The organism is Alkalidesulfovibrio alkalitolerans DSM 16529, from assembly GCF_000422245.1.
GTDB lineage: Bacteria > Desulfobacterota > Desulfovibrionia > Desulfovibrionales > Desulfovibrionaceae > Alkalidesulfovibrio > Alkalidesulfovibrio alkalitolerans.
The window spans coordinates 1-56,563 of sequence record NZ_ATHI01000005.1 but is presented as its reverse complement, the minus strand read 5'-3'; the positions used below and the strand labels follow the sequence as shown (position 1 = coordinate 56,563).

The window sequence follows — 56,563 nt, the reverse complement described above, 5'->3', positions numbered from 1 at the left end:
TGAACCTGCCGCCGCACATGCTTCGCTCGGTGATTCCGGCCGAAGCCATAGCCCGCCGCGTGGCCGAACTCGGCCGGACCATCAGCGAGCGCTACATGGGCGAGCCGTTGGTGGCGGTCTGCGTCCTGAAAGGGGCCACGCTCTTCTTCGCCGACTTGGTGCGCCGTCTGACCTGCGGCCCGGAACTCGACTACCTTCAGCTTGCCAGCTACGCGGGCGGAACGAGCAGCACGGGGCGCGTCGTCTTCCGCAAGGACATGGACGTGTCCGTGGAGGATAAGCACGTGCTTGTGGTCGAGGATATCGTCGATAGCGGCAAGTCCATGGAATATCTTTTGAAAGTACTTTCGAGCCGCAAGCCCCGCTCCGTGGCCCTGGCCGCGCTCATCGACAAGCACGAGCGCCGGGAGGCGGCGGTGACTGTTGACTTTCCCGGTTTTACCCTGAATGAAGGCTTTGTCGTGGGGTACGGCATGGATTATGCCGAACGGTATCGCGAGTTGCCCCATGTGGCCGAGGTGATTTTCACGAACTAGGCCGCGATCGTCTGGAACCAAGGGAAACGTATGATCGTCGAATGTCCGAACTGCCGCGCCAAGTACAACCTCCCCGAAGACAAGATCCCGGCGGGCGGGACCAAGGTGCGCTGCACGCAGTGCAGCCATGTCTTTCCCGTGTCGCCGGGTGCGGATGACGACGACCTGGGCGACCTTCTCGGCATCGACGACGACGATCTCGGCGCGCCGTCCTCCCGGGGCAAGGGGAGCCGGGACGACGAATTCGAGTTCAAAACCGATGACGACGAGACTGATTTCTCCCTGGACATCGGCAAACCCGAGAAGAAGCCGCGAAAGGGTCCCGGAGCCGCCGCCAAGAAGCGGATTCTGCTCATGGCCATGGCGTTGCTCGTTCTCGTGGGCGGTGGGGCGGGACTTTACTATTCCGGGCTCCTGGAGCCGCTTTTCCAGGTCGGCGAGCCTGGGGACCAGGCCGCTCAGGAGTCGCCGGTCAAATTCATCGTCCTCGAAAACGTCCGCCAGTATTACGTGAACAACGAGAAAGCCGGGCAACTCTTCGTCATCGAGGGCAAGGCCGTGAATCAGTTCGAGCGGCCCCGTGACTTCATCAAGATCGAGGCCACGCTCTTCGACGCCAAAGGCCAGCCCCTCGTCACGCGCCAGGCCCTGTGCGGGAACATCCTCTCCTATTTCCAGCTTCAGGTGCTCTCGCGTACCGAGATCGAGGCCGCCCTGGACAACGAAATGGGCGTGCTCAACAACAACACCAATCTGGAGACGGGCGCGGGCACGCCGTTCATGCTCGTCTTTTTCGAGCCGCCCGAGGACGTGGTCGAGTTCGGCGTCAAGGTCATCGACGCCCAGCGGGCGGGCGCGAGCCGGTAGAGATGCCTCGCGACGCCGGGCTGTTGCCACCCTCGCGTATGAGGGGTGGATGAAGGCGCGCACCGTCTACGTCTGCTCCGCCTGCGGAGCCCAAAGCCCGCGCTGGGCCGGGCAATGTCCCGCCTGCAAGGAATGGAACTGCCTGAGCGAGGAGGTGCAGGCCCTGGCCTCCAGATCCTCGGGCGCGGCGGCCGTGTCGGGCGCGGGCAAGGCCGTCTCCCTGGCCGAACTCGACGCCACGCCGCACGCCGCGCGGCCCACCGGCCTTTCCGAACTCGACCGTTTCCTGGGCAAGGGCCTTGTGCCGGGCGCGGCGCTGCTTCTGGGCGGCGAGCCAGGCATCGGCAAGTCCACGTTTCTGTTGCAGCTTTGCGGGCTTCTGGCCGCGCAGGGCGAGCGCGTGCTCTACGTCACGGGCGAGGAATCCCTGCCGCAGTTGAAGAGCCGCGCCGAGCGCCTGGACGTGCTCGCGCCTACGCTCCTGGCCATGGCCAGCAACAGCGCGGACGAGGCCATGGCCGCCATGCGCGCGGAAAAGCCCGTGCTCGTGGTCATCGACTCGGTGCAGACCCTGGCCTCGTCGCTGGCAGACGGTCTGCCGGGCAGCGTCTCGCAGGTGCGGGCGGTGTCCGCGCAGCTTGTCGAGGAGGCCCGCAAGTGCGGCGCGGCGCTCACACTTGTGGGCCACGTGACCAAGGAAGGCCAGATCGCTGGGCCAAAACTCATGGAGCACATGGTCGATACCGTGCTCTACCTCGAAGGCGACCGCCGCCACATCTTCCGCATCCTGCGCGTGCTCAAGAACCGCTTCGGCCCCTCGGACGAACTGATCGTCTTCACCATGGCCGAGCAGGGGCTTGAGATCGTTCCCGATCCCTCCACGTTCTTTCTGGGCGCGCGCGACCCCTCGCTCTCGGGCGCGGCCGTGGTCATGGCCATGGACGGGCAAAAGCCGTTTGCCGTGGAGGTGCAGGCGCTGGTCAGCCAGAGCTTTCTGTCCATCCCGCGCCGCGCGGCCATGGGCTTTCCGCCCAACCGGCTGCATCTCCTTCTGGCGGTCATGGAGAAGCACCTGCGGCTCAACTTCGGCCAGTTGGACATCTACGCCAAGATCGGCGGCGGCTTGCAGCTTGCCGAGCCGGGGCTGGATCTCGGCCTCGTGGCGGCGGTGCTCTCGTCGTTCTACGACGTTCCGCTACCCGAGAGCGCGGTCTTCTGGGGCGAGGTGGACCTGAACGGCCAGATCAGGCCCTGTCAGGGGCACGAAATCAGGTTCAAGCAGGCTTCGCGCCTGGGCTACGGCCCGATCCTTCATCCTGGCTCGGGCAAGAAGGGCGTGAAGCGCCTGACCGATTTCCAGGTTGCGCTGTTCGGGGCAAAAAAAACGTCCTGACATCGCCATGTTGCTGTCGAGACTTGCCCAAGGCGGGCGATCCGGCGTAGAGTTTGTCCTACGCAGCGAAAATCATCCGGAGGGACGCATGACCGAGAGCAACTGCAAGACCTGGCTGGACGAGGTGGACTGGGACATGATCCAGGAGGATGCGGTGACCCGCTACCTGGAGTGGGGCAACAACAACTACCGCGACGACCTGCGCCGTCCGGTCACTTTGTCCGATGAATACTCGATCTATTTCGTCATCGACACCTGGGGCGAGCGTCCCAAGGCCGTGCTCATGAAGATGAACAAGTGGGGCAGCGAGTCGCTGTGCGAGAAGCAGCTTCCCGACAACCTGCTTGCGGGCTTTCATGCCGAGCGCGGCCGCGTGCGCGGCATTCTGGAGCCCACCGAGGAGATCAAGGAGTGGCTGCGCCGGACCATCGCGAAGGAAGAGTGCTGAGCGAGCGAGTGTTTTGAACCGACACGGGGGCCGCACGGCCCCCGCAGGCTGTTGAAAAAATCCCATCTGCTGCGTTGCTGCGAAAAGCTCAAATCCTCGCGTATTACAAATACGCGTCGGCCTTGAGCTTTCCTTGCGCCTTGCATCTGGGCCTTTTTGAACAGCCTGGAAAAAGAGGTTTGTCAACGATCTCGGGGGCCGTGCGGCCCCCCGTTGTTTTCCCCAAGAATACGAGACTGCTGCATGACCGACCCGCTTTGTCCCTGGAGTCTTTCGCTTGCCCGCGAGCGCCCCGACCTCGCCATCCCCGGCAGCCCGGAGCGCTGCATTGCACGGCGGGTGGTGCAGGACGCGGACGGCGGGCTGTGGGTGCTGGAGTGCATCGACGCCGGGCAGGCGGCGCGGCGCGAGGTGCTGGGGCGGCTGCTGGCCGGGCTCGCAACGGCCGGGTTGACGCGAGCCTGCGCGTACAGGCCATGCGCGGGCGGCTTCGTCCACCGCGACGAAGACGGCGGGGCATGGCAGCTTGCGCCTTATGGGGCTGGCGAAGGGCTCGCCGCGCCGGACTACACGGAGGAGGATGGGCCGGGCGAGGAACTGGCGGATTTTCTTGTCGGGCTTCGCAGCGCCGCTCAACTGGCCGGTGCGCAGGGCGGCATCCCGGCCGGGATCGACGATTTTTTCCTTGCGCCCTATGTCGAGAAGCTTTTGGCCGACATGCAGCGGCACGCGCCGGACGTTCATGCCCGCGCCGCCGCGCTCGCCGCCCGCATCCGGCCGTTCCTGGATCTGGAGCCGAGCCTGCCGCGCGTCCTGTGCCATGGCGACCTGCATCCCATGAACGCCCTCTGGCGGCAGGGGCGCATCCTCTTGGTCATCGACTGGGAATTCGCGGGCTTCAAGCATGCCCTCTACGACGTGGCCAACACCCTTGGTTGCCTGGGCATCGAGAATCCTCGGACGTTCTCCCGCGGCGCGGGCGCGGCCATGCTCCGTCGTCTTGAAGCGACAGGCCTTCTTTCGTCCGATCTCGCACCGCTCCTGCGCCCGGCCGTGGCTGCGGGCCGCTTCGGCTGGCTGGCCGAGTGGCTCAGGAAGGACGACGCCGAGATGGTGGCGATGGAGCTGGATTATCTGGATATGCTGACGCGCTGAGCGCACGGACGGCCTGCGGCCTCATCCCATCCGCTTGAGCTGCTTGTACACGTCCTGATCGTTGCGCTTGCCCACGATCAGGACCGTCACCGCATCGTCGTCGCAGGCATGATGCGGCACTCGAAGCGGACAGGCGCAAGGCGAAAAAACAGACGCCACGATTCGCTCGAATTCGTGGCGTCTGGATTCAGCAAGGCAATGCGGCGGGTGGTGCTTTCCAGGCGGCCTGTCAGGCCACGTCCCAGTCCTGCCCGGCGGGGGTGTCCTTGACCTCCACGCCAAGGGCGGCGAGTTCGTCGCGGATGGCGTCGGAGCGGGCGAAATCCTTGTTCTTTCGCGCGTCGGCGCGGGCCTGGAGCAACTCCTCGACCTTTGCCGCCTCGATGCCCCTGCGGGCCGCGCGCGAGGCGCGCAGCTCGGCCAGGAAATCCTTGGGCTCGCGCGCGAAGAGGCCGAAGACCTCGCCCCATTCCCGCACCAGCAGCAGAACGCGCTCGAACAGCGCCTTGCCGCCCTCGGACTTGCGCCAGCCCTTGTTCTCCAGCACGCGGCCAGCCAGCCGCACGAGCCCGAAGACCTGACCCAGGGCCGCGGCCGTGTTCAGGTCGTCCTCCATGGCCTCGCGCCATTTGGCCTCGTGCTCGGCCAGTTCGGCCGTTATATCGGCGGGCAGCGGCCCCTTGGCCCACGTCTCGCGGGCCGAAAGCTCGGCATGCACCTGGGCCAGGGCGGCGTAGATGCGGCGAAGCCCCTTTTCCGCCTCGTCCATGGCCTCGTCCGAGAAGTCGAGCGGGCTTCTGTAGTGCATGGTCAAGAGGAAGAAGCGCAGCACCTCGGGCAGGTAGCGCCCCAGGATCTCGCGGATGGTGAAGAAGTTGCCCAGCGACTTGGACATCTTCTCCTGGTTGATCTGCACGAAGCCGTTGTGCACCCAGAAGCGGGCGAAGGGTTTGCCCAGCGCGGCCTCGGTCTGGGCGATCTCGTTCTCGTGGTGGGGAAAGATCAGATCCTGGCCGCCGCCGTGGATGTCCAGCGGCAGATGCAGGTGCTTTTCGCTCATGGCCGAGCACTCGATGTGCCAGCCGGGCCGTCCCTTGCCCCAGGGGCTCTCCCACCAGGGCTCGCCGGGTTTGGAGGCCTTCCACAGCGCGAAGTCGAGCGGGTCTTCCTTCTCCTCGCCCGGCGCGATGCGCGCGCCCGACTCCAACTCCTCCACGTCGCGGCCCGAGAGCTTGCCGTAGCCGGGGAAGGAGCGCACGCGGAAATAGACGTCGCCCGAGGGCGTGGCGTAGGCGTGGCCCTTTTCGATGAGGCGCTCGGTCAGCTCCACCATCTCGGGCACGTGCTCGGTGCACTTGGGCTCCAGGTCCGCGCGCAGGATGTTCAGCCGGTCCATGTCCTCGTAGAAATAGCGGATGTTGCGCTCGGCCACTTCCTCGGAGGTGCTGCCTTCCTCATTGGCGCGCTTGATGATCTTGTCGTCGATGTCCGTGAAGTTGCGCACGAAGGTCACGTCGAGCCCGGTGTGGCGCAGGTAGCGCACCAGCACGTCGAAGACCACGGCCGAGCGGGCGTGGCCGATGTGGCAGAAGTCGTAGGCCGTGATGCCGCAGACGTACATGCCGACCTTGCCGGGCACGGCCGGGGTGAAGGGTTCCTTCTTGCGCGTCAGGGTATTGAAGAGCTGCATGTCTGCTCCAGATTCGTTTCGTCGTGGGGAGGTGCCGTGGTAGCGCGATGCGCCCGGCTAATCAAGTGTCATGCGCGGGCGGCGGGCCGTGGCTTCTATCCGTTCGTCCGTGGGCCCTGGCCCGGCGGCAGGGCCGTGACCACGGCCACGCACTTGATGCCCTGCTTTTGTCCGGTGAAGCCGAGCCCTTCCTCGGTGGTGGCCTTGATGTTCACGCGCTCGGGCGAAAGCCCGAGCAGCCTGGCCACGGCCTCGCGGATGCGTTCGCGGTGCGGCCCCACCTTGGGAACCTGGGCGATGACCGTGACGTCGGCGTGCAGGACGCGAAAACCCTTGCGCCGGGAAAGTTCCATGACCTCGTCCAGCAGGATGGCCGAGGAGGCGTTGTCAAAGGCCGCGTCCGTGTCCGGAAAGAGGCGGCCGATGTCGCCTTCGCCCAGGCAGCCGAGGATGGCGTCCATGAGCGCGTGCAAAAGCACGTCGCCGTCGGAGTGGGCCACCACCTCGGGCGCGCCGGGGATGGGCACGGTGCCGAGCACGAAGGGGCGGCCGGGGCCGAATTTGTGGACGTCGTAGCCGAATCCGGTCACAGGCGCGGGCACCTCTTCCTCCTTCGGGCCGAGCAGGCGCAGATCCTCGGGATTGGTGATCTTGACGTTGCCGGGTTCGCCCTCGATGATCAGCACGGGCTCGCCGAGCCGCTCCACGAGCATGGCGTCGTCGGTCACGTCCCAGCCCTCGTCCGCGGCGCGGGCGTGGGCCGCGCGCAGGAGCGCGAGGTCGAAGGCCTGCGGCGTCTGCACGGCGCGAAGATTCGCGCGCTCGGGCGTGGCCGTCACCCGGCCGTCCGCGTCCACGCACTTGATGGTGTCGGCGAGCGCGATGCCGGGGATCACGGCCTTGCTTCCCCGGGCCAGGGCGTCGGAGAGGCGCGCGGCCAGATCGGGCGTGAGGAACGGCCGGGCGCTGTCGTGCACGAGCACGGCCGAGGCCTGGCCCGGCAGGGCAAAAAGGCCCGAGGCCACGGAATCTTGCCGTCGCGCGCCGCCGGGAGCGGTCAGGCAGGGCAGCCCCACGGGCTCGCGGGCCAGGAGGTCGCGCAAGAGCGCGCGCGATTCGTCGAATATTTCGGGTGGAAAGACCACCACCAGACCGGCCAGCTCGGGCAGGCGGGAGAGGGTGCGTAGCGAGCGCCAGAACAGCGGCGCGCCGTCGTGCATCAGGAACTGCTTGCGTACCGAAAGCCCGGCCGAGGCCAGGCGGCTGCCGCTGCCAGCGGCGAGGATCACAGCCCAAAGCGACATGCGCGCACCATGAGGGAAAGAGGTTCTTTGGTCAAGCGCCGTGCGGCTTGCGGCCCGTCGCCGCCCGCTGGAGCATGGAAAAGGATGCGGCGCGAAGGCTCGTCCTTCGCGCCGCAAAATCCTGGAGTCGGACAGTAAGCCGGGTTCTGTTCTATGCCGCCATTCCTCTAGGGTGCGGATTGCTCCGTGCCTCAAGCAGCCTACCCGAACGCTTCGGCCGGGCCAGCCTCGAGCGCGTTCCTATTTGGCCTTTCTCCGGACGGGGCTTGCCGAGCCGGCCGCGTCGCCGCGGCCGCTGGTGGGCTCTTACCCCACCGTTTCACCCTTACCCCTCGCGGGGCGGTCTGCTTTCTGTGGCGCTATCCGGGGATCGCTCCCCCTGGGGGTTACCCAGCGTCCTGCCCTGCGGAGCCCGGACTTTCCTCCCCGAACCGAAAGGTTCGCGGCGACGGCTCGTCCAACTCCAGATATCGCCAGGGGCGCAAAGCGGAACGCTTCACGCTCCCGAGGCTTCTTCGCCGCGGCACGCTTCCAACGTGCCGCCAATCAAAAACACGTATGTCCGTGAACCCTGGTTGTCCAGCCGGACCTGGGATACCGCTAAGCTTCGGCTCCCTCGGTCACGGCTTCGGCGGCTTCTTCCTTGGTCTTGGCGGCCTTGCTCTCCGGCTTCTTGGCGCGTTCAGCCTGCTCGGCGGCCGCCTCGGGCAGATGCTGCTCCCAGTAGATGATGCGCTGACAGTTGGGGCAGGAGTGGATCTGCTTGCCGCGCTGCAGTTCGTTGTAGGTCTGGGGCGGGATGGAGATGTTGCAGCCGGTGCAGATGCCGCCGGTGACGGCCACGATGACCGGGGTGCGCAGGCGGGAGCGGATGAATTCGTAGCGCGCCTGGATGGGCGGCGGAATGATCTTGCCCGCGGCCAGACGGTTCTTGTTCAATTCGGCCAGGGTTTGGCGGGCCTTTTCCAGCCGCTTGTCCAGGCTTTCGCGTTTGGCCTCGAGTTCGGCGGCCAAGTCGGCCCCGCCTGCCTTGAGTTCCACGAGGATCTCCTCCTGGCGGGAGAGCTCCTCGGTCAGGGTCGTGTGCTCTTCCTCGCGCAGACGGTTGAGCTTTTCCATGTTGTCCATCTCGCGCATCATGGCGTGGTATTCGCGCGTGTTGGAGGCCATCATGAGCTTGTTCTTGCTCTTCTTGATCTTCAGGCCGTCTTCTTCGATCTCGGCCGCGAGACGCTTCTTCTGGGCGTTGAGGAAGTCGATCTTCTCGATCACCTGGTTTTGTTGATCCAGACCTTCCTGGTGGCGGCCCTCCAGTTCGGCGAGTTCCTTGGGGGCCTGCTCCAACTCCTTTTCGAGGACGAGGATCTCCTGGTCCAGGTGTTGGAGAATGACGAGTTGTTCGATCTGCTTTTGGTACATGGTCTCCCTCTTTTGTGTGCCCCGCCGACGCGAAGTCCTGCGGGCGCTCTGCGAGAAAAAGGCGTTTGCTATCCTTTGGCCGTGCCCAGGGGGCGGCAGGCCCGCATGGGATCACGGCCGGGGAAAAACTTCACGGCGACGTCCGCCTGGGCGAGGTCGCGCGCCAGCCTTTCGGTGAGGCGGCGCATCATCTCCTCTTCGAGACGGAAATGGCCGACGTCCACGGTCAGGACCGAGGCTTCGGCCGCTTTGTGATAGGTCACGTCGCCGGTGACGAAGATGTCCGCACCCGCCTCCCTGGCGGTCGCGATCAGCGACGAGCCGGAGCCGGGGCAGACCGCCACGCGGCGGACGGTTTCGGGATCGGGTCCGCACAGGGTGCAGAAGTCGCGGCCCACGGCGGCCTTGAGCCGGGCCAGGAAATCGGGCGCGGCGAGCGGCGCGGGCAGATCGCCCACGAAGCCGATACCGGTCTTGGGATCGGCCGGACGCGGCATAAGCGGCGCGACGTTCGAAAGCTTTAGGTCGTCGGCGAGCCAGCTCACGGGACCCGAAGTCACGACGTCGAGGCTTGTGTGGGCGGCGTAGAGCCAGGCTTCGGAGGTCAAAAGCAGGCGCAGCACCTCGTGATAGGCGTCGCGGACGGCGGGGAGCCTGGGTGTCAGGGTCAGGGGGTGGTGGCTGAGGCAGAAGTCCGCGCCCCAGGACAGGGCGGCGTTCAGGGATCGGGGGTCGGGGTCGAGGGTCACGGCCAGGCGGGTTATGTCGTCTCGCGTTCCGGCCACCTGGACCCCGCCTGCGTCCCAGTCCTCCTGGCCCGCGAGCGGCGCATGCCGTTCTATGATATCGATGAGCTCCCGCGCCTTCATCCCGCTCAAATGCGAAGGTGCTTGCCGGGGAATACATCCTCGGGAAGCACCTTCGGTATCTTGTGAGCCCTTGCGGCTCGTTTGTGCGTCAGATTCGGCGCGGCGTTCAACACGTTTCCTTTCGGTGGTGGGCCAACCAGGATTCGAACCTGGGACGAACCGGTTATGAGCCGGTGGCTCTGCCAACTGAGCTATTGGCCCATGGCATTTTGCGGTGCCATGTAAAGAGGGTATTTTTAATTCTATCGCACCCCCTTGTCAAGGGGATGGGGAGGAGAATCCGACCGTGGCAGGCGGGAAGGGGGATTGGCGGATTGCCGCAAGCCCCGCCCCGCCGTCCAAATCAGCGGCAATGCTTTTTGACGTAGGCGATGGCCGCTCGCGCGGCCAGGGCGCCTTCTCCCACGGCCGTGCTGATCTGCAAAAAGCCGCCCGTGCAGTCGCCTGCGGCGAAGATGCCGGGGATGTTCGTGGCCTGCTCCCGATCGACTTCGATATAGGCGCCCGAGGTCTGAAGGCCGAGCGACTGGGCGAAGTCCGCGCCCGAGGCCTCGCCCATGGCCACGAATAGCCCGTGCGCGTCCAGGGTCGAGCCGTCCTTGAAGACGAGGCGGTCCAGGCCGTTTTCGCCTTCCAGGCGCTCCACGGCCTGCTCGACCACGACCACTCCGGCCTTGTTGAGCCGGGCGGCGAAATCTTCGTCGATGGCCGATTTCTTGCCGTGTAGACACAGTGTGACGTGCGGCGTGTAGTTCAGAAGTTCGAGGGCTTGGCTCGCGGCGTAGTTGCCCTCGCCCAGGGCGACCACCGGCTTGTTTTTGAAGAAGAAGCCGTCACAGGTCACGCAATAGGACACACCCTTGCCCTCGAATTCGCTCAGGCCCGCGATTTTCGGCCTGTTACGGGCCACGCCCGTGGCCAGGATCACTGCGCAGGCCAGAACTTTGCTCTTGGCCGTGACCACTTCGAAGCCTTTTTCGGCCATGTGCAGGCCGAGCACCTGCTCCTCTATGGCCGGGACGCCGAAGCGCGCGGCCTGGGCCAGGCCGCGCTCGTGCAGGTCGCGGCCCAGGATGGTTTCGGGGAAGCCGTAGTAGTTGTCGATTTCGTAGTCGGCCGCGAACTTGGGCGTGCGGCCGAAGAGTTTCGTGGCGATGCCCGCCCGGCCCGCATAGATGGCCGCGGACAACCCGGCCGGTCCCGCGCCTATGATGCACAGCTCGACGCTTTCGGCAAGGGTGTTCTGGCTCATGGCGACTCCTTCCTGGCTGCTGTGGCGTAATGGAGCGCGGACCCTAGCACGATCACACGAAAAAAGCATCCCCCGGGCCCCTGACGGACCCGGAGGCCGTCAGGGACGCGGGGTGGGCGGGATTTCAGGCGTCGGCCGGTCGTATCCTGCGCGAGAGATACATGAACGGGGTGTCGAAGGCCGCGACCACGAGCTTGACCAGATACGTCGTCACGAGGATCTGCCAGAACACCTCCCAGGGAAAGACCCCGGCGAAGGCCACGAAGCAGAAGATCGTGGAGTCGAGAAGCTGGCTTACGACCGTGGAGGCGTTGTTGCGCAGCCACAGGTGGCGACCGCCGGTCTTCTTTTTCCAGTAGTGGAAGGCCCATACGTCGTGCAGTTGCGAAACGCCGTAGGCCAGCAGGCTGCCCAGGGCCACGCGCGGCAAAAAGTCGAAGATCGCGGCCAGGTGGGGCTGCGCCCAGTCGTCCGGGGCAGGGGTGAAGAGCAGGGCTATTTGCATGTAGAGCGTGCCCAGCACCAGGAAGACGAAGCCGATCAGGACGCCGCGCCGCGCTTCCTCCTTGCCGTAGTGCTCCGAAAGGAGGTCCGTGGCCAGGAAGACCGAGCCGTAGACGATGTTGCCGAGCGTCATGGTCAGCCCGAACATTTCGACGGTCTTCAGGACCTGGAGGTTGCAGATGATGAGGTTGAAGGCGATCATCGCAAAGAGGCCGACGCGGCCGAAATAGCGGAAGATCACCAGGACCATGGACAGATCGAGCACGGCGAAGCCGAGCCAAAGCAGTTCGTTCGACATACGTCACTCCTTGCCGCACGGCGATACAGACCGAGGGCGCGAGCACACTGCCGCGCAAGGCCGCGCGTGGTCAAGGGAAAAGTGCGGCCCGGGGCTTTGGCTGAAAGCGCCAAGCCGGAATAATCAGGCCAGGAGCATGAGGCCGCCGAAGAAAGAGAGAAGCAACCCGCCGGTCACGGAGAGAAGCCCCGTGGCCCGGTGCAGGGTGGGGCCCTCGCACAGGCGCGTCACGCTGTCGCGGCAGGCGATGGCGGCTACGGCGAAGAGCCAGGTCGTGAAGCCCATGCCCACGATCATGGCGACCATGGCCAAGGAGCCCGCCAGCGGGATGCCGGAGGAGAGCGAAAAGGCCAGGACCATGGCCGCTATCGGGCAGGGCGCCGCGCCCGAGGCCACGGCGATGCCGATGCCTGCGCGCAGGTCGCGCGGTGCGGCGTCGGGAAGACTTTCGCCATGGGCCGCCTGAGCCTTGCCCGCGTGAAGCGCCCACGCGGCGCGCGCGGCCATGACAAGCCCGACTGTGGCCAGCAGACCGCCGCCAAGCCGCGTGAACAGGCGGCCCGTCTGGTCCAGCGAGCCAGAAAGAGGCATGAGCAGGGCAGAGGCGGCCAAGACCAGGATCACGGCCGAGGCCACATGCGCGCCCGATGCGGCCATGCTGACGAGGAGTCCTTGCAGGTAGCCGCCGCGTCGCTTGCGGCCGAGGAAATAGGAGGCCACCAGTGTCTTGCCGTGGCCGGGACCGAGCGCGTGCAAAACGCCGTAGGCCCCGCTCAGGGCGAGAAACAGCCAGAAGGCCCGGCCGCCCGGCTGCTCGCGGATATCGCGGGCCAGCCGCGAGAGGGTGCGGTTCATCTCCTGCTGGATGGGCGCCAGTCGTCTGGTCAGTCCGCCGAAGAGGTTCCCGCTCGGCGAAGCCGGAGGAGCGGGCGAGGCGGCGCTTTCGCGCTGCCCGGCCCCGGTGAAGGGGCTTTGCGCGGCTTTCGGCGCGGGACCGGCCCCGAAGGACGAGCCGCCGGGCCGCGCTGTGTCTGCCCGTTCGTTATGGGCGGGCGGCTGTTCGGCCTGCGTCTCGGGCGGCGTGCCGGTGAAGGGCGACGCCGCGCCGGATTGCGGCAGGGCAAGGAGAAGGACGACCAACGCGGCAAGGACGAGGACGAGGGCGGCGGGCGGCAGACGGGTCATGGCCGGTTCCGGGTAAAGGTCACGTCCACCACGACGGGCGTTATCTGGCCGAAATAGTAACGTTTGTCCGTCTGTTCCCGCGCGTCCCAGGAGATGGCGAAGGCGTCGTGCGCGCCGTCGAACCCGATCTCGCGCGGCGGGAAATCCATGAAGGTATAGAAGGACTCGTCGTAGACCGCGAAGGTCAGGCTGCGCGGCGAGCCGGACGCGGCGGCGGACAGGGGCATGTCGAACTCGTAGACGAGCTGCCCGTGTTCCACGCGGGCGGAAAAGCGCGTGGGATCGGGCGTCGGTAATTCCTTCCCGTCCAGGTAAATATACGTAAAGTATCCAAAGTTCTTCAGGTTGTCGAAGGCGTGGGTGCGGACGCGGCGCTGCGCCGTCTCGTCCAGGCTGTTTTTCGGGGATAGCCCCAGATCGCCGAGGATCATGGCCGAGAAGAATTCGTCGAAGTGCCAGGTCTGGCGCAGGACGGCGAGGCCGGCATCATTGAAAATCAGGCTCGCCTCGCAATCGACGAAGACGTGGGGGTGGGCCGTTGCCGGACGTGGCACGGCCGCGCTCGCAAGGACGAGACAGGCGAGGAGCGCGAGGATCATGCGCGCGGGCACGGCGAGGGGCCACCTGAGGCCTTCCTTGAGGGTCCGTCGCATGGGCCGGATTTATGTCCGGGCGCGGATGCTGTCAACCCGCGCTGTGCGCGGGATGGCCTATTGGCGCACGGCGGGCTCGTCGCATTGCGAGGCCATGCAGACCATGTTCCGGCCGCCGGACTTGGCGTGATACAGCGCCGCGTCCGCTTCCTGTACCAGGTCGCGCACTTTGGACAATGAGCCGGGCTTGAGCGAGGCCACGCCAATGCTGGCCGTGACCGAGAAGGTGCGCTTGCGGTGGGTGAAGGTCTGGCGGGCGATCTCGCCGCGCAGGCGGTCGGCCAGAAGCCAGGCTTCGTCCTCCGTGGTCTGGGGCAGGATGACCACGAACTCTTCGCCGCCGTAGCGGGCCGCAAAATCCGTGGAGCGCAAAAGCTGCGGCAGGAGGCGGCCGATGCCTCGCAGCACCGTGTCGCCAGCCTGATGTCCCATTTCGTCGTTGATGGACTTGAAGTGGTCCAGGTCCAGAAGCAGCAGCGAGAGCGGATGGCGGTGACGCTGGTGGCGCTTGAGTTCTTCGAGCAGCCGGTCGTCGAAGCTCGACCGGTTGTGGATATGGGTCAGGCCATCGTAGTCGGCGCGGGTTTTGACCAGGCTGTAGGCCATGGCGTTTCGCAGCGCCAGGGCGAGGTGGTTCACGGCCGCGCGCACGGTCTGGATCTGGTCCTTGGCCAGGGTCGGTTTGTCGGGCGAGGTCAGGGCCAGGCAGCCGAAATACTCGAAACCCGAGCGCAGCGGCAAAAGGATGGTCCGGCCAGGCTGCGGAGGCGGCAGATGCCCGTCCTCGGGATATCCGGGCAAAAGCTCCACCTGGTAGTCCTTGACCGGCAGGGCCGAGAGCTTGGCCGCGTTTTCGAGGAAGTATTCGATCCACAGATCGCGCTCCGGTCCCTTAGAGAGAGGACTGAGCAGGAGATGGGCGTCCAGGTCGTCGCCCTCGGTGGAGGTCCACAGCGCGGCCTGCACGGCGCTGACCGGGAAGAGGGTGTTCATGTCCTCGCGGGCGTTGGCCAGGATGGTGCCCGCGTCCAGCGACTCGGCCGCGCGGGTCAGTATCTGGTTCAGGAACAAGAGCTGGTCGGTCTTGCGCGACAAGAGTTCACGCTCAAGGAAAATTTCGCGCGTCATGCGGAAGATATCGGCATACAGGGTGCGGATCTCCGTGGCCCTGTAAAGCACGTCGCGCACCCTGGAACGGCTGAGCGGTGCGCGCACTGCCGTGAGGAAGCCGTGCTCCATGAGCATCTCCACGTCTGCGTCCGATGCGTCCTCGTCGAGCACCAACACCCGCTGCGGCTCTTCCCACTGCTCGTAGAATTGGCGCTGCGTGGGCTTCATGCCCAGCCAGACGTGCTGCGGAATCCAGATCAGGACTGGCTCCTGGCTTTCGACCGTTCGCTGGCCCGGAAGTTTGTCCGCCGCCCAGTTGCGCAGATGAAACTTCTCGCCCGCCACATCCGCGACGGTTTGCGTCTCTTCTTCGGCAAGGCCGAGCCCCCACATCAGTTCCGGCCTGTCTCCCCGCTGCATGTCCTTCTCCTGTGTTCCGCTGCAAAAAGGTCTAGCGCCGTTGATGATGCAAGTTGAGGGCCATGCATGTGATGATTGATATTGTCTTGCAATAATTGGATATAATTTTCAGAGGCCAAAAGCTTGGTCAGGCTTTTGGCGGCTGAAAACGGCTCGTGGCAGGCATTTTTTCCCCACCGGAGCGGCGGCGAATTGACAAGCGCCGCTTTTCGTGTCCAATTCCCGGACATGAGCGCGCGCAGGGTCTTCGGAACACTCGACCCCTTTTTCGAGGGCGGAGACGTCATGGGCCGCAAGGTCGCCAACGCGGCGTTCATGCGGACCTTGCTGCGGGCCGACCCTTTCGATGCCTACCACTTCTTTCCGCCAGGCGAGCGCATGGCTCAGGCGCTCGCCGCTGATCTGACCCGCGAGGCCCCGGAGCTCATGGCCTCGGGCCGGGTGCGGATCATGCCGCGCCTGGAGTTGCCCGCGCGGCTGGCCGACACCGCCTACCACTGTTTCCACCTCTCGGACTGCATGCTCAGCCAGCCGCATCTGGCCCGGCTGCGCCGCCTGCACGCGCCGCGCCCCATGCCCGTGACAGGCGGCATCCATTCCCTGTCGCGGGCCGACTACATGGCCGCCTTCCTGCCGCATCTGTGGCCCGGCGCGACCGGCCGTGAGGCCATCGTCTGCACTTCGCGCGCGGGCCGTGCGGCCGTGGCGGCCTTTTTCGAGAGCCTGCGCGAGGCTTACGGCCTCGATGCGGTCCGCTTTCCCGGGCCGCGCCTGGAGACGATAGGGCTCGGCGTGGACGCCTCGGCCATCGCGCCGCCGGGTCCCGCCGCCAGGAAGGCGGCGCGTGAGGCGGCCGGAATTCCCACGGACGCGGTCGCCGCCCTGGTGCTCGGGCGGCTCGAACATCATTCCAAGATGGACCTTCTGCCGCTGCTGCGGGCCTTTCAGCTGGCCTTCGCAGGGCGGCTCGCGCGCGGCTCGGCGCATCTGATCCTGGCCGGATGGGGAAGCGAGGACGACGAGATATTGCCCGTGGTCCGCTCCCTGGCGGCCAACATCGGCCTGGGCCTCACGGTCCGGCTGCGCCCTTCCGAGGCGGACAAGGCCGCGCTTCTCGCTGCGGCCGACTATTTCCTGAGCCCGTCGGACAATGTGCAGGAGACCTTCGGGTTGACGCTTCTCGAAGCCGGGGCGGCCGGGTTGCCGGTACTGGCCTCGGACTACGACGGCTACCGCGACATAGTGGTCCACGAGGAGACCGGCCTGCTCGTGCCGACCGTGGGCCCGGCCGCGACCACGGCCCTGGACGCCTTGGCCCGGCTTTTGCCCGACAACCAGGCGCACCTTCTCCTGGCGCAGCAAACGGCCGTGGACGTGGCGCTGCTGGCCGAGGGCATCACCCGGCTGTGCACGGACGAGGCGCTTCGGTGCAGGCTGGGTGTGGCCGCGCGCACGCGCGTGGAGGGCCGCTTCACCTGGGAGGCCGTGGTCGCGGCGCATTTGGAGATGTGGGAGCGTCTGTGGGCCGAACCGGTCAAGGCCGCCGACCAGCTTTGCCTGACGCCACATCCGCTGCACCTGCCGTATGCGCGCGTCTTTGCCGCACATCCCGCGCAATCGGGGCTTTCGGGCCTTCGCCTTACGCGTTCGCGCGCGGGCGAGGCCGTCTACCGGGGCCAGGAGCATCCGTTGTTCTATGCGGGCGTCTCGCACCTCGTGGACGCCGGGCGGCTTCGGGCGCTGCTGGTGCTGGCCCGCGCGCCGCTCGACGGCGAGGAGCTTGCCCAGAGGCTTGCGCGGGCCTTGCCCGGATGCGATGCCGAGGCGGCCTCCTTCATCGTGCTCTGGGCGCTCAAGCACGGCTATCTGGAGCGGGCGTGAGCATTCGCCCCGTGACGCAGCACAGTCTGCTCGAACAGCGCGGCGGCGCGGCCCGCGTGGCCGACCTGTTGTGTCAGGGGCTTGGCGGACACGGCTTTTCCTGCGAACGGACCTTCGAACTCGCCGAGAGCGAAGAGGGCCGCGCACGCCTCGTCCGTTCCCCTTGGCCCGAACGGCTCGCCGCGCAGGCCGCCGCCGGGGCCGTGATCCATGTCCACGCCGCGCGCGACTGGCCCGGCCTGCTCGGGCTCCTTGCCCGGCTCGGCGCGCCGACTATCCTCACCCTGCACGACTGCCGCCTGTTCACGGGCGGCTGCCCCTATCCCCTGGACTGTCCGGCCCTGCCCGAGGGCTGCCCCGATCCCTGCCCGCGCGGCTTTGCGGACTCCGCCGCGCTGCGCCGGGCCATCGCTTCGGCCCTGGCGGCTCTCGACCCGCTGCTCGTCGCGCCTTCGCGCTGGATGAAGGAGCAGGCCGCGCGCCATCTGCCCGGCCATGCCGTGCGGGTCGTGCCCAACGGCGTGCCCTGGGCGGCGAACCAGACCGATTTGCCCACGCGGGCGGCGGCCAGGGCGGCCTTCGGGTTGCCCGAACGGGCCGTGGTGGTCCTGCTCGCGGCCCACGGCGCACAGGCCGCGCACTACAAGGGCGGCCAGTCCTGGCAGGCATTGTGGGAGGCGCTTTCGGCCGGGATGCCGGACCTTGTGTGCGTCATGGCCGGGGGCGAGGCGCTGGAGCGCGAGGGAAACCTGTTGCGCCTGCCCTATCTGCCGCCCGAGCGCCTGACGCTGCTCATGCGCGCCTGCGACCTGATGCTTTATCCCACTCTGGCCGACAACCATCCGCTCATTGTCCTTGAAGCCATGTCACAAGCGCTGCCGACGTTGGCCCATGCCGTGGGCGGGTTGCCCGAGCAGATGGCGGACGGCCGCACGGGGTTTCTCGCCAAGCCCGGCGATCCGGACGGCTTCGTCAGGCGGGCGGCAAGGCTTCTGGCCGCGCCCGGTCAGCTTCGCCGCGTCGGCGAGGAGGCCTGGCGGCAGGGCGCGCGGCGCTTCTCCCTGACGCGCATGGCTGCGGACCACGCCACACTCTACGAACGTCTTTGCGCGGGCAGATCATCGAGCGCGAGAGGCACGGGGAGCACGCGAACGGCCTGAACCGGTGGGCGCGTTTCAGGCCGCGCCGTCTTCCTCTTCGGCTTCGAGGCGCTTGAGATCGGAGAAAGCGGTCATGGCAGCAGTCGAGCCCGCGCCGATGGCCGTGACGATCTGGCGAAGCCCGCCGGTCACGTCGCCCGCCGCGTAGATGCGCGGGATGCTGGTGCGCATGGCGCGGTCCACGGCGATGTTTCCCTCCTCGTCCAGGGCTAGGCCGATCTGGCGGGCAAGGCCCGTCTCAGCCTTCTCGCCGATGGCCAGGAACACGCCGTCCATTTTCAGGTCGCGCTCCTTCCCGCTCTCCACCTCGCGGATGCGTAGGCCCGCAAAAGTATCCTCGCCGAGCATGGCCGTGACCTCGGCGTTCCAGATGACCTCGATGCCCTCGCGCTTTACGGATTTCTGTAGATGTTCCTGGGCGCGGAAGGCGTCGCGGCGGTGGATGATGGTCACGCGCGCGCCGATGTTCCTCAGGTACAGCGCGTCCGTGAGGGCCGTGTTGCCGCCGCCCACCACGGCCACGCTCCGACCTTTGTAGAGGGAGGCGTCGCACGAGGCGCAGTGCGACACGCCATTGCCGTAGAATTTCTGCTCGCCCGGCACGCCGAGTTGTTTCCAGGTCGCGCCCGTGGCCAGGATCAGCGCCCGGCAGCGGTACAGGGCGCGGGACGTCAGCACCTCGATCAGACGGCCGACCTTGATCTCCTTTACTTCCTCGAATTCGTGGATGTGCACGTATTCGCGAGCGTGCGCGGCCAGCATGTCCACGAGCCTGCCGCCCGTGGTGGAGACTAGGCCGGGGTAGTTCTCGACCACCGGGGTGATGGCCACTTGGCCACCCACGTTCTTTTTGTCCAGGACGATCGTCCGAAGCCCGGCTCGCTCGGCGTAGATGCCCGCGGCCAGCCCCGCCGGACCCGCGCCGATGATGACTAGGTCGCGGAAGATGGACTCCTCGGCCGCCGCTCCCTTGCCCTCGGCCACCGCGCGGCTGCCGAGTTGGGAGAGGAGGTCCTCGGCGGGCTGCAGGGTCGCGAGTTCGACGATGAAGCGCTCCTCGGGCTCCAGGCCGAGGATGGGCAAGGTGTCGTTGATCACGGTGTGCGGCACGCTGCCCACGTTGAAGCGCCGGGCTATCTCGGGATTCTCGGATATCTCGACGACCTGCACCGAGATCATCTCGGGCCGCTCCACGGCTGCGCGCACGGCGTTCATGACTTGGGAGGGGCAGTAGGGGCAGGTGGGACTGACGAAGACGCGCACATGGCGCTTCTCGTCCAGTTCGGCCAGAAGATCACGCGAGGCCTTGCGCAGGCCGCTTTGACCGAGCGAGCACAGGGCGATGGTCTCGATGAAGGAGCGGCCTTCCTCGCCCGCGGGGGCGCCGGTGAAGCGGATGTCGTAGCGCTCGGGCGCGATGGCGATGGTAGGCGATTCGGCGATTCCCGCCGCCTTGGCTTCGTCGCTGTCCAGACCGCGCTCGGCGAGCGAGATCTTGTCCGAAAGATGGTCGAGGTCGCGACAGAATTTGCGGGTGAATTCGACGAATTCGTCGTTTTGCCCGGCCCCCGAGTAGAGCACGAGTCCGACCGGATCCTTGAGGGAAGCGAAGAGTTGGCGCAGGTAGCCCCGGCTCTCTTCGGGAATGAACCATTCGTGCGACGGCGCGGCCGTCGTCTTTTGGGCGTCCGTCTTTTTTTCGTCGGCGAGTTGCTTGTCGGATTTGGCAGGGCTCATGGTGTGTCCTTGTCTCTCGTTCAATCCACTGTCGGCAGCCAGAGCCAGTAGAATCCTGGTTTGAGCGACAGGGCGGACTCGGCCGCGCCCAGTTCGATCAGCTTCAGGCCCGCCTCGGGGCCCAGAGCCGTGGCCGGGTTGTGCACCGTGTCGTCGGCGTACACGGTGCGGCGATAGGCCACCACGCGCGCGTCGTCGGGCAGTCCGGCCAGGGCACGGGCCTCGGCCAGGGCGTCGTCGAGATAGCCCACGCGGTCCACAAGCCCAAGGGCGAGCGCCGTGGAGGCGGTCACGACCCGGCCGTCCGCCACTTTGGTCAGTCGCTCGCCCGAAAGGTCGCGCCGGGTCGTTGCCAGATCCAGAAAGCGGGCGTTCAGGTCGCCGATGATCTCGCGAAACAGCGCGCGCTCCTCGTCCGTGGCCGGGCGGAAGGGCGATCCCATGTCCTTCTTGTCGCCCGAGGTGTAGGCTGTGACCGAGACGCCGATCTTGTCCATGAGTCCGTCCACGCGCGGCTGCACGAAGATGGTGCCCACCGAGCCCGTGACCGTGGTCGGATGAGCCACGATGCGCTCCGCGGAGAGCGCCACGTAGTAGCCGCCAGACGCGGCCATGCCCATAAGGCAGGCCACCACGGGGACTCCCGTGGCCTTGGTGAAGCGTTCGATTTCCCGGTGCGCCACGTCCGAGGCCGTGACCGCGCCGCCGGGTGAGTCGATGGTCAGGACCACGGCCTTGATATCGGGGTCGCGCGCGGCCTTTTGCAGGTGCGCGGCCAGTTCCTGCACCGTGCCGGGCCGCGCGGAGAGAAGGCCCCGCCGCGTCTCGTCGCTGATCACGCCGCGCACGGGTACGAGCAACACCTTTTCGCGCGCCTCGCCTTGCAGCACGGTCTCGCGCAGCGGTTCGGAATAGTCCTGGAAGACCTTGATCTTGGGCGCGCAGGAGGCAAGGCCCAGCATGACGAGCGACACGGCGAGAAGGCGAAAGGAAGTGCGGCGAAGGGACACGGCGGCTCCTTGTGGTTTCGATGTCGCCGAAGCATACCATATCGTCCCTGCTTGGCAAGGCGAGGGGCATTGCGTATGCCCAGGAACATGAACACGGACGCCATTTCCCCCAAGTCGGTCGCGGCCGCCATCGACCACACCCTGCTCGACCCGGACGCTTCGGGCGAGGCCCTGTCACGCCTGTGCGACGAGGCCGTGGCGCACGGCTTTCGCGCCGTGTGCGTCTACCCGCGCCACGCGGACTTGGTTTCGCGGCGGCTGGCCGGAAGCGGGATCAAGGTGGCGGCGGTGGTGGGATTCCCAAGTGGCCTGGAGACCACGGACGAGAAGGTGCGCCAAGCCAACGAGGCGCTTTCGGCCGGAGCGGTCGAACTGGACATGGTCATCAATCGCGCGGCGCTTGCAAAGCGGGATTTCATGACCGTCTACCGCGACATCGGGGCCGTGGTCGCCGTGGCCGCGCCCTTCGCGGTCAAGGTCATCCTGGAGACGGCCGCGCTGCCGGAAGATCTGATCGTCGCGGGCGCGGCCATCGGCAAGGCGGCGGGCGCCGCATTCGTCAAAACCTCGACGGGGTTCGGCCCGGGCGGGGCCAGCGAGCGGGCCGTGGCGCTCCTTCGCGCCACCGTGGGCACTGGGATGGGGGTGAAGGCTTCGGGCGGCATCAAGACCCTGGCCCAGGCCAGGGCCATGCTCGCGGCCGGGGCGGATGTGCTGGGGTGCTCGGCCTCAGTCTCCATCGTCTCAGGCCGTTGAAAAAGCCCCATCTGCGGCGTTGCTGGTCCTTTGCACTGCGGCAGGTCGCCTGGAAAGCGCCAGATGCAAGGCGCAAGAGAAATCCAGACCCGACGCGTATCAAAGAATACGCGAGGGGCTGGATTTCTCGCGGCAACGCCGCAGATGGTGCTTTCCAGGCGACCTGCCTAGAGGGAGATGACGCCAGGGACGGTAGCCGCTTGGCGATAGACGGCCACCACCTCGGCGGCCGTGCGCATCGTTGCCGTGGCCGTGACGCTGACGAAGCTTCCCTTGCTGCTCTCCCGCGTGGTCACGGAAAAACCGACGAAAAGCTCCATCATCTCGGGCACGCTCGCCGCGGGCACGATGAATTTGAAGCAGTAGTCGCAGGGCCAGGACTCGCAGCTGCTCAAGGTCTCTTCAAACTTCGCGTATTCGTCGGACATCTTTTCCCCATCCGCCGCATCATTTTTTTTCATGTCTTTTTCGTCCGGGACATGGCGGAATAGCTCGAAGTGTGTTACGGACGCCTAGTGGTAAACCTTTTTTCCGAGCAGTCAAGGAGACGCTACATGGCCAAGGATTATCTGACGTCGTACATGAAGGAACGGGCAGGGCTCTCGTCCAACCGCCAAGCCGAGGAATGCTACGAGGCCATCCTGGAAGGTCTCGTCAAAGGTCTCACCACGGACGGCCGGGTCATGCTGCGGCAGTTCGGGGCCTTCCACGTTCGGGCGCGGGCCGCGCGCACGGGTCGCAATCCCTCCACGGGCGAGGCCATTGCCATTCCCGCGCGCAAGGCCGTGGTTTTTTCGCCCGGCGAGGATCTGCGCCGCGCGGCCGAGGCCATGGACAAGGGCGAGGCGGCAAGCTGGCTCGAAAGCCGCGAGATAGTGCGCCGCGCCGCCAAGGAGTTCGAGGCGCTCAAGAATTCGGTGGTGCGTTACTCCAAGGAGCCCGAGCGCCTGGGCCGCGAAGCGCGCGAGACCATCAGCCACGGCCGCGACCAATTGAGCGAGCTCGTGGAGAAGGCGCGCTACAAGCTCGATCTTTTGCAGCGCGGCAGCGGGGACGCCTTTGCGGAGCTTCGCAAGGGCTTCGAGTCGGCCTACGCCGAACTGAAGAAGGCCATGAATCGGGCGGGCGAGAAACTTTGACAAATGCGGGGCGTCGCGCCGGGTCTACAGGAGCAGCCAGAAGAGCAGCGACTGCGCCGAGCCGATCATGAAGCCGAGCACGCCGCCCGTGATCTCCACGAAGCGGAATTCGCGGCGCATGATGGAGAAGAGGATTTCCTCCAGCTTTTCCACGGGGAAGGCTTCCACCTTGGCGCGCACGGCGGCCTCGATGTCGTAGCAGGCGGAAAGCTCGCCCGCGGCCTTGTCCACCAGGGTGGGCACCAGCTTCAGGATTTCCGGAACGAGCAGCTTCTTGAGCTTCTCGATCATGGATTCCGAGAGGAACATGGCCGCCATGGGAATGGCTTCGACCAACTTTTCGGTCAGAAGCCGCCCGATCTCGGCGTCGATGACCTCGCGGAAGCGCTCGGACATGTCGTGGCCGCGCAGCGCCTCGGCGATCTCTTCCATATTCACCAGTTCGCGCTGCACCATCTCTCCCAGGCGCGCGGCCAGGGCCTTCTGCCGCTTGGGAAAGATGCCCTGGATCGCGAGCGGGCCGAATTTCCACGGCTCGCGGGGATGGAAGAGCATCTTCACGGCGATCCAGTTGGTGGCCCAGCCGATGAGGGCGCACACAAAGGGCGTCAGCAGGTAAGGCGCGAACTGTGCGAAGTCCATTCGGGTTCCTTGATCTGTGGCGAATGACGGGCCGGTTCGATAGCAGACGGGAACGCGGGTGTAAAGGCTACCAGCGTCTGGCTAGGCGCTCGTGCCACGGGGGCTGCACGTGTGGCGCGAAGTCCCGGCCGATCCGGTCCAGGGGGAGCACCCCGCCGTCCATCTCGATGGCCATGGCCTTGAGCAGGCGTACGGGCGGCCGGGTGGCGGGCGAAAAGGCGTTTTCGGGCCCAAGCCGCACGGTGATCTCCTGGCCGTCGCCCACCCACAGCGCGGCCGGGAAGAAGGCCGCCGCAGCCAACCGTTGGCCCAGGGTCGCGAAGAGCGCCGCGCTGATGGGCGAGAAATCTTCTCGCCACATCCGCCTGCCAAGACTTGGTAGCGTTTCGTTGCAGACGAAGGACACCGGCCCTTCGGGCAGGTCGGCATAGGTTTCGGGCCGCGTGGCGTCGCCAAGGATGGCCTGTCCCACGCCAAGGGTCCGGACGAGGGCGTCCGTGCGCTCCTGCACGGTCTGGTCGCGCTCGATGCCGATGGTGCGGGGCGCGGCAAAGTCCGCCCGCCGGGCCGCGATGTGCATGGCCAGCATGAGCACGCCTGTGCCCGTGCCGATGTCCAGCCCCAGGAAGGGCGCGCCTGCGCGGGGCGAAAGCGGCGCGGTCAGTATCTGGCGCAGGATGTGGGCGCTCTTTGGCAGGTCGGCGAGCATGCACAGGGCGAAGCCGTGGTGCAGGAGGAAGGCGCGCAAATCACGCCTGTTCTCCAATGAATCCGCGCCCCGGCGACGGTTGTGGAACTGGTCGAAGAGCAGGCCTATGTCGGCCAGGGAGAGCCGCTCGTTGTGCGAACCGTGCACGTAGGCGTGAAAATACTTGGCGAGCAGGCGCACGAGGCCCGCGTCGTCGATGGGCGTTCCGGGTTCGGCCAGACGGTCGATCTCCTCGCGCAACGAGATGTCTTCGTATGCGGTGGGATCGAGGAGCGGGCCGCGCAGCACGGGGCGGTGTAACAGCCGGGCGCAGCACGCCGCGAGCGGCGGCGACGCAAGATGCTGCGGCAGCGTCGTTTGAGGTGTGACGGAATTATGGCCGACCGGGTTCATGCGGCCTTTTCGAGCACTAAATGTGCCAAAAACGTTTCGGACCCTAAAGTATCCTGCCGACGGACCGATTGAGTAGGTACGGCTCAGGAAATCAACCCGAAACCGCCAACCAAGGAGCAAACCATGATAGAGTCCACCACCATCGCTCCCGTGGTCGAGTCCCGGGGCGTCGAGAAAGCGGCCACCGACGCAGAAATGATGAAGGATATCAGGAAGGCCCGGTTGCAGCGCAAGGTGCTGCAGGACCCGAGTCTTGCTGCCAAGCTGGTGGCCACCGAGGCCTCGCCCGTCTACAACGCCAGGGGCGAAGTCGTGCAGGCCCTGACCACCACGGGGATGGATGTCTGATGCGACACGCGCGTAGCGGTCTCCATCGGGGGGAATGAAGGGCTTCGGAGCGATCCGGAGCCCTTCGCATTTGCACGGGGCTCAGCCCCGGTCGTAGAGCCGGGTTTTTTTGTGAAAATAGGGTTTGAACAGCGAAAGCCCGCCGACCTGCAAAAAGGGTTTGGCCAGCCACGAGAGCCTGCTGCGCGAGCCCAGGCACTTGCGGCAGTGCGGCATGATCGGCCGGAAGCGCCGAAAACCCTGCATCACCCGGCCAAGGGCAGGGCCATGCAGGATGTCTTCGAGGGTCGTGCTGGTCACGTTGCCGATCTTGGTCTTGCCGTCGAAATCCACGCAGCACAGGGTCACGTCGCCGTTCCAGAGCACGGCGAAATGGTCGCGCATGCCGAAACAGTAGCCTGCCCAGGCCTCGTGCACCGCGTCACCGGAAAAGGCGTTGCCCCAGTCGCCCAGCATGTAGGTCTCAAAGAAGGTGTTGGGCAGCACCTCGACCACGTTCCATTTCCAGGCCTTGAGCTTCTTCAGGCGGGAGAGCGCCGTCTTCCGGGCGTCGTCGTCCACGCCCATCAGGTCGTGGATGCGGCCGATCCAGACCGCGAAGACCTCGTGCAACTCGGCCGTGGAGGAGATGACGCGCATGGGGCCTTGTTTCTCCTCGATGGCCTTGGGCGGGAAGGTCGTGTTCAGGAAGCGGAACTTGAAGATCGTCTCGGGCCAGCGCGTCCGGTAGGCCGCGAAGAAGCGGGTGATGCCGTCGAGAAACTCCTCGAAGCTCAGGCGGCCCGCCTTGCGCAGCCGGAAGGATTCGGCGTCCGGGGTTTGCAGCGAGACGTCGATCTGCTTGAGTTCGTAGTCGAGCAGCCGTCTGCCCGCCTCGCCGCCCAAACCCCCGCCGTTGGTGGTCAGGCCCACGGGCATGCCGATGTCGCGGGCGTGCTCCAGGATATCGAAGAACTTCGGGTGCAGCGTGGGTTCGCCCATGACGTGGAAGGTGACCTTCTCCGCCAGCCCTTTGGACGCGATCTCCTCCACCAGCTTCTTGGCGAGCCTTTCGTCCATGTAGCCGTATTTCCTGGTCATCATGGATTTGGGGCAGAACAGGCAGTTGAAGTCGCAGACGTTGGTCAACTCCAGGTGGATGCGCGCGAAAGGGATTCTCACGTGGCCGTATGGCGTGCTGGTCATGAAGGCTTCCTTGGTAATGGGCGGCGATGCGTCGCCACCTGCTACCCCATAACCGGGCATAAGGCCAGCGGCGGCCTCAGCGGGGGAAATTCGCCAGGAATTCGAGCAGTCCGCCGAACAATGTCTGGTCGCGCATGACGCGCGGCACCTTGTTCTGGCCGCCTAGGCGGCCGCGCGACTTCATCCAGGCCGCGAAGAAACCAACGGGCGCTGCGCTCACGCGCGGACCGGCCAATTGCAAGTCCTTGGCGCGATGGGCCGCATAGTCGGCGTTGGCCTTTATCAGCCGTTCGTCCACCAGGGCGGCGAAGCGGGCCAGCCCCTCCTCGTCCGGGGCCGTCCCGGCGAACTCGACCACGTAGTGGTGGCGGCCTGGTTCTCCGTCCCGCGAGGGATACTGGGCAGCCACGCAGAAATCGTCCAGCCGCGCGTCCATTGCGGCGGCGGCGCGGGCCACGGCCTCCTCGATCTCCTCGCCGATGAGGTGTTCGCCGAAGGCCGAGAGCATGTACGATGTGCGGCCCGTGACCACGAGGCGCGGCGGATTCCTCTCCACCAACCTCACCGTGTCGCCCAGGACGTAGCTCCACAGGCCCGCGCAGGTGGAGAGGACGATGGCGTAGTTCACGCTCGGTTCGGCGTCGGCGATCCAGAAACGGCGGGGCTCATCCGCGTCGATCTCCTCCACGGGCACGAATTCGAAGAAGATGCCGTGGTCGAGCAGCATGCGCAGACCCTGGCCGTGTCCCCTGTCGGCCACGGCCACGAAGCCCTCGGAGGCGGGATAGACCTCGCGTGTTTCGGCCCGCGAGCCCTCGAAAAGCTCGCGGAAGCGGCCCTCATAGGGCTCGAAGCTCACGCCTCCATGCACCACCATCTCCATGTGTGGCCAAGCGTCGACAAGCCTGAAGCGCTTTTTGCCGAGCAGCGCGGCTAGACGGTCGAAGGCCAGCAGAAGCCACGAGGGCACGCCGCTGATCATGCGCACGTCGCGCCCAAGCGCCAGGGGGATCAGGCGCTCGATTTTCTCCTCCCAGTCCGCGATGAGCGCGAGTTCGGGCGGCGGGAAGGTCCAGGGCTTGATCCACCAGGGAAGTTCACGCACCGCGATGCCCGAGAGGTCGCCTTCGTGCACGCCGGGAGCCAGTTCGACCACGTCGGTGGAGCCGCCGAAGAGAAAGGACAGGCCGCCCAGGACGCGGCTTTTTGGCCGCGCGTTCAGGTGGTGCGCGAGCAGGTCCAGCCCGCCCTGGCGGTTGGAGCGGGCCATGTCGGGCGTCACGGGCAAGTGCTTGGTTACGCCCTTGGTGGTGCCGGAGGAGAGGGCGAAATACGGGGTTTTGCCCGGCCAAAGCTCGTCGTCGATGACCGGGAAGCGCGGCGAGATGTAGTCCTGCCAGAAATCCTCGTAGCGTCTGAGCGGCACGGCCTTTTGGAAGTCGTGCACCGAGCGCAGGCGTGAAAAGCTGTGGTCGCGGCCGAAACGGGTTTTTTCGGCCCGCTTGAGCAGGTGGAGCAGTTCGCGTTCCTGCGTGGCCGCCGGATTTTGCGCCGCGAGAATCCCGAGTCTGCGCCGCGCGTACATCCGCATGAAGGGAGTGACGTCGATCATGGCTCACCTCCCGGAAGGATCGGTATGGCGTGGGGGAAACGTTTTTTGGCCGTGGCGAGCCGAAGGGGTAGGGTCACGTATTCGCCGCGTCGCCAGAGCTTGGCGAAGGACAGGAAGGATTCGCTCCCAGCCACACCATCCTGGCCTCCCAAGAGGCTGACGAAGCTTTCGTCCTCGTCGGCCAGATCGTGTACATGCCGGGCCGTGGCTCCGTAGGTGGCGTCGTGGGGGCCTCCCACCAGGGGGATGGCGGTCTTGTGCACGGTCAGGGTGCCTCCAGGGCTCTTCTCGCGACCGTGTGCGAAGGCGCGGCCCGCAATGGGCAGGGAGGCCAAAGGATGTTTGAGCACCACGTGGTGCAGCGCCCCCCACTCCGGGTAGCGGGCGAAGCGCGGTGCGGCTTCGGCAAGGGCCGGGGCCAGATTGTCGAGCACCAGGGGGCCACATTCGCCCACGTCCTCGGCAAGCAGCGGCAGCGCCGCAGGGGAGGCCATGAGGACGGCCGTCGGGCCATGCCCATGGCGGGGTGGAAAGACGCGCCGGGCCAGGGCGTGGGCCGTGAGTTCCAGGGCGGCGGCTCCGCGTGAGTCGGTCTCGTAGCGGCCGTCCCAGGCGGCCAGGGCGTCGAGGAGCGCTTCGGTCCCGGCGGGCGGACCAATGCGTAGCGCCGCGAGACGGATGCGTCGCGCCAGGGTCAGGGAAGTGGCGCAGTGGGTGTCCTGCTGCATGGAGAAGGCCTGCTCCGGGCCGAAAGGGGTTGCGGCCAGGATGCGTTCGCGCAGGCGATGGTAGCGGTCGTCGGACTGCTCGAAGAGGGTGAGGGCCGGATCGCAGCCGAAGGCGGGATTGTTGGCCGAGACGAGCAGTCCCTCCTCGGGCGCGAATACGGCTGGAAGCTCCGTGGAGCGGTGCTTCTCGCCCCAGGCGTGGGCCGGGTCGGCCGGGTCGCCCAGAAAGTCGAGGGCCGCGCGCGAGGCGGCCGGGTCGAACTCCAGGGCCGCCACCTGTCCGATTCCGCCGTGCGCGTCGGCATAGAGGAAATGCTGGCCCGAGACGGCCCAGGGCTCGAAGGCGGCCCTGAATTCGCCGAAATTTTCGGCCCGGTTCACGGCCAGCATGGCGCCGATCTCGTCGCTGGGCCGGTGGCCGCGCCAGGAGAGGGCCAGGGGCGGCAGGTTGAGGGCGGCCAAAAGCGGCGCGTCCGAGATCACGGGGCCGAAGTCGCACTCGCGGTAGCGGAGGGCCCGCTGGCCGCAGAAACGTACCGTAGCCTTTTCTTCGACCTCGCGGAAAGCCGAGGTGGGCAGGCGCGAGACGTCGTAGAAGATGCTTTGCAGGGCCAGCATGTTGGTGCCGCCCCAGGCGATATGCCGGTTGCGGCCCACGAGCACGGCGGGAACGCCGGGGATGGTCATGCCTGCGGCGGCGAAACCGGGAGACTTCAGGGCCGCGACACACCACAAAGGAGGCAGGGAAAGCTGCACATGGGCGTCTCCGGCCAGAAGCCCCGCGCCGTTTTTCGTGCGGCTGCCCGCCACGGCCACGCAGTTGCTCCCGGCCTTCTGGGACGCGCCCAGGGTGCTCCACAGCGCGTCTGCTGCGTCGTTTGCGTCGGGAACGAAGCTTGGCGCGGCGCAGCGTGCGAGACTGGTCATGCGCTCCCAAAGACCGGGCCAGCCCGGGTCGCGGTAGGCGCGCAGCCGCACGAGCCAGAACAGCCAGTTGATGTCCGAGGAGATCAGGCGGCCCACGGCCAGCACGTCGGTCGCGCTCCAGGGACGGGCGGCGCTTTGGTAGAAATCGGTCTCGGGCGAGAGTCCCCGGCTTTTTGCGGCCATGAAGCTCACGCCCTGGGCGTAGCGCTCTATCCAGGCGGACGTGGCGGGCGAGAGCGAGGCCAGCATGGCCGGGACGGCGCGCGCGAGTCCCATGCGGCGCAGCGAGGCGTCCAGGCGCATGGCGGGCGCGCCGAAAAGCTCGCAGAGTCTGCCCGTGGCCGTGGCCCTGAACAACTCCATCTGCCCCAGGCGCAGGAAGGCGTGGACCACGCCGAGCAGAAAAGGCAGATCGCGGTCGTCTTCGGCGTGGACGTACGGGATGAGCAGGTCGTCGAAACGCACTTCGGCCGGGGCGTGAAGCGGCATCTTGCCCGTGGGGAAGGCCGCGAGCCTGTCCGAGACTGACAGCGAACGGGGACGCAGCAAGAAAGGGAAGCGGCTTGCAAGGCCCAGGCCCGAGAAAAGGGAGTCGCGAAAGGTAATATTCATGGCGGAGTCATCCAACATTCTTCTTTAGCAGAAAAATGGCGGATGGGCCAGCGACGGCGCTGCGTGCAATCAGTTAGCGGGGCGATTCGAGAGGCGGACGATGGTCCGGCGCAGTTCGTCGAGCCGGAAGGGACGGCGAACGACCACCGCGCCAGGGCAGGGGGTCGGGTCGGTTCCAAGTCCAGGCAGGGTCAGGAGCGGGCTGCCACGCACGGCGTCGGCAAAAGCCGCAAGCGAGGTCGGGGGGCCATCCCAGCAGGCCACGGCCAGGGCGGGAGGGTTCTTGAAATCCGGAAGTTTTCCGTCGGGCGGAGCGTCAAAGGGCGAAAGCCCGACCTCGTCGAGGATATCCGCGAGCACCTCTCGCATGGCCGGGTCGTCGCAGAGCAGGGCCGCCTTGGGGCGGGGCTTCAAAAGGCCGCTTTCCGGGTCCCGGTTCTCGGCCAGGGCCGCGTCGCGGCGCAGGCGGGTCAGTTCGTCGGCCAGGCGGGCGTAGATGGCGCGCGCGCCCGCGCCGTCCGTGGCGTTGGGCAGGGCCTTCACGAGGTCGTCCAGGGCGGCCAGACGGTCGCAAAGGCCGGGCAGGGTTCCCCCTTTGGCGGCGGACATCTTTTGTTGCGATGTCTTCAAGGGGGGCTCGGCTTGCGCTGCCTCGGCCATGGCGCGCACCAAAAAGTCGCGAAAGAAGTCCGGGGCGATGCGCCCGGCGCGGCTAAGCGGCCCCCTGGCGTCCGCTAGGCTTTCCGCCAGGACATCGAAGGCTCTGGTGATCCCGGCGGCCGGACAGACCTCGCGCAGCGGGCGTCTGAGCGCGGCGGCGCGGGAAAGTCCCGCGTCATCGGGGAGCACGCCCAGGAGGCCGCAGTCGCGGTTCAGGTAGCGTCTGGCCGTTGAGTCGAGTTTTTCGAAGATCAGTCGCGCCTGGGCCTGGCTCTTTGCTCTGTTGATGAGCAAGTGCGGACGGCGGGCCAAGCCGTTTTGGACCATGACCTTGATGAGCGCGTAGGCGTCGGTCACGGAGGTCGCCTCGGGCGTGGTCACGACCACGACCTCCCCGGCCGCCAGACACAGGGAGACAATCTGGCGGCTGATGCCCGGCGAGGTATCCACGATGAGCAGATCGTAGCCCATGAGCTTTTGCGCCTCGCGCACCAAGCGTTCGCGGGCGACGCGCGGCAGGTCGGCCATGCGTTGCACGCCGGAGCTTCCGGGCAGGACGTCGAGCCCCGGAGCCGCCCGCACGAGCGCCTGTTCGAGCGGCAGATCGTCGAAGAGCACGTCCTCCAGGGTGCGGCTCGGGGAAAGGCCGAGCAGGATGTCCACGTTGGCCAGGCCCAGGTCCGCGTCCAGCAGGCAGACGCGCTTCCTGCGCGCGGCCAAGGCCAGGGCAAGGTGCACGGCCACGCTGGTCTTGCCCACGCCTCCCTTGCCCGAGGCCACGGCCAGCACCCGCGCGCCGGGCGCGCCAGGAGCGCGGCTCATGAGTCCTGCTCTCCGGCCAGCAGGCGGCGGACGTGGGACAAAATTTCATCCATCTGGAAAGGTTTGGTCAGGCACACGGCCCCAAGTTCGGCGATCTGACGCATTTCGGCCTGTCCGGCCAGCCCCGTGAGCACGATCACGGGCAGGCCGGGCCGCTTGGCGACCAGGGCTCGCAGCACCGAGAGCCCGTCCAGGCGGGGCATGACAACGTCGAGCAGCACCAGCCGGTAGCGGCCCGAGGAGATGCGTTGCAAGGCCTCGTGACCGTTTTTCGCCGTGTCCACGCTGAAGCCTTCGGCGGTCAGCGCCTCGGAGAGGATGTCGCGGATGTGGGCCTCGTCGTCCACGACAAGGACATCGGCCCCGCCGCCATGCCGCGTCTCGGGGTCCTCGCGGGAGACCGGGGCGCTTTTTCCCAGGGAGGGCAGGGGGAATCCCACCACGACCTCGGTGAACGCGCCTTCCTCGCTTTCGATGTCGATGGAGCCGCCATGCCCTTGGACGATGCCGTAGCAGATGGAGAGCCCCAGCCCCGTGCCTTTGCCCGCCTCCTTGGTGGTGAAGAAGGGCTCGAAAATGCGGTTTAGAACTTCCTTTTTGATGCCCATGCCGGTGTCACGCACCACGAGCAGCGCGCGGTCCTTGTCCGGGTCGTTTCGGGTGCGCACGGAGAGCGTACCCCCGCCCTTGTGCTGCATGGCGTGCTGGGCATTGATGCACAGGTTCACGATCAGTGATTGCAACTGGGCCGGGTCGGCCATGACGCGCGGCAGTGTCTGGTCGAGGTCGCGCTCGACACGCACCTTGCTTGCGCCCATTGCGTCCGCGAGCAGCGAAAGCGTCTTTTCCACCGTGTCGTTGAGCGAGGTTTCGCGCAGCCGGGGAGGGGCGGGCCGGGCGAAGTCCATGAGATTTTGCAATATTCCCGTGATGCGCTCGATCTGCTCCATCATCTGGCGCAGGCTGCGCTTTTTTGCCGTGTCCTGCTCCTTGTGCTCCATGAGCTGGGCGCGGGCGTAGACGATGGAGAGGGGGTTGTTGATCTCGTGGGCAGCTCCGGCCGCCAGTTGGCCCACGGCCGCGAGCCGTTCGGCCTGCATGGCGGTCTCGCGCGCCTTGGAGAGGCGTCCCAGGGCGCTTGAAAGTTCCTCGGCCCGTTGCGCGAGTTGGCGCGCCAGGGCCAGACGGTGGAGGTTCGCGGCCATGAGGTGCGCGATCTGCCGGTAGGCGGCGGCCTCTTGTTCGGAAAACGGGCAACTCGACAGGGGGCGGGCGAGGAACACATCCCCGAAGCGCTCGCCCGCGAACTGTAGCGGCAGGGCCAGGATGTCGCCGTGGCGCTGTTCTTTCTTCAAGGTCTGCGGGAAGGTGAGCATCTCGCGCAGCGGCGCGGGCCACGTCGTTGGATCGCCTGTCGCGAGCCTGCGGCCGTCGAGCCAACCCAAGGCGCGCGAGGTTTCGTCCTCGGCGGCGAGAAAGGCCGCGGCGCGCGGACAATCGAGTCCGGAGAAGACGTCGTTCGCCAAGGCGTCGAGCATCTTTTCCGCCGTGTCGGCCGTGGCCAGCGAGGCGGCAAGACGCGACGCGGCTTCGAGAACCTGACGCGAGCGCGCCAGGGTGGCCTGCTCGCGCGTGCCGGACACGGACAGCGACACGAGCTTGCCGTTGGCCCGTTGCAGGGCCTCGGCGTAGAAGGTCGCGGCGTCCATGGAAATGTCGTAGAGGTCGGCGCGTTCGGCGAACCGTTGGGCGATCAGGGGCCGCACGTCGTCGAGCACTTGGGGCTTTATCTGCAGCCTGGCCGCAAGGGAGGCGGATTTGAGCGGACTTTCGAGGTCGCCCAGGGAGCCGCTGTAGTCGACCATGGCTTCCCTGCACAGGCGGTCGGCGAGCATGACGAGGCCAAGCAGGGCGTTGGCTTGGTCGTCTCGGGCATCGCGCTTGCCACGTTTGCCGAAACCCGGGAAATCCGACAATGCGTCGGCTTGGTGGTGCAGCCAGACGGCGTCGACCAGCATGGGCGGCAGCCCCCACGACTCGGCCAGCCATTTTCCGGCCAGGCCGTGGTCAGCGCCGAAGGCCACCCGTTCGCACTCGCTCAGATCCTCGCCGGTGCGCGCCGCGTAATCGAGCACCCGTTCGTAGGCCTCGGACCTTGCGACGAGCAGCGCGGCCTTGCCCAGGTCATGGATCATGCCCGCCACGAAGGCGTCCTCGCGCAACTCGGGGGCTAGTCGTTCCGCCAGCAGTTGGGCCGTCACGGCGCAGCCCAGGGAGTGCTTCCAGAAGTCCAGGATGATGGGATCGCTTGGCGAGCGGTCGGCGAGCAGCTTGCCCCGGATGAAGGTGCCGAGCAGGATGGACTTGAGCGCGGCCACGCCGACGACGACCAAGGCCTTGTCCAGGGATGCGATGCGGCCTTGCCGGTTGTATGCGGAAGAATTGGCCAGCTTCAGGACTTTCAGGGTCAACGCGGGGTCCGAGGCGGTGAGCGCGGCGACCTCGGCGAAGTCGCTGCTCTCGTGGACCGAGGAGAGAATGGTCACCGCCACGGGCGGCGGCGAGGGAAGGGCGTCAACGGCCCGGATGAGCTCTCTGAGACTGTCGGAGGCGTCTGTCGCGGGCGTTGCGGCTGGGTTATCCACTGTTGTCTCCGTTTTTCGTAGCGGCCCCAGGCGGCATTGTTACCCGGTGCACGGAGTAGGATTATTCTCGTGTTCCGGGGTCTTAGTACGGCCACCCTTGACAGGCCTGGGCGACGAAGCCGTGGAAGTGCAAGACATTGTGCTTTGCGCTCCCGCTCATACATCAGTCGACGCGAAAATGAAAGATGTCACATGGCGCGCTCTTGCCATTCCTGTCATGTTCACGTAGTTTTCGCGCGTCGTGTGGGGGTATGCGACAGGACCGGCTGATGCTGTTTCATTTCGGAAAACCGATGTTTCTTCACCCCACCTGCATGTGGGAGCGCCCGTTCATTGCTGGTGAAACACTGTTCCATTTCGGTTCCTCAAACGGTTCCACGAGCCGCCATGCAGCGCAGCACCATACTCCTCGTTGATGATGAACCCGGACTTCTCGATGTCTGTCGAGAAGCGTTGGGTGAAAAAGGGCATTTTGTCCTCGCCGCGGGCAATGGCCGCGAAGCCCTTTCGGTGCTCGAACACGAGAAAATCGATTGCGTGGTCTGCGATCTGCGCATGCCTGAGATGGGTGGCATGGACCTTTTGCGTGAGTCCAAACGCCGCGGCATCGACGCCGAATTCATCTTTCTCACTGGGTACGGCTGCGTTTCCAATGCCGTCGAGTGCCTCCAGCTTGGTGCCGTGGACTACATGCTCAAGCCGTTCGGAATCGAGGATCTGGCCGTGCGCGTGGACAAGGCGCTGGGCGAGAGACGCTTGCGCGCTTCTCCGGGAGACGGGCTGGGCCTGTCCACGGTCATGGGGCTTGGGCAGGCATTGCGTGCGCGCAGCAGTTTCAGCGGCCAGCTCAAGGAATTTCTCTCGCAGGTTCGCGGCACGTTCGCGCCCGATGTCATGACTTTCTTCTTCCCTTCCAACGACGGCCGGCGCCCCGTGACTTTCCGGGCGAACGCCTTGAAGAACGGGATCCTGAGTTGGTGGGGACTCGTGGCCGAGCGGGTCCTGGAACTCGGCAAACCCAGGCTTTTCGACCCAAAGGGACTTGCGGCGGCGGCCAGGGCCGGCAGGGACATGCCTGCGGCCATGCCGCCCATGAGCCTCATGATCGCCCCTCTGGTCAACGGTTCCGAGCGCATCGGGGCCTCGGTCGTGATCCGGCTCGGAGAGGACAATCCCTACTCCATGGGCGATCTGCAGCTTCTTTCGTTTTTCTGCTCGCACGCCGCCGCGGTGCTCGACTGCACCGCCAAGCATCGCCAGATCGAGGACCTGAACATGGGGGTCATCACCTCGTTGGTGCGCGCGGTCGAGGCCAAGGACCCGTATACCTGCGGCCATTCCGAGCGAGTGGCCGAGTACGCGGTGGCGCTCGGCGAGGCGTTCGGCCTTTCGCGGCACGAGCGCGAACTGGTGCGCATCGCCGGACTTTTGCACGACATCGGCAAGATCGGCGTGCCGGATTCGATCCTGAACAAGCCAGAGGGGCTGACACAGGACGAGTATGACATCATGCAACGTCACCCCGCCATCGGCCGCGACATCATCAGTCGCGTGGCCGTCCTCGACGACGTTTTGCCCCTCATCTACCATCACCACGAGCGCATGGACGGCAGCGGATACCCCGACCGCCTCATGGGCGACAACATTCCCCTTCTTTCGCGCATCATCAGTGTGGCCGACGGCTACGAGGCCATGGTCTCCAACCGGGCCTACAGGAACGGCCTGGCTTCACGCATGGCCATGGAGACCTTGCTCAAGGGCGCCGGGAGCCAGTGGGACCGCCGTATAGTCGAAGTCTTTGGCGATCTGGTGACCCTTGGCCGCGTCCAGGCTCCCGTTTTGGCCTGAAACCGTCAGATGAGGATCGCTCCTGCCAGGGCCATTGAGGCCACCACGAGCCAGGGCGGAACTTTCCAGTAGGTCAACGCTCCGAAGGCCGCAAGGGCCAGGGCGAAGTCCATTGACGTGCGCACCGCGCTGGTCCAGACCGGGTGGTAGAGCGCGGCGAGGAGAAGCCCCACCACGGCCGCGTTGACGCCCATCATGGCCGAGCGCGCGCCTGCCGCCCCCACGAGCATGCGCCAGTACGGCAAAACCCCCATGACCAGCAGATAGGACGGCAGAAAGACCGCGACCAGGGCGATCATGCCCCCCAGGATTCCGTTTGGCGCGGGCTGCATGGCCGCGCCGAGGTAAGCCGCGAAGGTGAAGAGCGGACCGGGTACGGCCTGGGCCATGCCATATCCGGCCAGGAACAGTTCGTTCGTGACCAGCCCGGGCGTGACGACCTCGGCCTGCAGCAGCGGCAGCACCACGTGGCCGCCGCCGAAGACCAGCGAGCCGGCGCGGTAGAAGCTGTCGAAGAGACGTATGGCCTGGCTGTCCGTCGAGGAGGCGAGAACGGGCAGGGCGACGAGCAGCCCGAGGAAGGCCAGAAGGTGGCCTTGCGCCCAGAGCTTCTGCCGCCTGCCGAGCGCGACCGCCTCCCCGGTCGGGGCCTCGCCGGAGAGGATCAGCCGCCCGGCGATTCCGCCGAGCATGATCGCGCCGATCTGGCCCCACACACCCGGCACGAAGATCACGAACAACGCGGCCAGAAGAGCCATGCTGGCGCGGATTCTGTCCGGGCACAGGCTCTTGGCCATGCCCCAGACGGCCTGTGCCACGACGGCCACGGCCACGAGCTTGAAGCCGTGCAGCCAGCCCGCATTGCCCGTTGCCTCGCCCATGGCCATAGCGCCGAAGGCGAAGGCGATCATCAGGACGGCGGAGGGCATTGTGAAGCCTATCCAGGCGGCCATGGCCCCGAGTGTTCCCCCGCGCGCCGAACCCACGGCCATGCCCACCTGGCTGCTCGCCGGGCCGGGCAGGAACTGGCACAGGGCAACGAGGTCGGCGTAGTCGCGGTCACTCATCCACTTGCGGCGGTTGACGAACTCCTCCCGGAAGTAGCCCAGGTGGGCCACCGGTCCGCCGAAGGAGGTCAGGCCGAGACGCAAGAAAACGCGGAAAATGACGCCAAGAGACGATCTGTCTTCATTCATGACCGGTGTCCTCGTCGAGAAGTTCGCGGGAGAGTTCGCCCACCTTGCGTTGCAGTCTGGCCAGAAGCGCGTCTCCCTCGGGCGTGGTGCGGTAGTATTTGCGTTGCTTGTGGTTGACGACGCGGGTGGTCACGGACAGGAGCCCCTGGCGGCAGAGTTTGGCCAGCACCGGATAGAGCGTTCCGGGGGAGAGCGTGTATCCGTGGCGGGCAAGCTCCTCGATGAGCCCCAGGCCGAAGACGTCCTCCTCGGCGGCGTGGTGCAGGATGTGCAGTTTGATGAAGGCCAGTTCGATTTCTCGTTCCATGTGAGCTCCGTTTGGAGTTGTTATCGGATACTGATATCGTAATGCGATAATGTCAAGGAGAGATTCGCGAAAATCCTTGGAAGAGTGAATCCACGGTACTCGGCAAGGGTGTTCGGCAATCTGTTGCGTTTTCCGGCGGGTGGAGATAGGAAGGTGCATCGAACAACACCGCGCGCCCGGCGGGCAACTGCTCGGATTCGAGCGTCGGTGCGAATGGAGGCCGCCATGCCCAATTCGCTCTTTATTATATGGGGCCCGTCGAACACCCTGGGTATCCCCATCATCGACGAACAGCACCGGGCCATCGTCTCGACCATCAATTCCTTCTATTTTTTCGTGAAGCACGGCAGCGGGCCGCGTATGGTCGCTCCGGTGCTTGGCATCCTTGAGCACTACACGGCCATCCATTTCAAGCTTGAGGAAGAGTTGATGCGCCGAGCCGCATATCCCGGGCTCGAAGAGCACAAGGTCCTGCACCGCAAGCTGGCTGAACGGACCAAAACCATCGCCCTCGAAGCCGCACGGGACTACGACGTGGACATGAAGGCCTTGTCGTTCCTCAAGGAGTGGTGGCTCGATCATATCAACAAGGAAGACCGCCTGTACGCGCCGCACGTCTGCAAGCTCATGCACTGCGATGTTGGCGCGCCGCACCACTGAGGGTTGGCACCCATGAAGCTCAAGGCCGACGAGTGGATATCCCCACACGTCGGCCTTGAATTTTCTGCGGCGTCGCCGCAGCGGGTGTTTCTGGCGGTCTGCTAAAAGACCACGGTCTTGTTGCCGTGCACGATGACCCGGTCCTCCAGGTGCCAACGTACGGCACGGGCCAGGACCTGACGCTCCAGGTCGCGGCCCAGATCGCGAAGGTCCGTCACGTTCTGGCGGTGGGTCACGCGGGTCACGTCCTGTTCGATGATGGGGCCTTGATCCAGATCGGCCGTGACGTAGTGCGCCGTGGCTCCGATGATCTTCACGCCCTTCTCGTAGGCCTGGCGGTAGGGATCGGCCCCCACGAAGGCGGGCAGGAAGGAGTGGTGGATGTTGATGATGCGCCCGGCGAAGCGGTCCACGAAGGCGGGGGAGAGGATTTGCATGTAGCGCGCGAGCACCACCAGATCGACGCGGCCGTCGAGGATCTCGACGATCCGAGCCTCGGCCTCGTCCTTGCCGTCCTTTTGCACGGGAACGTAGTGATAGGGAACGCCGAAGCTCTCCACCTGTTCGCGATGCACCGGATGGTTGCTGATCACATCCGTGACCTCGCAGTGCAGCTCACCGCGCGCAAAACGCCACAGCAACTCCAGCAGGCAATGCTCATGACGCGAGACGAGCACGGCCATGCGCTTGGGTTTTCCGGCATGGTTCATGCGCCAGTCCATGCCGAAGCGTTCGGCCACGGTCCGCGCGAAGGCGTCCTTGAGCGCCTCGCTGGTCACGTCGAGGTGCGGCGTCTGGAATTCCAGGCGCATGAAGAACGTGCCGCCCTCCGGGTCTGTGGAGTGCTGGTCCAGGGCGTTGATGTTCGCTCCGTGGGAGAACAGGAAGTTCGTGACTGCGGCCACTATGCCGGGCTTGTCCGGGCAGGTGATGAGAAGGCGTGCGGTCGTGTCCAGGCTCATTATTTTCCTCGCTGGCCGGGGTGTATCCCAGATTCGTGAGCCGAAGACAAGCCGACGGGAACGAAGACGCGCGGGCATAGCGCGCAACTAGGCCGCGCGCGGCCGCCTTCAGGCCTCGGAAACCGAAGCGGGCCGCCGCGCGCGGCGAAAATTGACCGGATTGTCCGCTACTTCTGCCGCCAAGCTCCGTTGTCTTCCTGAATCCACCAGCCCGACTGGGCTTTGTCGCGCCAGGTGCGGGCGAAGACGGCCTGGACCCGGCCCGTCTCCGTGGTGTTCAGCGCCTTGGCCACTTCCGCGTAGAGGTTCCTGCGCGCGGCGTTGTCGGCCGCGATGATCCGTTGCACCGAGGCCACCTGCTGCACCGAGAGACCGTCGTTGTTGCGAAGCGCGAGCGAGCCGTCCGCAGCGATGCCCACGTTGCCCGAATTGTAGAAGGGGACGAGCTGCTGGTGGTTCTGGGCGATCTGGTCCTTGAGCCCCCTGATGGCGGCGTTGCTGACGGTGGTCTCCTGCTGGGCGTGGGCCACGGCCGGGGAGACGAGGGAAGCCAGCATCCGCGCCAGGGAACTGCTCGGCGGCACGCCTTGCGGGGCGGCATTCTCGCCTTCGGGCGCGGCGTACACGTCCTCCACGATCTGGTCGGCGGTTTTGCTGACCTCGGCGGCCGGGAAATAGATGTTCACCGTGACGCAGGCGCCGACGAAAAGGAGCGCCACGAGCGCCGCCATGCTCCTGGAAATCTTGCGGATCATACTTCCTCCCTGGTTTTGGGATCGTCTTTCCGAACGCCCTGCTCGGTCGGGGCCGACTGCAAGACTCGCCGCACGCGCTCCACCATGTCCGAGAACGAGATGCGGTTGTCGGGGTTGCTGTTGACGACGTTGATGCCGAACATCGGCGGCCTCTTGATCAGATACTCCACTCCCGCCTCGCGGATCAAGCCGCGCACGCTGAAGACGTCGTTTTTCAGGATCAGGTGGACGCCCAAGGCCTCGTAGCCGAATTCCCGGAAGAACGAGGCGAAAAGCCCCACACCCGAGATGCCCTCGCCCGTGCCCACCACGGAGATCGAGTTGACCGCATTGAGGCTCACGAGTTGGGGCACGCCGTCCGTGGGCACGCTGCGGATACGCATGTCGAAGCCTTGCGGCTGGCCGAAGGACACAAGAAAGTCCTCCACGTCGATATCCAGGCGGCCGGTGACGCGGCCAATGCCCAGCGCCAGGGACAACCGCTCCATGTCCAGCCCGCGCAGGCGCGCGGCCGAACAGCCCGCGACCCGGTTGCGGGCCAGGGGGTTGTCCGCGAAGATTCCGTCCACGCTGAACGCGCCGCCGTAGAGCGCGCCCGCTACGGAGCCGTCCGCGTCCAGCCGCTCGCGGGTCAGAGTCACGCTCTCGAACGCGGCCTCGATGCGTCCTTCGAGCGGGGCCTGCTCGGTGCCAAGGAACGCCAGGTCGCCGTCTTCGAGCACGGCCGCGAGCGAAGCCTGGAAATCCGCGGACAATGGCTCGCGGACGCGGATGCGCGAGAGCGAAAGCGCTCCGCCCAGAAGCGGCGCGCGCAACGTCCCGTCGATGCGCAAAATGTTGGGAGCGAGGTCTATGGCGGCGGAGACGCTTCGCGTCTCGCCGGAAGGGATGGCGAGCGAGTCGATGGAAAGCCGCCCGCGCGCCACGTCGTCGGCCGCGTCCGGGGCGGGCGCTCCGAAGACGTAGTTCAGCGGCATGTCCAGCGTAAGGCCACGCACCGCAAGCCTCGCGGGCTCGTAGTCCAGGAAGCCGTCTTCGAGTCCCAGGCGTCCCGTGATCGCGGTGCCGTCGTCCGCGTGGCCTTGGATGTAAAGACTCAGAGTGGGCGCGCCCATGACGTGGAGTTGGGCGAGATCCGGGTTCGAGACGGAGTTGGGGTCCGTGACGAAGGTTTTGAGCAGTTCCGGCAGGTCGGCCTGCAGCAGCCGAAGCCCCAGGCCCCAGTCGAGGCCGCCCTGGGCGGCCCTGCGGGCGATGCCGTGGCTGAATCCGACCCGGGCCAGCCCGCCCAGGGCCATCTCGCCGCGCGCCTCGCGCACATCGTCGAAACCATGGAGGTCGCCGTTCATGGAGAGGGAAAAGGGGGTCTGCGCCAGATCGAGGTAGATGGTGCCGTACAGGACCTCGCCCCTTCCAAGGCGCAGGCGGGCCTCGGCCGAGTCCGGTCCGGCCAGGGGAAGGGCCAAGTCGAGCGCCCCGCTCAGGCCGTCCGCGAGCCACTGGCCGTCCGGGGTCGCGAATCCCGCCTTGTCCACGCGCACGGCGCAGGCCGCCCTTGCCCCATGCGCGCCGGGCTGCACGCGGACGTCCAGGCGGGCGTGGCCAGAAAGCGGCGGCAGGGCTTCCTCGACAAGGCCGAGATCGAGCGCGAGCGCGGCCAGCGCGGCGAGCTGGATCTCCCCGCTTGCAAGGCGCGCGCGGGTTTGGCCGGGCTCTTCGGGCCGCACGGCCGCCTCGCCCGTGAAGCGGCCAAGCCGTTCCTCGCGCAGGACGACCTCTCGCGCGAAGAGCGTCCCGTCCGCCTCGCGCGCAAGCGCGGCCTTGATCTCGGCGGCTCCGAGCGGCAGCGCCTCGCCATCCATGATCACGCCCTTGGCGGGCAGCGCAAGGCGAAGATCGGGCACGGCCGGGGCATCGAGGGTTCCGCCGAGCCGGGCGAGCGCATCGAGCCCGCGCAGGGCCACGCCGCCGAAATCCGCGTCGCCGCGAAGCCGCAGGTCGCCGTCCAGCTCCCATTCCTCGCCCGGGGAGCCGCGAAGGACCGGGGAGCCCGATACGTCTAACCTGAGCCCGAACCGCGGCCAGTCGAGCGAGAGCCTGTCCGGGGCAAGGCCAAGGGCCAGACGCGCGCCGTCCAGGGTCATGGCCGTGTCCAGCGCGCCGCGCGGCTCCATGTCGCGCAGGTCGGCCGGAACGAGGCCGCCCAGCAGCGCGAACGCGGCCGCGAGGTCGTCGATCCGGCCGCTGCCCTCGGCCGCGGAGAATCCGTCCGGCCCGCCTTCGCCTCGGCCTTTCAGGCTGGCCAGCCCCTCGGCCGCGAGAGTCAGGCCGGGGACGTGGAACGCGCCGTCCGCCAGGTTGAGGGTCGCGGCGGCTGTGGCGCTCACGGCGGGCAGGTCGCGCGCCGCGCCATCGGGCAGGACCACGCGCAGGCCGTTTGCGGTCAGGCTCAGGGAGGGGATGTCCAGGGTTTCGCCTTGCCTGCGCAACGAAATAGCGGTCTCGAAGTTGCCCGAGGCCGTGGCCGTGCGCAGCTCTGCGTCCAGCAGGGAAAGGGTTGCGTCGACGTCGAGGTCCGGCCAGACTACTCCCCCGGCGGACAAAAGTCCGGAGACAGCCGTCTCCCGCGTCTCGTCCGTGAAAGTCGGGCGAGCTGTGAGGCTGAACGGCCGTTCGCCGTCCGGGCCGCCCGGCTCCAGCGCGAGGTCGAGGTCCGCCACGGCAAATACGCCGTTGGCAAAGGCGAGCCGCGCGCCTCCGTCGATGATCCGCAGGCGGCCCAGGGCCGAAAGCACCTCCTGCCAGGTGAAGGGTTCCCCTGGTGTCTCGTCCGGTTCACGGGCAAGCGCGATCTCCGCGCGCGGCTGCCACAGTTCGACCTCGGCGAACCAGGGGCCGTGCGGCCATTCGCCGGGCGCGGCCGTGACGGCCAGTCGTTCCAGCCGCAGATGGACGCGAAGCGTTTCGCCGTCCACGGCCGACGGGTCGTTGTCGAAATAGAGTTCGCGGACTTCCAGGCGCAAGGGTGAAATCGAGAGGTCCAGGTGGCCGATGGACAGTTCCATGCCTGCGGTCCTGGCCGCGTTCTGCGCGATGGGGACCACGAGATCGGGGTTCCTGGTGACGAGGGCGAGCGCCAGGACAAGAGCGGCGACGAGAAGGAGCAGCAGCGCGGCCGACCACAGGGCCATGCGGCGCACGAGGCGCTTGCGCGGGCTTGCGGGCTTTTGGGGGCCGTGTCCGGCGTCGTCGCCGGAGAGGGGGGCCGCCTTTTCGGGGGCGGCGTGCGTCGGGTCGTCGCGCATGTCCAGACCCTAGCAGATTGCGCGCGAAAGAGAAGCGCCGGGCGCGGCGCAAAGCCTCCCGGCGCTTCCCGTTCGCGTTGCCTGGCCGCGCGTCTGCGCGGCGCGCGTTCAGCCGCGCAGCACCTGGCCGGAGAGGGTCTGGTTCTGGCGGCCGTGTGCGACCTCGATCTCGCCGTTGACGCAGACCAGGCGAATCCCGCTGGGATGGGAGCGGGGCGCTGTGTAGGTCGCGGTGTCGGCGACGGCTTCGGGGTCGAAGGCCACCAGGTCGGCCTTGCGGCCCGGTTCGAGCACGCCCCTGTCCGAAAGGCCGAAGACCTCGGCCGCCTTGCCGGTCATCTTGCGCACCGCCTCCTCGAGCGAGAGGACGCGGCGTTCGCGCACGTAGTGCCCAAGAACGCGGGCGAACGCGCCGAAGGCCCTGGGGTGCGGGGTGCCGTGCAGCAGGCCGTCGGTGCAGACGTTCATCTCCGGCCGTTGCATGAAGGTCTCGACATGCTCCTCGATGCCGTAGAAATCGACCATGCCCACGGCGTTTTGCTCTGCGAGCAGAATATCCATGGCTGCATCCAGGGGGTCGGCGCCGAGCGCCTCGCCGATCTGGTCGAGGTTCTTGCCCACGGTCCAGGCGTTGCCCGCAGTGCGCACCGAGGTCACGAAGATGCCGTCCGTGCCCGCGAAGTCCACGAAGTTGTCCCAGCCCGGCAGGCCGCTTGCGATGTCGCGCCGCATGCGGGCGCGCTCGCCCGGATCGGCCAGACGGGCCAAGAGCCTGTCCGTGCCGCCGTCGTGCGCCCAGGGCGGCAGGATCACCGAGAGCATGGTCGAGCCTGCCGTGTAGGGGTACTGGTCGAAGGACACGGCGATGCCCTCGGCGTGCGCCGCGTCGAGCAGGGCCAGCAGGGGGTCGAACTTGGCCGCGTTGTTCTTGCCGCACAGCTTGAAGTGCGAGAAGTGGACGTGCACGCTGGTCTCGCGGCCGAGCGACAGGACCTCCTCCATGGAGGCCAGGATGTCGTCGGCCTCGCTGCGCTGGTGGATGACCAGGGGCTTTTTGCGCCGCGCGGCCACGGCGCACAAAGCCGAAAGCTCGCGCCGGTCGGCGTAGGCGCAGGGGATGTAGATGAGGCCCGTGGAGAAGCCCAGCGCCCCGGCGTCGAACTCGCGCTCCAGGATGTCGGCCATGGCCTTTACCTGGGCTTCGCTCGCCGTACGGGCGTCAAGGCCCATGGCCTCCATACGCACGTTGCCGTGCGGAACCAGGCAGCCCGCGTTGGGGCCGATGCCATGTTCGGCGAGCAGGGAGAGGTAGCCGTCCATGGTCTCCCAGTCCCAGCCGATCTCGTCCGAGTCGCCGTCGAGCCCGGCGAGGTTCTTGCGCCAGGGGCCGACGTAGGCCTTGGGCAGGGGGGCCATGGCGATGCCGTCCTGGCCGAGGATTTCGGTGGTCACGCCCTGCCTGAGCTTGGCCGGAACGTGGGGATCGAGGAGCAGCACCAGGTCTGAGTGGCTGTGGGTGTCGATGAAGCCGGGGCAAAGCGCCGCCCCGCCCAGATCGACGATCCTAGCCGCGCTTCCCGCGTCCTCGCGCGACACGTCGAGTCCGGCGATGACGCCGTCGTCCGCGAGCAGCGTTCCGGGCCGCGCCGGGCTGCCCCGGCCGTCCACGAGCAGGGCGTTGACGAAGAGCGTGCGCGCCATGCTCAGGCTCCGAGCAGGCCGCTCATGATGCCCGCGTAGCCGAGCATGCCCAGGCGAAGCTGCTCGATCTCGATGTATTCGTCGATGGTGTGGGCCAGGGTCTCCAGCGACGGGCCGAAGCCGATGGTGGGGATGCCCGCCTCGCCCGCGTAGTGGCTGCCGTTGGTGCAGAAGGCGTAGTGCGAGATGGCGGGCGAAAGCCCGGCCCCGCGCAGCCCGGCCAGGGCCTTCTGCACGAAGTCCGAATCCTGGGGGTAGAGCCAAGCCGGGAAGAAACGTTCGCCCTCGATAGTGGCCCCGGTCCAGCAGGAGGCGCTGGCCCGCGCGAAGGCGGCCGTGGCCGAGAACGAGGGATCGACGGCCGCAAGCTCGGCGATGGCGGCTTCAAAGGGCGCGAGCACGGCCCGCTGGTCCTCGCCCACCAGGATGCGGCGGTCGAAGGTGGCCCGGCACAGGCTCGGCACCACGGACGCGCCGGGGTAGGGCGTGGAGAGGATGTCCGTGCACACGCTGATGCCCTGGCCGAGCACGGGGTGGCTCGCCGGGGGCGTCTGTTCGAGGCGCGTGAGCAGAGCCGCCATCTTGAGCACGGCGTTGACGCCCTTCTCGGGGCTCGCCGAGTGGGCGGGCACGCCCCTGGTCTCGATCACGACCTCGGCCCGGCCGCGCTGGCCGATCTTCAGGTTCAGCTCCGAGGCCTCGCCGATGACCACCACGTCGGGTTTCTCCGCCGCGCTGATCTCACGCGCGGCGATGCCCTCGAAGATCTCCTCGTGACACACGCCGGCGACCACGACCTCTCCGCCGAAGTCGCCGCCCGTGCGGGCGGCGAAGAGGGCCGCGGCCGTGGTCATGGCCGCGAGCGCCCCCTTCATGTCCGAGGCGCCCCGGCCGTAGAGGCGGCCGTTCTCGATCTCGCCGCCGAAGGGATCGTGCGTCCAGGGCGCGGGATCGGGCACGGGCACGGTGTCCATGTGGCCGTCGAAGAGCACCTTGGGACCGGGGCGGTTGCCCTTGATCGTACCGACGACGTTGCCCAGGCGGTCCGTGCGCACCTTGTGAAAGCCCAAGCGCTCCATGGCCTGGGCCAGAACGCCCGCGGCCTCCTTCTCCTCGCCCGAGAGGCTTTGCGCGCGGATGAGATCGCGCGTCAACTCCACCGTCTGTTCGTGCAGGCGCTGTTCGCTCATGCCCTAGCCTTCCGCGAGGATTGTGCCGAGCAGGCCCACGCGATCGTTGAAGTCCGAGATGAGCCTGTCGATCTCGGGCATGGCGCGGGGGATGGACTCCCAGTAGTCCTCGTCGTGCCACTGGGCCTGGATCTCCTCGTAGGTTTTGCCCTGCTGCTCGACCCAGGTGTAGTACTTGAGGTTGTGGACGCGCTTGCGGTCCCAGTGGGAGAGTTCGAGCATGTTGTCCAGGCCCTGGCCGAGCATGTGGCGTTCGAAGGCCACGGCGGCGTCCACCGGCCCGAATTCGCCGCGCGCCTCGCGCATCTCCTCCAGGCGGCTGCCGTACATCTCCATGGAGTCCGTGGCCACGGTGACCACCAGATCGTGCTCGCCGAGCTCGTAGTGCTTGGCGAACTTCACGGCCGCGAGCACGTTGGCCGCGCCGGAGATGCCCAGCAGGTCGAGCTTGTCGATGAGCGCGGCGTCGATGCCGCGTCCGGCCAGGTATTCCTTGCCCGCGGGCTCGTTGAAGAGGCGGATCAGGCTCATGGGCGACTCGTCGGCCACGGCCACGACCATGTCCGTGTTCTTGACGTTGTGAATCCAGGGCACGTGCTTGTCGCCGATGCCCTCGATGCGGTGGTCGCCGAAGCCGTTCATGAGCAGGGTCGGGCATTCCAGGGCCTCGCTCGCGGCGATCCTGGCCCAGGGGTAGCGGGCCTTGATGTAGTCGCCCGAGGCCAGGGTGCCGCCCGAGCCCGTGGCCATGACCACGCCCTTGACGTGGCGCTCGCCGCGCGGTCCGGAAAGCAGGGGGCTGATCGCCTCCTCGATGGCCGGGCCGGTCACGGAGTAGTGCCACAGGTAGTTTCCGAACTCGTCGAACTGGTTGAAGATCACGATGTCGTCGCCGCTTTGCCGCAGCTCCCAGCACTTGTCGAAGATCTCCTTGACGTTGGACTCGGTGCCCGGCGTCTTGATGACTTCTCCGGCCACGGAGTTCAGCCACTCGAAGCGCTCGCGGCTCATGCCTTCGGGCAGGATGGCGATGGAGGCGCAGCCCAGGAGCGCGGAGTCGTAGGCCCCGCCCCGGCAGTAGTTGCCCGTGGAGGGCCAGGCGGCCTTCTGGGTGGTGGGGTCGAACTGGCCGGTGACCAGACGCGGCACGAGGCAGCCGAAGGCCGCGCCGACCTTGTGCGCGCCCGTGGGGAACCACTTGCCCGCCAGGACCACGATGCGGGCCTTCACGCCGGTCAGTTCGGACGGCAGCACGATGTGGTTTACGCCGTTAAAGCCGCCGCCCGAGGCCGTGGGCTCGTTCTTCCAGGTGATGCGGAACAGGTTCAGGGGGTTCAGGTCCCACAGGCCCACGCCCTGCAGGCGGCGGCGGATGGGCTCGGGCACGAGCGAGGGGTCGCGCATCTGGGCCAGGGTGGGGATGACGATGCCGCGCTCGCGGGCGCGCGCCACGGAATGTTCCAGGCGCTGTTCGTTGACGGTCAGGTCGATCATGATGTCCTCTCGATCATTGATTTTCTCGTGAAATTTAACGGGCTGGGCGCGCGGCGGCAAGCGCCTCGTCCAGGAGCCGCTGGTCGGTGAGAATGCCGGGCGACATGGAAATAGTGTGTCTGCCGAGGGCCGCGCAGGCGCGCTCGGCCGCGGCCACGTCCTTCAGGCCGCTGCCCGTGGCCACGATGCAGACCGTCTCGTGCGGCGCGACGAGGCCCTCCGTGGCCGCGCGGCGCAGCCCGGCCAGGGACGCGGCCGCGGCGGGCTCGGCAAAGACGCCGGTGTGCGCGGCCAGGTCGGGGATGGCGCGCAGGATCTCGTCGTCCTCGACGCGCACGAAGGAGCCGCCCGTGCGCACGACGGCGGCCATGGCCTTTATCCTGTCGCGGGGCAGCCCGGCGGAAATGGAGTCGGCCACGGTCTTGGCCTCGATGGGCGCGGCGCGCAGCGGGTCCTGTCCGGTCTCGAAACAGCGGGCCAGAAAGTCGCTGCCCGCCGCCTGCACGCCGTAAAGCCTCGGCATCCGTTCGATCAGGCCGAGCGCGGCAAGGTCGGCGAAGCCCTTGTGCAGCCCGGCGATGATGCAGCCGTCGCCCACGCCCACGAACACGGCGTCGGGCGCTCGCCAGCCCATCTGCTCGCAGATCTCGAAGGCGGCGGTCTTCTTGCCCTCGGCCATGTAGGGGTTGTAGCCGGTGTTGCGGTTGTACCAGCCCATGCGGCGGCAGGCGGCCATGCAGATGTCGAAGGCTTGGTCGTAGGTGCCTTCCACGGCGAAGACCGTGGCCCCGTAGGCCAGAAGCTGGGCGATCTTGGCCTTGGGCGCGGAGGCGGGCACGAAGATCACGCAGGGCGTGCCCGTGGAGGCGGCCATGCCCGCGAGCGCGGCCGCGGCGTTGCCCGTGCTGGCCGTGGCCACGGCGGATGCGCCGCGAAGCCCGGCCAGGGCCACGGCCAGGGCGCTCGCGCGGTCCTTGAACGAGGCCGTGGGCTGGCGCGAGTCGTCCTTGACCAGGACCGTGCCAAGGCCAAGCGCGGCAGCCAGCCGGGGCGCGTCGTACAGCGGCGTCATGCCGGTTTCAAGCGGCGGCACGGGCGCGGACGCGGGCAGCGGCAGAAGCGGCCGGTAGCGCCACATGCCCCTTTCCGTGGAGGCGGCCAGGGCCGCCGGCGTGAAGAATGGGCGGGCGCGTTCGTAGTCGTACTGGACGTCGAGGATGCCCTCGTCGCCGCAGCGCGGGCAGACGTATTCCGCGTCGCGCGGGTCGTGAGACTCGCCGCAGAGCACGCAGCGCAGGGACGTGACGAACGTAGTGTCGAGATTAAGCGGTTGCATGGCGACCATCTATCCCCGCATAGGGCGGGGCGCAACGTGAAATAAGCCGGGCCGTCCCAAAAGCGCCGCCTGCGGGTTTTCCGCAAAAAGCTCAAACCCTCGCGTAGCTTGAACTACGGGTCGGCCTTGGGCTTTTTGTGCGTTTTGCACCCGGCGCCATTTGCACGGCCTGGGGGAAGGAACTTGCCAAAAATCCGGACGCGGGCAGGGCGCGTTCACCCTGCCCGCGCGCCGCGTCATGCTACTTGGAGGCGTCCTCGATGGCCTTCAGGAAGGCGTCGAGCATCTCCTTGCCCTCGGGGCCGTAAGTCTGCTCGATGAAGGCGATCAGCGTGGGCTGCGTGGCCTGGCGGAAGACCTCTTTCTCCTGGGCGGTCAGGGCGTTGACCTGCATGTTCTTGGAGAGCGTGGGCAGGCCGCGCTCGGAGGCCTCGATGGCCCGGGCAAGGCCGCGGCCGGCCACGATGGCCGAGCGGGCGGCGGCCTGCACGATGACCTTCTCCTCGTCGGTCAGGCTGGCCCAGAAGTCCTTGTTCACCACCCACACGTAGGGGGCGAAGAGGTGGTCGGTGAGGGTCAGGTACTTCTGCACTTCGTTGAACTTGGCGAAGGCGATGATGGGAATGGGGTTCATCTGGCCGTCGGCCACGCCGGTCTGCAGCGCGGTGTAGAGCTCGGCCCAGGCGATGGCCGTGGGCTGGCCGCCCATGGTCTCGATGATCTTCTTGTGGGTATCAAGGCCCATGGTGCGGATCTTCAGGCCCTTCATGTCCTCGGGGCTCTTGATGGGGCGCTTGGAGTTGGAGAGCTGGAAGAAGCCGCCCGAGTCGCCGAAGCCCAGCACCTTCATGCCGGTCTTGGCCTCGATGTCCGCGGCCAGCTTCTGGCCGAAGGGACCGTCGAACACGGAGTAGGTCACGGCGATGTTGGGGAAGGCGAAGGGCACGTCGACGATGCCGATCATCGGGTAGAGCGAGGCGAAGCCGCCCACGGAGTGGATGCCGGACTGGATGATGCCCGCGCGCACCTGCTGCAGGACTTCGTTGTCCTTGCCGAGCTGGCCGTTGGGGAAGGTCTGGACCTTGACCGCGCCGTTGGTGCCGGCCTCGACCAGGTTCTTGAAGACCGTGGCCATGGCGCCGGTGGAGTTGTCGAAGGGATCGTCCTGGTTCAGGTGGTGCAGCTTCAGCACCTTGGCGGCCGAGGCGTCGGCGGCCGCGAAGGGCAGGATGCAGGCGCACAGCGCCAGCACGGTCAGGGTCTTGAGCAGGGTCTTCATGAGCAAAGCCTCCTTAAAGGGTTGTCGTGTTCGGTATCGGGTCACATGCCGAGCAACAGCCGGGGGAAGAACATGGCCAGTCCGTCCCAGTAGGTGAGCAGGATCAGGATCAGCACCTGCACGGCTATGAACGGCAGCAAGGCCTTGGATATGCGCTCTATGGACTCGCCCGTGACCGAGGAGAGCACGAAGAGGCAGGCCCCCACGGGCGGCGTCATCAATGATATGTTCAGCGTCAGCACGATCATCAGGCCCGCGTGCACGGGGTGCATGCCGATGGCCATGGTCAGCGTGCCCAGGACCGGCGTGAGGATGATCAGCGCGGCGTTGATGTCCATGAACATGCCCACGCAGATGAGCAGCGCCAGGATGAGCGATTTGATGACCCACGGCTCGTGCGAGATCGAGAGGAAGAGATCCGCGATCTGCTGCGGGATCTGCATGAAGGTCATCCACCAGCTCAGGATCGAGGCCGAGGCGATGATCAGGAAGACCACGCCCGTGATGCGCGCCGTGCGCATGAGCATCTGGACCATGTCGTGCATGCGCAGGTTGCGCTCCACGACCACGCCGATGAACAGGGCGTAGAACACGGCGATGGACGCGGCCTCCGTGGGCGTGACGATGCCGCCGAGGATGCCGCCCAGGATGATGGCGGGCATGACCAGGGCGATGATCGCGCCCTTGAAGTTCCTAAGGATCAGGGAAAGGCTCGGCCCGGACTGGCTCTTGGGCAGGCCCAGCCTGCGGCCCATGGCCGCGATCAGGGCCATGCAGAACAGGCAGATGAGCAGGCCGGGCAGGATTCCGGCCGCAAAGAGTCCGGCGATGGAGACGCCCGCCAGCGACCCGTAAATGACCATCAGGTTGGAGGGCGGGATGGTGGGGCCGATGATCGAGCCCGCGGCCGTGACCGCGCAGGCGAAGGGGCGCTTGTAGCCCTGCTTGACCATGGCCGGAACCAGGGTGTTGCCGAAGGCGGCGGCGTCCGAGACGGCCGCGCCGGTCATGCCCGCGAAGAGTACCGAGGCGATCATGTTGGAGTGGGCCAGGCCGCCGCGCAGGTAGCCGACCAGGGCGTCAGCGAAGTTGGCCAGGCGCTGGGTCATGCCCACGCGGTTCATGATCTCGCCCGCGAGGATGAAGAAGGGCATGGCCATGAAGGTGAACATGTCCAAGCCCTCGAAGAAGCGCTTGGGGGCCATGGCCAGAAAGCTCGTCCCGCCGATCTGGGTCAGGCCCACGACCCCGGCCATGCCGAGCACGAAGCCGATGGGCACGCCCAGGAGCATCAGGCCGAAGAAAGTGATGACGACGAAGGTCACTGGCGCGCCTCCTTCTCGATGAAGAGAGGCGTTATGCGCGCGCCGTCGCGCACCATGCAGACGACGATCTGCATGGCCGTGAGCCCGCAGGAGACCGGCACGGAAAGAAACGGCACGAGCATGGTCATGCCGAAGATAGTGGCGAACTGGCCCGCGCCCTGGCGGGCCATTTCGATGCCGTAGTAGGCCATGAAGACGAAGAAGGCCAGGCCGAGCAGGTCGAGGGTGAGCCTGAGCCCTGGCTGCCAGGAGATGGGAAAGCGCGAGAAGAGGATGTCCAGGCCGATGTGCTCGCGGCGGTAGGCGCACACCGGCACGGCCAGGAGCGCGGCCCAGATCATCACGTAGCGGGCCAGCTCCTCGGCCCAGGTCATGCCCCAGTGCAGGTAGTAGCGTTCCACGACGCCGAACCAGACGATGCCGATCATGGCCGCCACGAGTAGGGCGCAGACTCGTTCGAGCAGCCAGTTGAGGCGGTACCCGAACCGTTCGACCGCGCTGGCGAGCGGCGAATGTCCGGAGCCGTTGTCATGTGTCATGCGGTCGATACCTTTCCTTGAAAATGGACGTCGCCGCGCGTGCGTTCCGGCGGCGACGAGGTCAGGGCGGGAGCACAAAGCATACCAGCGAAAAAGTCAAGCATTTCAATGAGTGGGCCGCGCGAAGTTTTACAAAAGTGCAATCATTCCAAGCGCGGTTGACTCATTTTTGGCAAGACGCGGTGCCAGATATCTGGGAATGGGTGGCGGGTGGTGGAGGTGCCGCCAGGAAGTGCGGAAGGTGGTTGCGGCGAGACAGCGATTTGACAAGGCAGGCCGTGCGGGATGAAATTGATGAGAGTTTGGCGTGGTGTCCCTCAAATTGAATGGAACAAGCCGGGGCGTCGTCCGAAAACTTAGCTAGCCGACAGTACGCACCCCCGTCGGAAACTTTGTATTTGCCCTTGGGAGGCTGGCTTGACAATTCCAAGACTTAAAGTTGCTTTTGCAAGGAGTTAAGAGGTTTATGGGGTGTGTAAATAGTGTATACTCGCCGCCGATTTTCTCTTCCCGAAGGCATCGACCGCTCTTTTGCTAATTGCTAATGATTCAGGAGTGATGGCGGTGGATGTGACAAAAATGCGGCACACGGCGGAGTGACTTTCCGCGCCACCAATGCAGAGAGGGATACCAGCCTATTTGACTGATATCCCTCTTAAATTTGGCGCGCCCGGCACGATTCGAACGTGCGACCAACGGATTCGTAGTCCTGTGGCTGAAGCAAGGTCCGGCGGAAGATTCGCTTGGAATAATCCTAGCATCTTGGGTAGTTATCACTGCCTGAATCAAAGAACCTGCCGACCTGTGAGAGCCGGTGTGACCAGGGTGTGACAGTCAAATCCGCCCTGTTCTTCGTCTCATAACCCATTGAGGGAGAGCCTTCAATATCGTTTCGAAATCCGGCCAATTTGCAGGGCGGCTGTCAAACCGTCGAGCCTTTGAGGATGGGAAGGGACTCGGTTTCGATATATCCCGGCGCTGTATCGACTGGCTCTTAGCCCTTGTGGGAGTAGGGCTATGCTGACATTTTTTGATACTATCTATGAGAATATCGGAGGGTTCAATACTACCTGAACTACCTCCCCACATACCACATGGAAGGTAATGGGTATAGCTGTAACCCGCCCCGGCTAGGCTGCGATCTGGACAGTGATGACCGCTCCATTTAGTACCTCGGCACTTGAGGCTTTCATGTGTTCCCAAAGCTGATCCTTGTGGCGCTCCTGGCAAACGAAGCCGTCGTGTATCGGAATGATTGGCAAGCCATCGCTCACCATTTTGTCCATGACCTTGAATGCAATTTCGCTCTCGTACCACATCGCCCGTGTCCCAAATCCAGTGAAGAAGAATTCCTGAACTTCATTCGGGAGATTGGAAAGGGCCTTGTCAAGGCATTCTTCGAGCACTGCGTAAGGAGTATCATCAGCGGCGTTGTCATATACGGAGTAGTTTTGACCGCTTAGAGATGAGTAACGCTTCGTCTTCTGTAACTCGCTCCGAGTGGCTAGTATGGTGGAATGTCGGGTGTTGCAGTTCAGCGCCGTATTGACGAGGCGCTTAACCGTCTGTCGTTCCACCGGGCATCCATCCCAGGTGTACGGGTCGAAAGATGGAGGCGGTATATCAAGCCCCTTGAGCGCGTACAGGAGCGATACATTGAAGCTCTTGAAGTCAAGTTCGGCGATGGGTTCACCCCCAAACCTGACGTATTCTCCCCGACGCAAGGCTTTCGGGAAATCCTGAAGGCGATGACCGAAGAACCTTCCGCCATGCTGCTTGTCGCCTGAGAAGGAGCGGAAAAGGGTGGTTCTGGTGCGGTCAAGTTCCTTTCTACCCAGGTGGTCGAATGCCTCTTGGACGGCTACCGGGGCTTGCCGGATGGCCGCAATGTCAAAAGTCACGGGATTAATCCAGAGCAATTGATTCACCTTTTGGATTCGGCGACCGTGCTCTTGCTCATCTTTACCTAAGCGACCCTGGGGGAGAGGACGCTTTGTCTTAGGGTTTCTGACATGAATTATCCTTTCCGCCGCCGCGCCGCGCTTGTACCATTCCGGCATGAGTCCCATTGAATCCCATAGCTTCACAAGCGACGGGGTTGCAGTCCAAAAGGTAGGAGTGGTCCACGCTTTCCTATTGAAAGGAGTGGAGTGCTTGCGGGCTTCATACTCCATTACCAATCCTGACGCTTTCATTCCCGAAAAAATGGCGCTTGATCGTTGAGCAGTGAAGCCCATGCGGGCGAGTGGTCTTCCCTTTCTATAAGACCGTGGAGAATTTGGAATTGCTACTGCTCATTTATCGCCTCGCGTGGAGTGTGTAGCAATCGTGGTCCCTATCTGACAAGCTTGGAAGTTCAAGCAGCTTAGCATGTCGTCAGTCGGGGCGGAAATGGGAGGTAGTAGTGGAGGCAGTCTGCCGCGCCTGCAATGTGGTATATGTGTTAACAGGCCGGGGCATGAATTTCGAGGAAAAGCGAACAGGTACGCGCAAAAAACGATATATCATACCATTTTAGTCCGAAAAAACAAAGGAAGGGCCAGCCCGACCGAGCCAGCCCGTGAACACTTACCTTCCGCTGGTTATGTCTCCTGGCGTATCTCGTGCTCATGGAGCGGAGTAGCATAGATCAACCCTGCCGCTTCCTGTAGCAAAGTGACAAACTGCCCGTGGATGGATTCGAGACGCTGCTGTGCTTCCGGGGTTAGGTGAGCGATAGGGAAGAACCTCAACCCGCCTTCGTTGTGCTTGCCTGTCTTCATAAGTAGGGTGTTCTGTTCCCGCTCAATACCGAACTCCCGAACGTCATGCCCGTGCTCCATAATCACATGAATGCCCCCGACTTTGTGTCCCATGAGCGTAGTCCTTTGTGTTGAATGGTTTTACCACTCTCCCCTTGTAGCACGGAACTTCGGACTGTCAATGAAAATTTAATATACCAACTATTCGGTAGTTGGTAGTTGACAGGATGTTCCAGCTTACGGCCTTCAACAGGACAATTTCTTTAGATACTGTCCTTGACTTTACCCCTCAGCCCTTGCTATCACTAGCTTAAAGCCGAATAGTTTTGAAGGGAGAAGGACGTGGAAGCGTATGGGTATCTTCGGGTTTCTGGCCGGGGCCAGATCGAGGGCGACGGATTCAGACGGCAGCGGGAAACTATCGAGGAATACGCCGTGCGCCACGGTATGGAGCTTGTCGAGTTCTTCGAGGAAGCGGGTATCTCCGGGACCACGGACGAAACCGAAAGGCCAGCCTTCAAGAGCATGGTATCCGCCATCCTGAGAAACGGCGTCCGCGTGATCGTGGTAGAGGGTCTGGATAGGCTAGCGAGGGAATACCGGGTTCAGGAACAGCTTGCTATCTTCCTGGCGTCCAAGGGAATCAAGCTCATATCGGCCAGGACCGAAGAGGACGTTACCGCCGCAATCATGGGCGATCCCATGAAGAAAGCTCTTGTCCAGGTTCAGGGCGTGTTCGCCGAGCTTGAGCGTAGCTTGCTGGTAAAGAAGCTCAGGTCTGCCAGGGAGGCGGTCAGGGATAGGGAGGGTAAATGCGAGGGCCGCAAGTCCTTGGCCGAGGTAGCCCCGGAAGTCCTGGGAACGATCAAGAGACTTCGCCGGAAACGTCCGAAGCAAGGGAGGCGAACCTACAAAGAGATTGCCGCCATCCTGAACGAACAAGGGGTGACAACTACCAGCGGGAAGGCTTGGTCTTCGGAGAACGTGCGCAAAGTCTGTGAACGAATGGGGTAGCCCCTTTGGTTTTGAAAAGATGGAACGAGGGGGGTACACGGGGAAAATTTGGCCGCGAGGCGTTTTCGGGTAGCCCTTCAGAAATTTGCCCCGGAATTTTGTCGCCTGGTTTGACGCATCCTTTGAACAGAGGGCGAGGTAAGGGGTACTGCCCCAGGAACGATCCTAGAGGCCAAAATCGTCCGTGAGAGGGGGGTTTTGAATCGTAATCTGGCCCCCCCCTTATACCCACGTTCTACAACCTAATGCGCCGACCTCGCTCGATTGGGGTTCTTACCCATCCGGTACGGGTAAAGCTGGCAGGTCTTGAGTTGGCAGGTCCGAGCCGCAGAAGGGCTACCTCCGACACAATGAAGGCAATGCTCTCGGCAAGTTTGGACGGCGGAAAAGGGTTGGTCGTCTTTCGGGGTGTGTCCATGTCGCGCCCGATGGCTTGGACAATCTTTGGCCGTACAGCTAGTGACCATACGGGCGTATCCATTCATGCAACCATCAACGCAATGTCTGCGGATGGCCTCAAGTGGACTTGGGTTTTTCTCTTTGTTCATCTTTCTCCTTGTTGAGGGTGTTTGGGATTTTTGGGGCGGCCAAGTGGAGCGATCACCTTCGGCATGGTAACGAGTTTACGGAGTGCTTCAATGGCTGACGAGCGCGGGGCGATTTCGGGAACCCCAACGGATTTTTCCGCCAAAATTCGACCGCCTGTTTACTCCTAGCGAGGTCTGGTAGACAAAGGTGAGGAGGAACGATTCTAGAGGGCAAAACCGCCCGTGAGAGGGGGTTTCTGACTACTCCTGGTGTGGGGTGTCGTTGGGCGCCGTTGGTGGTGGTGGTGGTGGTGG

The 56,563-nt window shown here is 65.7% G+C and carries 48 protein-coding genes, 1 tRNA gene and 1 other RNA gene (2 of these 50 running past the window's edge); 14 read left to right on the top strand and 36 right to left on the bottom strand.

Annotation, left to right across the window (positions count from 1 at the left end):
- Positions 1-3, top strand: partial view of an N-acetyltransferase gene (locus tag DSAT_RS03235; protein WP_020886155.1) — the final stretch only. Its footprint begins 468 nt before the window's first position; the window shows 3 of its 471 coding nt (coding positions 469-471); its start codon lies off the left edge, out of view; the stop codon is at positions 1-3.
- Positions 1-536, top strand: partial view of a hypoxanthine phosphoribosyltransferase gene (hpt, locus tag DSAT_RS03230; RefSeq protein WP_020886154.1) — the 3' portion only. It extends 1 nt beyond the left edge of the window; only the last 536 of its 537 coding nucleotides appear in the window; its start codon straddles the left edge of the window (only 2 of its three bases are visible, at positions 1-2); its stop codon occupies positions 534-536. Before DSAT_RS03235 ends, hpt begins: the two co-directional genes overlap by 4 nt.
- A gap of 30 nt (positions 537-566) precedes the next feature.
- Entirely contained in the window at positions 567-1,403 is an 837-nt protein-coding gene (locus tag DSAT_RS03225) for a DUF3426 domain-containing protein (RefSeq protein WP_020886153.1), read from the top strand.
- 49 nt (positions 1,404-1,452) lie between these two features.
- A complete protein-coding gene (gene radA, locus DSAT_RS03220) occupies positions 1,453-2,796 on the top strand; it encodes a DNA repair protein RadA (RefSeq protein WP_020886152.1) in 1,344 nt (447 codons plus the stop codon).
- An 88-nt stretch (positions 2,797-2,884) separates the two neighbouring features.
- Positions 2,885-3,244 (top strand): DVU0772 family protein, encoded by a 360-nt coding sequence (locus tag DSAT_RS03215; RefSeq protein ID WP_020886151.1) that lies wholly within the window; start codon positions 2,885-2,887, stop codon positions 3,242-3,244.
- A 243-nt stretch (positions 3,245-3,487) separates the two neighbouring features.
- Entirely contained in the window at positions 3,488-4,399 is a 912-nt protein-coding gene (locus DSAT_RS03210; protein ID WP_020886150.1) for an aminoglycoside phosphotransferase family protein, read from the top strand.
- Between the two features lie 21 nt (positions 4,400-4,420).
- On the opposite strand, the gene DSAT_RS15490 is transcribed toward DSAT_RS03210, so the two are convergent.
- From DSAT_RS15490 to DSAT_RS03160, 12 genes are all read right to left on the bottom strand, one after another.
- Entirely contained in the window at positions 4,421-4,558 is a 138-nt protein-coding gene (locus DSAT_RS15490) for a hypothetical protein (protein WP_153304086.1), read from the bottom strand.
- 70 nt (positions 4,559-4,628) lie between these two features.
- The gene (gene cysS, locus DSAT_RS03205) at positions 4,629-6,089 is read right to left on the bottom strand and encodes a cysteine--tRNA ligase (protein WP_020886149.1); all 1,461 of its coding nucleotides are present in this window, start codon (positions 6,087-6,089) and stop codon (positions 4,629-4,631) included.
- A 95-nt stretch (positions 6,090-6,184) separates the two neighbouring features.
- The gene (gene ispD / locus DSAT_RS03200; protein WP_020886148.1) at positions 6,185-7,393 is read right to left on the bottom strand and encodes a 2-C-methyl-D-erythritol 4-phosphate cytidylyltransferase; all 1,209 of its coding nucleotides are present in this window, start codon (positions 7,391-7,393) and stop codon (positions 6,185-6,187) included.
- A gap of 119 nt (positions 7,394-7,512) precedes the next feature.
- Positions 7,513-7,858: RNase P RNA component class A (rnpB, locus tag DSAT_RS14795), an RNA gene on the bottom strand.
- A 135-nt stretch (positions 7,859-7,993) separates the two neighbouring features.
- Positions 7,994-8,812 carry a zinc ribbon domain-containing protein gene (locus DSAT_RS03195; RefSeq protein WP_020886147.1) on the bottom strand — a complete coding sequence of 273 codons (819 nt, stop codon included), beginning with the start codon at positions 8,810-8,812 and terminating at the stop codon, positions 7,994-7,996.
- 68 nt (positions 8,813-8,880) lie between these two features.
- Positions 8,881-9,681: a Nif3-like dinuclear metal center hexameric protein gene (locus tag DSAT_RS03190; RefSeq protein WP_020886146.1), complete on the bottom strand. Its 801-nt coding sequence runs from the start codon at positions 9,679-9,681 to the stop codon at positions 8,881-8,883.
- Positions 9,682-9,806: 125 nt separating this feature from the next.
- Positions 9,807-9,882: transfer RNA gene (locus DSAT_RS03185), tRNA-Ile, on the bottom strand.
- 142 nt (positions 9,883-10,024) lie between these two features.
- Complete coding sequence (locus DSAT_RS03180; RefSeq protein ID WP_020886145.1) at positions 10,025-10,933, bottom strand: NAD(P)/FAD-dependent oxidoreductase; 909 nt, start codon at positions 10,931-10,933, stop codon at positions 10,025-10,027.
- A 124-nt stretch (positions 10,934-11,057) separates the two neighbouring features.
- Positions 11,058-11,735 carry a queuosine precursor transporter gene (locus DSAT_RS03175; RefSeq protein ID WP_020886144.1) on the bottom strand — a complete coding sequence of 226 codons (678 nt, stop codon included), beginning with the start codon at positions 11,733-11,735 and terminating at the stop codon, positions 11,058-11,060.
- Positions 11,736-11,858: 123 nt separating this feature from the next.
- Positions 11,859-12,920 carry a nickel/cobalt transporter gene (locus DSAT_RS14765; protein ID WP_020886143.1) on the bottom strand — a complete coding sequence of 354 codons (1,062 nt, stop codon included), beginning with the start codon at positions 12,918-12,920 and terminating at the stop codon, positions 11,859-11,861.
- The gene (locus DSAT_RS03165) at positions 12,917-13,573 is read right to left on the bottom strand and encodes a DUF1007 family protein (protein WP_020886142.1); all 657 of its coding nucleotides are present in this window, start codon (positions 13,571-13,573) and stop codon (positions 12,917-12,919) included. The genes DSAT_RS14765 and DSAT_RS03165 overlap by 4 nt, the downstream gene beginning before the upstream one ends.
- Positions 13,574-13,630: 57 nt before the next feature.
- Positions 13,631-15,103, bottom strand: coding sequence for a GGDEF domain-containing protein (locus tag DSAT_RS03160; RefSeq protein WP_020886141.1), 1,473 nt, complete (start codon positions 15,101-15,103; stop codon positions 13,631-13,633).
- Between the two features lie 285 nt (positions 15,104-15,388).
- Here DSAT_RS03160 and DSAT_RS03155 point away from each other — a divergent pair, with 285 nt between their 5' ends.
- Both DSAT_RS03155 and DSAT_RS03150 read left to right on the top strand, forming a co-directional pair.
- Positions 15,389-16,984, top strand: a complete 1,596-nt coding sequence (locus DSAT_RS03155; protein WP_020886140.1) for a glycosyltransferase family 4 protein — start codon at positions 15,389-15,391, stop codon at positions 16,982-16,984.
- Positions 16,981-18,144 (top strand): glycosyltransferase, encoded by a 1,164-nt coding sequence (locus DSAT_RS03150; protein WP_020886139.1) that lies wholly within the window; start codon positions 16,981-16,983, stop codon positions 18,142-18,144. The genes DSAT_RS03155 and DSAT_RS03150 overlap by 4 nt, the downstream gene beginning before the upstream one ends.
- Before the next feature lie 15 nt (positions 18,145-18,159).
- On the opposite strand, the gene DSAT_RS03145 is transcribed toward DSAT_RS03150, so the two are convergent.
- Both DSAT_RS03145 and sppA read right to left on the bottom strand, forming a co-directional pair.
- On the bottom strand, positions 18,160-19,881 hold the full coding sequence (locus tag DSAT_RS03145) for an FAD-dependent oxidoreductase (RefSeq protein ID WP_020886138.1): 1,722 nt from the start codon (positions 19,879-19,881) through the stop codon (positions 18,160-18,162).
- A gap of 20 nt (positions 19,882-19,901) precedes the next feature.
- A complete protein-coding gene (gene sppA, locus DSAT_RS03140) occupies positions 19,902-20,891 on the bottom strand; it encodes a signal peptide peptidase SppA (protein ID WP_020886137.1) in 990 nt (329 codons plus the stop codon).
- A 75-nt stretch (positions 20,892-20,966) separates the two neighbouring features.
- Here sppA and deoC point away from each other — a divergent pair, with 75 nt between their 5' ends.
- Positions 20,967-21,647: a deoxyribose-phosphate aldolase gene (deoC, locus tag DSAT_RS03135; RefSeq protein WP_020886136.1), complete on the top strand. Its 681-nt coding sequence runs from the start codon at positions 20,967-20,969 to the stop codon at positions 21,645-21,647.
- A gap of 167 nt (positions 21,648-21,814) precedes the next feature.
- Here the strand turns inward: deoC and DSAT_RS03130 are convergent, their stop codons facing one another.
- On the bottom strand, positions 21,815-22,075 hold the full coding sequence (locus DSAT_RS03130; RefSeq protein ID WP_040370718.1) for a DUF493 family protein: 261 nt from the start codon (positions 22,073-22,075) through the stop codon (positions 21,815-21,817).
- A 126-nt stretch (positions 22,076-22,201) separates the two neighbouring features.
- On the opposite strand from DSAT_RS03130, the gene DSAT_RS03125 reads away from it, so the two are divergent.
- Positions 22,202-22,786, top strand: coding sequence for an HU family DNA-binding protein (locus DSAT_RS03125; protein WP_020886134.1), 585 nt, complete (start codon positions 22,202-22,204; stop codon positions 22,784-22,786).
- 24 nt (positions 22,787-22,810) lie between these two features.
- Here DSAT_RS03125 and DSAT_RS03120 read toward each other — a convergent pair whose 3' ends face one another.
- Positions 22,811-23,428 carry a DUF445 domain-containing protein gene (locus DSAT_RS03120; protein WP_020886133.1) on the bottom strand — a complete coding sequence of 206 codons (618 nt, stop codon included), beginning with the start codon at positions 23,426-23,428 and terminating at the stop codon, positions 22,811-22,813.
- Between the two features lie 67 nt (positions 23,429-23,495).
- The gene (locus tag DSAT_RS03115; protein WP_020886132.1) at positions 23,496-24,530 is read right to left on the bottom strand and encodes a hypothetical protein; all 1,035 of its coding nucleotides are present in this window, start codon (positions 24,528-24,530) and stop codon (positions 23,496-23,498) included.
- A gap of 123 nt (positions 24,531-24,653) precedes the next feature.
- Between DSAT_RS03115 and DSAT_RS15570 the strand changes: the two genes are divergently transcribed.
- A complete protein-coding gene (locus DSAT_RS15570; protein WP_020886131.1) occupies positions 24,654-24,878 on the top strand; it encodes a hypothetical protein in 225 nt (74 codons plus the stop codon).
- Between the two features lie 81 nt (positions 24,879-24,959).
- Here the strand turns inward: DSAT_RS15570 and DSAT_RS03105 are convergent, their stop codons facing one another.
- The 5 genes from DSAT_RS03105 to DSAT_RS03085 form a co-directional block, all read right to left on the bottom strand.
- On the bottom strand, positions 24,960-26,063 hold the full coding sequence (locus tag DSAT_RS03105; RefSeq protein ID WP_020886130.1) for a radical SAM/SPASM domain-containing protein: 1,104 nt from the start codon (positions 26,061-26,063) through the stop codon (positions 24,960-24,962).
- Positions 26,064-26,139: 76 nt separating this feature from the next.
- Positions 26,140-27,675, bottom strand: a complete 1,536-nt coding sequence (locus DSAT_RS03100; RefSeq protein ID WP_020886129.1) for a GH3 family acyl-acid amido synthetase — start codon at positions 27,673-27,675, stop codon at positions 26,140-26,142.
- Positions 27,672-29,942: a penicillin acylase family protein gene (locus DSAT_RS03095; protein WP_020886128.1), complete on the bottom strand. Its 2,271-nt coding sequence runs from the start codon at positions 29,940-29,942 to the stop codon at positions 27,672-27,674. Before DSAT_RS03095 ends, DSAT_RS03100 begins: the two co-directional genes overlap by 4 nt.
- Positions 29,943-30,011: 69 nt before the next feature.
- Complete coding sequence (locus tag DSAT_RS03090; RefSeq protein ID WP_020886127.1) at positions 30,012-31,424, bottom strand: MinD/ParA family protein; 1,413 nt, start codon at positions 31,422-31,424, stop codon at positions 30,012-30,014.
- Complete coding sequence (locus tag DSAT_RS03085; protein WP_020886126.1) at positions 31,421-34,069, bottom strand: HDOD domain-containing protein; 2,649 nt, start codon at positions 34,067-34,069, stop codon at positions 31,421-31,423. The genes DSAT_RS03090 and DSAT_RS03085 overlap by 4 nt, the downstream gene beginning before the upstream one ends.
- Before the next feature lie 387 nt (positions 34,070-34,456).
- Here DSAT_RS03085 and DSAT_RS03080 point away from each other — a divergent pair, with 387 nt between their 5' ends.
- Positions 34,457-35,917 carry an HD domain-containing phosphohydrolase gene (locus DSAT_RS03080; RefSeq protein WP_020886125.1) on the top strand — a complete coding sequence of 487 codons (1,461 nt, stop codon included), beginning with the start codon at positions 34,457-34,459 and terminating at the stop codon, positions 35,915-35,917.
- 5 nt (positions 35,918-35,922) lie between these two features.
- Here the strand turns inward: DSAT_RS03080 and chrA are convergent, their stop codons facing one another.
- Together chrA and DSAT_RS03070 are read right to left on the bottom strand one after the other, a co-directional pair.
- Complete coding sequence (chrA, locus tag DSAT_RS03075; RefSeq protein WP_020886124.1) at positions 35,923-37,113, bottom strand: chromate efflux transporter; 1,191 nt, start codon at positions 37,111-37,113, stop codon at positions 35,923-35,925.
- Complete coding sequence (locus DSAT_RS03070) at positions 37,106-37,420, bottom strand: PadR family transcriptional regulator (RefSeq protein WP_020886123.1); 315 nt, start codon at positions 37,418-37,420, stop codon at positions 37,106-37,108. The genes chrA and DSAT_RS03070 overlap by 8 nt, the downstream gene beginning before the upstream one ends.
- A gap of 225 nt (positions 37,421-37,645) precedes the next feature.
- Here DSAT_RS03070 and DSAT_RS14760 point away from each other — a divergent pair, with 225 nt between their 5' ends.
- Positions 37,646-38,080 carry a bacteriohemerythrin gene (locus DSAT_RS14760; RefSeq protein WP_020886122.1) on the top strand — a complete coding sequence of 145 codons (435 nt, stop codon included), beginning with the start codon at positions 37,646-37,648 and terminating at the stop codon, positions 38,078-38,080.
- 101 nt (positions 38,081-38,181) lie between these two features.
- On the opposite strand, the gene purU is transcribed toward DSAT_RS14760, so the two are convergent.
- The 12 genes from purU to DSAT_RS03005 form a co-directional block, all read right to left on the bottom strand.
- Positions 38,182-39,042 (bottom strand): formyltetrahydrofolate deformylase, encoded by an 861-nt coding sequence (gene purU, locus DSAT_RS03060; RefSeq protein ID WP_020886120.1) that lies wholly within the window; start codon positions 39,040-39,042, stop codon positions 38,182-38,184.
- A gap of 167 nt (positions 39,043-39,209) precedes the next feature.
- Positions 39,210-39,797: a DUF1318 domain-containing protein gene (locus DSAT_RS15545; protein WP_020886119.1), complete on the bottom strand. Its 588-nt coding sequence runs from the start codon at positions 39,795-39,797 to the stop codon at positions 39,210-39,212.
- Complete coding sequence (locus DSAT_RS15540; protein ID WP_020886118.1) at positions 39,794-43,102, bottom strand: hypothetical protein; 3,309 nt, start codon at positions 43,100-43,102, stop codon at positions 39,794-39,796. Before DSAT_RS15540 ends, DSAT_RS15545 begins: the two co-directional genes overlap by 4 nt.
- Positions 43,103-43,210: 108 nt before the next feature.
- On the bottom strand, positions 43,211-44,803 hold the full coding sequence (locus DSAT_RS03045; RefSeq protein WP_020886117.1) for an N-acyl-D-amino-acid deacylase family protein: 1,593 nt from the start codon (positions 44,801-44,803) through the stop codon (positions 43,211-43,213).
- Between the two features lie 2 nt (positions 44,804-44,805).
- Complete coding sequence (locus tag DSAT_RS03040; RefSeq protein ID WP_020886116.1) at positions 44,806-45,993, bottom strand: YgeY family selenium metabolism-linked hydrolase; 1,188 nt, start codon at positions 45,991-45,993, stop codon at positions 44,806-44,808.
- A gap of 3 nt (positions 45,994-45,996) precedes the next feature.
- On the bottom strand, positions 45,997-47,487 hold the full coding sequence (locus DSAT_RS03035) for a pyridoxal-phosphate dependent enzyme (protein WP_020886115.1): 1,491 nt from the start codon (positions 47,485-47,487) through the stop codon (positions 45,997-45,999).
- Between the two features lie 34 nt (positions 47,488-47,521).
- Entirely contained in the window at positions 47,522-48,823 is a 1,302-nt protein-coding gene (gene thrC / locus DSAT_RS03030) for a threonine synthase (protein ID WP_020886114.1), read from the bottom strand.
- 241 nt (positions 48,824-49,064) lie between these two features.
- Entirely contained in the window at positions 49,065-50,102 is a 1,038-nt protein-coding gene (locus DSAT_RS03025; protein ID WP_020886113.1) for a TRAP transporter substrate-binding protein, read from the bottom strand.
- A gap of 41 nt (positions 50,103-50,143) precedes the next feature.
- A complete protein-coding gene (locus DSAT_RS03020) occupies positions 50,144-51,427 on the bottom strand; it encodes a TRAP transporter large permease (RefSeq protein ID WP_020886112.1) in 1,284 nt (427 codons plus the stop codon).
- Positions 51,424-51,966 carry a TRAP transporter small permease gene (locus tag DSAT_RS03015; protein ID WP_020886111.1) on the bottom strand — a complete coding sequence of 181 codons (543 nt, stop codon included), beginning with the start codon at positions 51,964-51,966 and terminating at the stop codon, positions 51,424-51,426. Before DSAT_RS03015 ends, DSAT_RS03020 begins: the two co-directional genes overlap by 4 nt.
- Before the next feature lie 1,130 nt (positions 51,967-53,096).
- Entirely contained in the window at positions 53,097-54,203 is a 1,107-nt protein-coding gene (locus tag DSAT_RS03010) for a hypothetical protein (RefSeq protein ID WP_161656089.1), read from the bottom strand.
- A gap of 345 nt (positions 54,204-54,548) precedes the next feature.
- Complete coding sequence (locus DSAT_RS03005; RefSeq protein ID WP_020886109.1) at positions 54,549-54,821, bottom strand: hypothetical protein; 273 nt, start codon at positions 54,819-54,821, stop codon at positions 54,549-54,551.
- Positions 54,822-55,049: 228 nt separating this feature from the next.
- Between DSAT_RS03005 and DSAT_RS03000 the strand changes: the two genes are divergently transcribed.
- Entirely contained in the window at positions 55,050-55,721 is a 672-nt protein-coding gene (locus tag DSAT_RS03000; RefSeq protein ID WP_020886108.1) for a recombinase family protein, read from the top strand.
- The last annotated feature ends 842 nt before the right edge of the window (positions 55,722-56,563 follow it).

Excerpts from the sequence above, each read along its gene's own strand:
- radA (WP_020886152.1), top strand. The coding sequence starts at position 1,453 with ATGAAGGCGCGCACCGTCTACGTCTGCTCCGCCTGCGGAGCCCAAAGC.
- DSAT_RS14760 (WP_020886122.1), top strand. The coding sequence starts at position 37,646 with ATGCCCAATTCGCTCTTTATTATATGGGGCCCGTCGAACACCCTGGGT.
- DSAT_RS03080 (WP_020886125.1), top strand. The coding sequence starts at position 34,457 with ATGCAGCGCAGCACCATACTCCTCGTTGATGATGAACCCGGACTTCTC.
- cysS (WP_020886149.1), bottom strand. The coding sequence starts at position 6,089 with ATGCAGCTCTTCAATACCCTGACGCGCAAGAAGGAACCCTTCACCCCG.
- thrC (WP_020886114.1), bottom strand. The coding sequence starts at position 48,823 with ATGCAACCGCTTAATCTCGACACTACGTTCGTCACGTCCCTGCGCTGC.
- DSAT_RS03155 (WP_020886140.1), top strand. The coding sequence starts at position 15,389 with ATGGGCCGCAAGGTCGCCAACGCGGCGTTCATGCGGACCTTGCTGCGG.
- DSAT_RS03145 (WP_020886138.1), bottom strand. The coding sequence starts at position 19,881 with ATGAGCCCTGCCAAATCCGACAAGCAACTCGCCGACGAAAAAAAGACG.
- DSAT_RS03125 (WP_020886134.1), top strand. The coding sequence starts at position 22,202 with ATGGCCAAGGATTATCTGACGTCGTACATGAAGGAACGGGCAGGGCTC.
- DSAT_RS03100 (WP_020886129.1), bottom strand. The coding sequence starts at position 27,675 with ATGATCGACGTCACTCCCTTCATGCGGATGTACGCGCGGCGCAGACTC.
- DSAT_RS03195 (WP_020886147.1), bottom strand. The coding sequence starts at position 8,812 with ATGTACCAAAAGCAGATCGAACAACTCGTCATTCTCCAACACCTGGAC.
- DSAT_RS03010 (WP_161656089.1), bottom strand. The coding sequence starts at position 54,203 with ATGGGCTTCACTGCTCAACGATCAAGCGCCATTTTTTCGGGAATGAAA.
- DSAT_RS03190 (WP_020886146.1), bottom strand. The coding sequence starts at position 9,681 with ATGAAGGCGCGGGAGCTCATCGATATCATAGAACGGCATGCGCCGCTC.
- DSAT_RS03025 (WP_020886113.1), bottom strand. The coding sequence starts at position 50,102 with ATGAAGACCCTGCTCAAGACCCTGACCGTGCTGGCGCTGTGCGCCTGC.
- DSAT_RS15540 (WP_020886118.1), bottom strand. The coding sequence starts at position 43,102 with ATGCGCGACGACCCGACGCACGCCGCCCCCGAAAAGGCGGCCCCCCTC.
- DSAT_RS03225 (WP_020886153.1), top strand. The coding sequence starts at position 567 with ATGATCGTCGAATGTCCGAACTGCCGCGCCAAGTACAACCTCCCCGAA.
- DSAT_RS14765 (WP_020886143.1), bottom strand. The coding sequence starts at position 12,920 with ATGACCCGTCTGCCGCCCGCCGCCCTCGTCCTCGTCCTTGCCGCGTTG.
- deoC (WP_020886136.1), top strand. The coding sequence starts at position 20,967 with ATGCCCAGGAACATGAACACGGACGCCATTTCCCCCAAGTCGGTCGCG.
- ispD (WP_020886148.1), bottom strand. The coding sequence starts at position 7,393 with ATGTCGCTTTGGGCTGTGATCCTCGCCGCTGGCAGCGGCAGCCGCCTG.
- DSAT_RS03160 (WP_020886141.1), bottom strand. The coding sequence starts at position 15,103 with ATGCAGCGGGGAGACAGGCCGGAACTGATGTGGGGGCTCGGCCTTGCC.
- DSAT_RS03165 (WP_020886142.1), bottom strand. The coding sequence starts at position 13,573 with ATGCGACGGACCCTCAAGGAAGGCCTCAGGTGGCCCCTCGCCGTGCCC.
- DSAT_RS03115 (WP_020886132.1), bottom strand. The coding sequence starts at position 24,530 with ATGAACCCGGTCGGCCATAATTCCGTCACACCTCAAACGACGCTGCCG.
- DSAT_RS03070 (WP_020886123.1), bottom strand. The coding sequence starts at position 37,420 with ATGGAACGAGAAATCGAACTGGCCTTCATCAAACTGCACATCCTGCAC.
- DSAT_RS03040 (WP_020886116.1), bottom strand. The coding sequence starts at position 45,993 with ATGAGCGAACAGCGCCTGCACGAACAGACGGTGGAGTTGACGCGCGAT.
- DSAT_RS03090 (WP_020886127.1), bottom strand. The coding sequence starts at position 31,424 with ATGAGCCGCGCTCCTGGCGCGCCCGGCGCGCGGGTGCTGGCCGTGGCC.
- DSAT_RS03175 (WP_020886144.1), bottom strand. The coding sequence starts at position 11,735 with ATGTCGAACGAACTGCTTTGGCTCGGCTTCGCCGTGCTCGATCTGTCC.
- DSAT_RS15570 (WP_020886131.1), top strand. The coding sequence starts at position 24,654 with ATGATAGAGTCCACCACCATCGCTCCCGTGGTCGAGTCCCGGGGCGTC.
- DSAT_RS03130 (WP_040370718.1), bottom strand. The coding sequence starts at position 22,075 with ATGTCCGACGAATACGCGAAGTTTGAAGAGACCTTGAGCAGCTGCGAG.
- DSAT_RS03015 (WP_020886111.1), bottom strand. The coding sequence starts at position 51,966 with ATGACACATGACAACGGCTCCGGACATTCGCCGCTCGCCAGCGCGGTC.
- chrA (WP_020886124.1), bottom strand. The coding sequence starts at position 37,113 with ATGAATGAAGACAGATCGTCTCTTGGCGTCATTTTCCGCGTTTTCTTG.
- DSAT_RS03210 (WP_020886150.1), top strand. The coding sequence starts at position 3,488 with ATGACCGACCCGCTTTGTCCCTGGAGTCTTTCGCTTGCCCGCGAGCGC.
- DSAT_RS03120 (WP_020886133.1), bottom strand. The coding sequence starts at position 23,428 with ATGGACTTCGCACAGTTCGCGCCTTACCTGCTGACGCCCTTTGTGTGC.
- DSAT_RS15545 (WP_020886119.1), bottom strand. The coding sequence starts at position 39,797 with ATGATCCGCAAGATTTCCAGGAGCATGGCGGCGCTCGTGGCGCTCCTT.
- DSAT_RS03045 (WP_020886117.1), bottom strand. The coding sequence starts at position 44,803 with ATGGCGCGCACGCTCTTCGTCAACGCCCTGCTCGTGGACGGCCGGGGC.
- DSAT_RS03005 (WP_020886109.1), bottom strand. The coding sequence starts at position 54,821 with ATGGGACACAAAGTCGGGGGCATTCATGTGATTATGGAGCACGGGCAT.
- DSAT_RS03035 (WP_020886115.1), bottom strand. The coding sequence starts at position 47,487 with ATGATCGACCTGACCGTCAACGAACAGCGCCTGGAACATTCCGTGGCG.
- DSAT_RS03095 (WP_020886128.1), bottom strand. The coding sequence starts at position 29,942 with ATGAATATTACCTTTCGCGACTCCCTTTTCTCGGGCCTGGGCCTTGCA.
- purU (WP_020886120.1), bottom strand. The coding sequence starts at position 39,042 with ATGAGCCTGGACACGACCGCACGCCTTCTCATCACCTGCCCGGACAAG.
- DSAT_RS03105 (WP_020886130.1), bottom strand. The coding sequence starts at position 26,063 with ATGACCAGCACGCCATACGGCCACGTGAGAATCCCTTTCGCGCGCATC.
- DSAT_RS03215 (WP_020886151.1), top strand. The coding sequence starts at position 2,885 with ATGACCGAGAGCAACTGCAAGACCTGGCTGGACGAGGTGGACTGGGAC.
- DSAT_RS03180 (WP_020886145.1), bottom strand. The coding sequence starts at position 10,933 with ATGAGCCAGAACACCCTTGCCGAAAGCGTCGAGCTGTGCATCATAGGC.